This is a genomic window from Allohoeflea poritis (genome assembly GCF_027889715.1).
GTDB lineage: Bacteria > Pseudomonadota > Alphaproteobacteria > Rhizobiales > Rhizobiaceae > Hoeflea_A > Hoeflea_A poritis.
This window is the reverse complement of the sequence record NZ_JAPJZH010000014.1, coordinates 1-57,671: the sequence shown is the minus strand read 5'-3', so window position 1 is coordinate 57,671 and position 57,671 is coordinate 1. Positions and strand designations below refer to the sequence as shown.

46 protein-coding genes and 1 tRNA gene (1 of these 47 running past the window's edge) are annotated in these 57,671 nt (G+C 61.4%); 29 read left to right on the top strand and 18 right to left on the bottom strand.

Going from position 1 to position 57,671, the window contains the following annotated elements:
* Both glcE and OOZ53_RS19785 read right to left on the bottom strand, forming a co-directional pair.
* Positions 1–1,110: the 5' portion of a glycolate oxidase subunit GlcE gene (gene glcE, locus OOZ53_RS19790; protein WP_271091455.1), read on the bottom strand. 117 nt of this gene lie to the left of the window's left edge; only the first 1,110 of its 1,227 coding nucleotides appear in the window; the start codon lies at positions 1,108–1,110; its stop codon lies off the left edge, out of view.
* Between the two features lie 11 nt (positions 1,111–1,121).
* Entirely contained in the window at positions 1,122–2,618 is a 1,497-nt protein-coding gene (locus OOZ53_RS19785) for an FAD-linked oxidase C-terminal domain-containing protein (protein ID WP_271091454.1), read from the bottom strand.
* A gap of 135 nt (positions 2,619–2,753) precedes the next feature.
* On the opposite strand from OOZ53_RS19785, the gene OOZ53_RS19780 reads away from it, so the two are divergent.
* Positions 2,754–3,650, top strand: coding sequence for a LysR family transcriptional regulator (locus OOZ53_RS19780; protein ID WP_271091453.1), 897 nt, complete (start codon positions 2,754–2,756; stop codon positions 3,648–3,650).
* A 12-nt stretch (positions 3,651–3,662) separates the two neighbouring features.
* On the opposite strand, the gene OOZ53_RS19775 is transcribed toward OOZ53_RS19780, so the two are convergent.
* The 3 genes from OOZ53_RS19775 to OOZ53_RS19765 form a co-directional block, all read right to left on the bottom strand.
* The gene (locus tag OOZ53_RS19775) at positions 3,663–4,385 is read right to left on the bottom strand and encodes a GNAT family N-acetyltransferase (protein WP_271091452.1); all 723 of its coding nucleotides are present in this window, start codon (positions 4,383–4,385) and stop codon (positions 3,663–3,665) included.
* A gap of 158 nt (positions 4,386–4,543) precedes the next feature.
* Positions 4,544–5,182, bottom strand: coding sequence for a VOC family protein (locus OOZ53_RS19770; protein ID WP_271091451.1), 639 nt, complete (start codon positions 5,180–5,182; stop codon positions 4,544–4,546).
* A 65-nt stretch (positions 5,183–5,247) separates the two neighbouring features.
* The gene (locus tag OOZ53_RS19765) at positions 5,248–6,525 is read right to left on the bottom strand and encodes a DUF3422 family protein (RefSeq protein WP_271091450.1); all 1,278 of its coding nucleotides are present in this window, start codon (positions 6,523–6,525) and stop codon (positions 5,248–5,250) included.
* Positions 6,526–6,742: 217 nt separating this feature from the next.
* Between OOZ53_RS19765 and OOZ53_RS19760 the strand changes: the two genes are divergently transcribed.
* The gene (locus OOZ53_RS19760) at positions 6,743–7,918 is read left to right on the top strand and encodes an NAD(P)/FAD-dependent oxidoreductase (protein ID WP_271091449.1); all 1,176 of its coding nucleotides are present in this window, start codon (positions 6,743–6,745) and stop codon (positions 7,916–7,918) included.
* A 154-nt stretch (positions 7,919–8,072) separates the two neighbouring features.
* Positions 8,073–8,894, top strand: a complete 822-nt coding sequence (locus tag OOZ53_RS19755; RefSeq protein ID WP_271091448.1) for a FadR/GntR family transcriptional regulator — start codon at positions 8,073–8,075, stop codon at positions 8,892–8,894.
* Between the two features lie 45 nt (positions 8,895–8,939).
* Here the strand turns inward: OOZ53_RS19755 and OOZ53_RS19750 are convergent, their stop codons facing one another.
* Together OOZ53_RS19750 and OOZ53_RS19745 are read right to left on the bottom strand one after the other, a co-directional pair.
* Entirely contained in the window at positions 8,940–10,673 is a 1,734-nt protein-coding gene (locus OOZ53_RS19750) for a hypothetical protein (protein ID WP_271091447.1), read from the bottom strand.
* Positions 10,666–12,345: a reverse transcriptase domain-containing protein gene (locus tag OOZ53_RS19745; protein ID WP_271091446.1), complete on the bottom strand. Its 1,680-nt coding sequence runs from the start codon at positions 12,343–12,345 to the stop codon at positions 10,666–10,668. The genes OOZ53_RS19750 and OOZ53_RS19745 overlap by 8 nt, the downstream gene beginning before the upstream one ends.
* 211 nt (positions 12,346–12,556) lie before the next feature.
* Here OOZ53_RS19745 and OOZ53_RS19740 point away from each other — a divergent pair, with 211 nt between their 5' ends.
* The 5 genes from OOZ53_RS19740 to OOZ53_RS19720 all read left to right on the top strand — a co-directional run bounded on the left by OOZ53_RS19740 (position 12,557) and on the right by OOZ53_RS19720 (position 16,924).
* Complete coding sequence (locus OOZ53_RS19740) at positions 12,557–13,144, top strand: glutamine amidotransferase-related protein (protein ID WP_271091445.1); 588 nt, start codon at positions 12,557–12,559, stop codon at positions 13,142–13,144.
* A 225-nt stretch (positions 13,145–13,369) separates the two neighbouring features.
* The gene (locus OOZ53_RS19735; RefSeq protein WP_333780605.1) at positions 13,370–13,957 is read left to right on the top strand and encodes a LysE family translocator; all 588 of its coding nucleotides are present in this window, start codon (positions 13,370–13,372) and stop codon (positions 13,955–13,957) included.
* 8 nt (positions 13,958–13,965) lie between these two features.
* A complete protein-coding gene (locus tag OOZ53_RS19730; RefSeq protein WP_271091443.1) occupies positions 13,966–14,598 on the top strand; it encodes a hypothetical protein in 633 nt (210 codons plus the stop codon).
* Positions 14,599–14,629: 31 nt separating this feature from the next.
* Complete coding sequence (locus OOZ53_RS19725; RefSeq protein WP_271091442.1) at positions 14,630–15,364, top strand: 16S rRNA (uracil(1498)-N(3))-methyltransferase; 735 nt, start codon at positions 14,630–14,632, stop codon at positions 15,362–15,364.
* 186 nt (positions 15,365–15,550) lie between these two features.
* On the top strand, positions 15,551–16,924 hold the full coding sequence (locus OOZ53_RS19720; protein ID WP_271091441.1) for a glutamate--cysteine ligase: 1,374 nt from the start codon (positions 15,551–15,553) through the stop codon (positions 16,922–16,924).
* Here OOZ53_RS19720 and OOZ53_RS19715 read toward each other — a convergent pair.
* Positions 16,921–17,814 (bottom strand): LysR family transcriptional regulator, encoded by an 894-nt coding sequence (locus tag OOZ53_RS19715; RefSeq protein ID WP_271091440.1) that lies wholly within the window; start codon positions 17,812–17,814, stop codon positions 16,921–16,923. The two genes, OOZ53_RS19720 and OOZ53_RS19715, sit on opposite strands and share 4 nt — an antisense overlap.
* Before the next feature lie 149 nt (positions 17,815–17,963).
* Between OOZ53_RS19715 and OOZ53_RS19710 the strand changes: the two genes are divergently transcribed.
* The 6 genes from OOZ53_RS19710 (at position 17,964) to OOZ53_RS19685 (ending at position 24,216) form a co-directional block, all read left to right on the top strand.
* Positions 17,964–19,130, top strand: a complete 1,167-nt coding sequence (locus OOZ53_RS19710) for an ABC transporter ATP-binding protein (protein ID WP_271091439.1) — start codon at positions 17,964–17,966, stop codon at positions 19,128–19,130.
* Positions 19,130–20,050: a carbohydrate ABC transporter permease gene (locus OOZ53_RS19705; protein WP_271091438.1), complete on the top strand. Its 921-nt coding sequence runs from the start codon at positions 19,130–19,132 to the stop codon at positions 20,048–20,050. The genes OOZ53_RS19710 and OOZ53_RS19705 overlap by 1 nt, the downstream gene beginning before the upstream one ends.
* Positions 20,047–20,994, top strand: a complete 948-nt coding sequence (locus tag OOZ53_RS19700) for a carbohydrate ABC transporter permease (RefSeq protein ID WP_271091437.1) — start codon at positions 20,047–20,049, stop codon at positions 20,992–20,994. Before OOZ53_RS19705 ends, OOZ53_RS19700 begins: the two co-directional genes overlap by 4 nt.
* Positions 20,995–21,132: 138 nt before the next feature.
* Entirely contained in the window at positions 21,133–22,398 is a 1,266-nt protein-coding gene (locus tag OOZ53_RS19695; protein WP_271091436.1) for an extracellular solute-binding protein, read from the top strand.
* A 71-nt stretch (positions 22,399–22,469) separates the two neighbouring features.
* The gene (locus tag OOZ53_RS19690; RefSeq protein ID WP_271091435.1) at positions 22,470–23,294 is read left to right on the top strand and encodes a phosphodiesterase; all 825 of its coding nucleotides are present in this window, start codon (positions 22,470–22,472) and stop codon (positions 23,292–23,294) included.
* 127 nt (positions 23,295–23,421) lie between these two features.
* Positions 23,422–24,216, top strand: a complete 795-nt coding sequence (locus OOZ53_RS19685) for a DUF937 domain-containing protein (protein ID WP_271091434.1) — start codon at positions 23,422–23,424, stop codon at positions 24,214–24,216.
* A gap of 502 nt (positions 24,217–24,718) precedes the next feature.
* On the opposite strand, the gene OOZ53_RS19680 is transcribed toward OOZ53_RS19685, so the two are convergent.
* A complete protein-coding gene (locus OOZ53_RS19680; protein WP_271091433.1) occupies positions 24,719–24,994 on the bottom strand; it encodes a DUF1127 domain-containing protein in 276 nt (91 codons plus the stop codon).
* Positions 24,995–25,208: 214 nt separating this feature from the next.
* Between OOZ53_RS19680 and OOZ53_RS19675 the strand changes: the two genes are divergently transcribed.
* From OOZ53_RS19675 to OOZ53_RS19665, 3 genes are all read left to right on the top strand, one after another.
* Positions 25,209–26,153, top strand: a complete 945-nt coding sequence (locus tag OOZ53_RS19675; RefSeq protein ID WP_271091529.1) for a LysR substrate-binding domain-containing protein — start codon at positions 25,209–25,211, stop codon at positions 26,151–26,153.
* Positions 26,154–26,195: 42 nt separating this feature from the next.
* Positions 26,196–27,782, top strand: coding sequence for an exodeoxyribonuclease VII large subunit (gene xseA / locus OOZ53_RS19670; RefSeq protein WP_271091432.1), 1,587 nt, complete (start codon positions 26,196–26,198; stop codon positions 27,780–27,782).
* Positions 27,783–27,847: 65 nt separating this feature from the next.
* Positions 27,848–28,357: a cupin domain-containing protein gene (locus OOZ53_RS19665; protein ID WP_271091431.1), complete on the top strand. Its 510-nt coding sequence runs from the start codon at positions 27,848–27,850 to the stop codon at positions 28,355–28,357.
* A gap of 9 nt (positions 28,358–28,366) precedes the next feature.
* On the opposite strand, the gene OOZ53_RS19660 is transcribed toward OOZ53_RS19665, so the two are convergent.
* Complete coding sequence (locus tag OOZ53_RS19660) at positions 28,367–29,053, bottom strand: AcvB/VirJ family lysyl-phosphatidylglycerol hydrolase (RefSeq protein WP_271091430.1); 687 nt, start codon at positions 29,051–29,053, stop codon at positions 28,367–28,369.
* The gene (gene mprF / locus OOZ53_RS19655) at positions 29,050–31,617 is read right to left on the bottom strand and encodes a bifunctional lysylphosphatidylglycerol flippase/synthetase MprF (RefSeq protein WP_271091429.1); all 2,568 of its coding nucleotides are present in this window, start codon (positions 31,615–31,617) and stop codon (positions 29,050–29,052) included. Before mprF ends, OOZ53_RS19660 begins: the two co-directional genes overlap by 4 nt.
* A 181-nt stretch (positions 31,618–31,798) precedes the next feature.
* On the opposite strand from mprF, the gene OOZ53_RS19650 reads away from it, so the two are divergent.
* Positions 31,799–32,593, top strand: coding sequence for a hypothetical protein (locus OOZ53_RS19650; protein WP_271091428.1), 795 nt, complete (start codon positions 31,799–31,801; stop codon positions 32,591–32,593).
* A gap of 63 nt (positions 32,594–32,656) precedes the next feature.
* Here OOZ53_RS19650 and OOZ53_RS19645 read toward each other — a convergent pair.
* Both OOZ53_RS19645 and OOZ53_RS19640 read right to left on the bottom strand, forming a co-directional pair.
* Positions 32,657–32,733, bottom strand: a tRNA-His gene (locus tag OOZ53_RS19645).
* A 140-nt stretch (positions 32,734–32,873) separates the two neighbouring features.
* A complete protein-coding gene (locus OOZ53_RS19640; RefSeq protein WP_271091427.1) occupies positions 32,874–33,329 on the bottom strand; it encodes a phasin in 456 nt (151 codons plus the stop codon).
* A 334-nt stretch (positions 33,330–33,663) separates the two neighbouring features.
* Here OOZ53_RS19640 and OOZ53_RS19635 point away from each other — a divergent pair, with 334 nt between their 5' ends.
* Both OOZ53_RS19635 and OOZ53_RS19630 read left to right on the top strand, forming a co-directional pair.
* Positions 33,664–37,038, top strand: coding sequence for a PAS domain S-box protein (locus tag OOZ53_RS19635; RefSeq protein ID WP_271091426.1), 3,375 nt, complete (start codon positions 33,664–33,666; stop codon positions 37,036–37,038).
* A 168-nt stretch (positions 37,039–37,206) separates the two neighbouring features.
* Positions 37,207–38,898 (top strand): ABC transporter permease, encoded by a 1,692-nt coding sequence (locus tag OOZ53_RS19630; RefSeq protein WP_271091425.1) that lies wholly within the window; start codon positions 37,207–37,209, stop codon positions 38,896–38,898.
* Positions 38,899–39,186: 288 nt separating this feature from the next.
* On the opposite strand, the gene OOZ53_RS19625 is transcribed toward OOZ53_RS19630, so the two are convergent.
* Entirely contained in the window at positions 39,187–41,139 is a 1,953-nt protein-coding gene (locus tag OOZ53_RS19625; protein WP_271091424.1) for an acetoacetate--CoA ligase, read from the bottom strand.
* A 195-nt stretch (positions 41,140–41,334) separates the two neighbouring features.
* Here OOZ53_RS19625 and OOZ53_RS19620 point away from each other — a divergent pair, with 195 nt between their 5' ends.
* The 5 genes from OOZ53_RS19620 to OOZ53_RS19600 all read left to right on the top strand — a co-directional run bounded on the left by OOZ53_RS19620 (position 41,335) and on the right by OOZ53_RS19600 (position 47,198).
* A complete protein-coding gene (locus tag OOZ53_RS19620; RefSeq protein ID WP_271091423.1) occupies positions 41,335–43,206 on the top strand; it encodes an AsmA family protein in 1,872 nt (623 codons plus the stop codon).
* 125 nt (positions 43,207–43,331) lie between these two features.
* Positions 43,332–43,928, top strand: coding sequence for a 2-hydroxychromene-2-carboxylate isomerase (locus tag OOZ53_RS19615; protein WP_271091422.1), 597 nt, complete (start codon positions 43,332–43,334; stop codon positions 43,926–43,928).
* A gap of 95 nt (positions 43,929–44,023) precedes the next feature.
* On the top strand, positions 44,024–45,529 hold the full coding sequence (locus OOZ53_RS19610) for a bifunctional helix-turn-helix transcriptional regulator/alpha/beta hydrolase (protein WP_271091421.1): 1,506 nt from the start codon (positions 44,024–44,026) through the stop codon (positions 45,527–45,529).
* Between the two features lie 168 nt (positions 45,530–45,697).
* Positions 45,698–46,159 (top strand): hypothetical protein, encoded by a 462-nt coding sequence (locus OOZ53_RS19605; protein WP_271091420.1) that lies wholly within the window; start codon positions 45,698–45,700, stop codon positions 46,157–46,159.
* A 4-nt stretch (positions 46,160–46,163) separates the two neighbouring features.
* The gene (locus OOZ53_RS19600; protein WP_271091419.1) at positions 46,164–47,198 is read left to right on the top strand and encodes an SDR family oxidoreductase; all 1,035 of its coding nucleotides are present in this window, start codon (positions 46,164–46,166) and stop codon (positions 47,196–47,198) included.
* Between the two features lie 27 nt (positions 47,199–47,225).
* Here OOZ53_RS19600 and OOZ53_RS19595 read toward each other — a convergent pair whose 3' ends face one another.
* Entirely contained in the window at positions 47,226–48,647 is a 1,422-nt protein-coding gene (locus tag OOZ53_RS19595; protein ID WP_271091418.1) for a helix-turn-helix domain-containing protein, read from the bottom strand.
* Between the two features lie 228 nt (positions 48,648–48,875).
* Here OOZ53_RS19595 and aceA point away from each other — a divergent pair, with 228 nt between their 5' ends.
* Positions 48,876–50,165 (top strand): isocitrate lyase, encoded by a 1,290-nt coding sequence (gene aceA, locus OOZ53_RS19590; protein WP_271091417.1) that lies wholly within the window; start codon positions 48,876–48,878, stop codon positions 50,163–50,165.
* Between the two features lie 77 nt (positions 50,166–50,242).
* A complete protein-coding gene (locus OOZ53_RS19585; protein WP_271091416.1) occupies positions 50,243–50,479 on the top strand; it encodes an SMc00767 family acetate metabolism repressor in 237 nt (78 codons plus the stop codon).
* A gap of 157 nt (positions 50,480–50,636) precedes the next feature.
* On the opposite strand, the gene tmpT is transcribed toward OOZ53_RS19585, so the two are convergent.
* On the bottom strand, positions 50,637–51,284 hold the full coding sequence (gene tmpT / locus OOZ53_RS19580) for a thiopurine S-methyltransferase (RefSeq protein ID WP_271091415.1): 648 nt from the start codon (positions 51,282–51,284) through the stop codon (positions 50,637–50,639).
* A 300-nt stretch (positions 51,285–51,584) separates the two neighbouring features.
* On the opposite strand from tmpT, the gene OOZ53_RS19575 reads away from it, so the two are divergent.
* Positions 51,585–54,182, top strand: coding sequence for a putative bifunctional diguanylate cyclase/phosphodiesterase (locus tag OOZ53_RS19575; RefSeq protein ID WP_271091414.1), 2,598 nt, complete (start codon positions 51,585–51,587; stop codon positions 54,180–54,182).
* Between the two features lie 6 nt (positions 54,183–54,188).
* Here OOZ53_RS19575 and OOZ53_RS19570 read toward each other — a convergent pair whose 3' ends face one another.
* A complete protein-coding gene (locus OOZ53_RS19570; protein ID WP_271091413.1) occupies positions 54,189–55,367 on the bottom strand; it encodes a BaiN/RdsA family NAD(P)/FAD-dependent oxidoreductase in 1,179 nt (392 codons plus the stop codon).
* Positions 55,368–55,471: 104 nt separating this feature from the next.
* Between OOZ53_RS19570 and OOZ53_RS19565 the strand changes: the two genes are divergently transcribed.
* Positions 55,472–56,917, top strand: a complete 1,446-nt coding sequence (locus tag OOZ53_RS19565; protein ID WP_271091412.1) for a glutamine synthetase family protein — start codon at positions 55,472–55,474, stop codon at positions 56,915–56,917.
* Between the two features lie 111 nt (positions 56,918–57,028).
* Here OOZ53_RS19565 and OOZ53_RS19560 read toward each other — a convergent pair whose 3' ends face one another.
* Positions 57,029–57,556 (bottom strand): 2-keto-4-pentenoate hydratase, encoded by a 528-nt coding sequence (locus tag OOZ53_RS19560; RefSeq protein ID WP_271091411.1) that lies wholly within the window; start codon positions 57,554–57,556, stop codon positions 57,029–57,031.
* Between the last annotated feature and the right edge of the window lie 115 nt (positions 57,557–57,671).

The window sequence follows — 57,671 nt, the reverse complement described above, 5'->3', positions numbered from 1 at the left end:
GCGGCGCATGGCGTCGCTGGCGCGCACCAGGGTGGCGTGACCGCCGCCAAGCGCCCTGATGCCCTTGCGGACAAGATCGACCTCCGGATCGGCTTCCATGCGCAGCCACAACAATCCGCCCTGCCAGTCGTAATAGGCATCGACACCGGCACGCAGGCGCAAGCCCGCGACAAGCTGGTGTCCGGCGCCGGGCGCAACGGAGACGCGCCAGACGGCGCGCTCGGTTCCGTCACAGAACGGTTTCACGTCGCGGATCTCGCGCCACAGCGCCCGCGACATATCCGCATCGAGCGTGCTCACCGGGCTGTGCGCCTCGAACATGCGCGTGAGATTGCCGGCGCGATAGTCGACCGACTGTGCAACACCCTCCAGCCGCAAAACGGTTGCCGGCCCTGCCGGCAGCGAACCATCGATGAACCGCCCGCGCACGCTTTCCGGCAAATGGGCCGCCGAAGCGACTTCCGCGCTCGAACCCATGGCCATGGCCATGACGTGAGCGGCATCGGCGTCGTTGAGCCCGCTGACGACGAGCGTCGTTTCGGTTTCGGCCCGCGGCAGAACCTTGAAGGTCACCTCGGAGAAGATTGCGAGCGTGCCCCACGACCCGGACAGGCCGCGCGACAGATCATAGCCGGTGACGTTCTTGACCACACGGCCGCCCGATTTGATGATCTCACCCCTTCCGGTGACAGCCCGGATGCCGAGCACATGATCGCGCGCCGCGCCCGCTTTCAGGCGGCGCGGTCCGGACAGATTGGTGGCAAGCACCGCCCCGATTGTGCCGCGTCCGCAATCCGTACCGGAAAGCAGCGGCCGGTAGTCCATGGGCTCGAACTGCAGTTCCTGACCGTTTTCGGCAAGCAGCGCCTCGATCTCGTCCAGCGCGGTGCCGGCCCGCGCGGTCAGCACCAGTTCTTCCGGCTCGTAGAGTGTCACACCCGCAAGACCGGACAGATCGATCCGGTTGGCCGCCTCGAACGGGTTGCCGATTGCGCGCTTGGATCCGTGGCCGAGGACTTCGACGGACGTCTCCTCCGAGACCGCCCAGGCAACGGCGTCGCGCAACTGATCCTCATTGTCGGGCCGGAATGTCTGGCTTGTCTTTGTCATCGCCACTGCCATCAGAAACGGGGAATGTCCGGGAACGGCATCTGCCCGCGCGAGATGTGCATGCGGCCCATCTCGGCGCAGCGGTGCAGCTCGGGGAACATCTTGCCGGGATTGAGCAGGTGCTGGCTGTCAAACGCGCACTTGACCCGGATCTGCTGGTCGAGATCCTGCTTGTTGAACATGGCCGGCATCAGGTCGCGCTTTTCGACGCCGACGCCGTGCTCGCCGGTCAACACGCCGCCGACCTCGACACACAGGCGCAAAATGTCGTTGCCGAATTCCTCGGCACGTTCCAGTTCGCCCGGCTTGTTGGCATCGTAGAGGATGAGCGGATGCAGGTTGCCGTCGCCGGCATGAAAGACATTTGCGACCGTAAGCCCGTGTTTTTCGGACAGTTCCCGCATGCCGGACAGCACTTGCGGCAATTTCCTGCGCGGGATCGTGCCGTCCATGCAGTAATAATCCGGCGAGATGCGCCCGACGGCCGGAAACGCCGCCTTGCGCCCGGCCCAGAAGGTCTGGCGCTCCTCTTCGCTTTGCGAAACGCGCGACATGGTCGCACCGTTGTTGCCTGCGATGCGCTCGACCTCGCCGATCAGGTGATCGACCTCGGCCTCCGGGCCGTCCAGCTCGACGATCAGCAGCGCCTCGACATCGAGCGGATAGCCGGCATGGACGAAATCTTCCGCCGCCCTGATGGCAAGCCGGTCCATCATCTCGATACCGCCGGGGATGATGCCGGCGCCGATGATGTCGGCGACGCACTGGCCCGCCGCCTCGCTGGAGGGAAAGCCGACCAGCATGGCGCGCGCGGTCTCCGGTTTTTGCAGAATGCGCACGGTCACTTCGGTGACGACGCCGAGCAGGCCTTCCGATCCGGTCATCAGGCCAAGGATATCGTAGCCGGGGCTGTCGAGATGGCGTCCGCCGAGGCGGATCACCTCGCCATCGATCAGCACCATCTCGATGCCGAGCACATTGTTGGTGGTCAGCCCGTATTTCAGGCAATGCACGCCGCCGGCGTTCTCCGCGACATTGCCGCCAATCGAACAGGCGATCTGCGAGGACGGGTCGGGCGCATAGTAAAAGCCGCGTTCGGCGACGGCATTGGTGATGCCGAGATTGGTGACGCCCGGCTGGACGACGGCGACGCGGTTCCCGTAGTCGATATCGAGCACCCGGTTGAAGCGCGACATGACGAGAAGCACGGCGTCCTCCAGCGGCAGCGCACCGCCGGAGAGCGACGTTCCCGAGCCGCGCGGCACCACGCGGATCCCGTTGCCGTGGCAGTATTTGAGCACTTTCGAGACTTCCCTGACCGTCTGCGGCAGGACCACCACCAGCGGAAGCTGGCGATAGGCCGTCAGGCCATCGGTCTCGAAGGCACGCATTTCGTTGGTCGTATCGACCACGCCTTCACCCGGAACGATATCGCGGAGATCGGCGACTATCTCGGCACGACGCTTCAGGACGTCGCCAACGGGTTCCGGCATTTTCGGGGTTGTCATGGCATCCTCCCGGTATCCGCATTAGTAATGGTCAATTTTTTTTACCAGTCAAGCGCAAGAGACATTTTCGATTGCGGCAAATCGCCCAGTGGGTCCATAAATCGGCGCCCGAACGTCCACGCGAAAACCGACATCATGAACAAATTCGACGATCTGGAGATCTTTGCGCAAGTCGTTTCCGCCGGCAGTCTTTCGGCAGCCGGCCGCGAACTCGGACTTTCACCGGCCGTGGTCTCGAAACGGCTGCGGCGGCTGGAGGACCGGATCGGCACGAGGCTGATCCAGCGCACGACGCGGCAGATCTCGCTGACCGAAGCCGGGCAAGGCTACTACGAGCGCATCGTCGCGGTGCTTGCAGGCATTGAGGAAGCGGAAGCCTTCGTGTCCCGGCGATCGCAGCAGGCGCGCGGCGTGCTCAAGGTTTCGGCGCCGACCTCATTCGGCCGCATGCATATCGCGCCGCATCTGAAGGCCTTCATGCGCGCCAATCCGGACCTTTCGGTCAATCTGGCTCTGACGGACCGCTTCGTCGATATCGTCGCCGACGGGTTCGACGTGGCGATCCGCATCGCCGAGCTTTCGGATTCCAGCCTGGTGGCGCGGCGGCTCGCGCCGGTGCGGCGCATCCTGTGCGCGACACCGGGCTACATTGCCGCGCACGGCATGCCGGAAAGCATCGAGGATCTCGACCGGCACACATGCCTGGCGCCGCACAACAACGAACCGTGGAAGCTGGAGGGACCGGACGGCGCGCTGGTCTACAGGCCGACGGGGCCGCTGATGACAAATTCCAGCGAGGTGATCCGCGAATGCGTCATTGCCGGTCTCGGCATTGCCCTGCGTTCGACCTGGGACATCTCGCGGGAGCTGAAGGAGGGCCGCCTCGTGCGCGTGCTGCCCGCCTATGGCGGCTCACGCAATGTGGCGGTCTACGCCGTCTATGCCAGCCGGCGCTTTCTGCCCACCAAGGTGCGCGTCTTCGTCGACTACATGTCCGAGCTGTTCGGCCCCCGCCCCTATTGGGAGAAGTAGCGGACCGCGCCCCTACCGCTCGCGGAATTCGGCGATCAACGAACCCAACTCGCGGCGCTGTTTCCCCGTCTCGTCAAAATTGGCTGGATCAAGCCAGGCCGTGTAGGCGCGCTCCAATGCCGGCCAGTCCTTGTCGATGATCGAGAACCAGGCCGTGTCGCGATTGCGGCCCTTGTAGACGATTGCCTGTTCGAAGAGACCGTCATAGGTGAAACCAAGCCGCTCGGCCGCGCGTCTCGACGGTGCGTTGAGCGCATCGCATTTCCATTCGTAACGGCGATAGCCGAGCTCTCCCATGACGTGGCGCATCATCAGGAACATCGCCTCGGTCGCCGCCGGCTTTCGCTGCAGGAGTGGCGAGAAAACGATGCCTCCCACCTCGATGACACCATGTTCGGGCTGAAGCCGAAGATAACAGGCGATTCCCCTCGCCTCGCCGGTCGCCTGATCGACGATGGCGAAATAGGGCTGGCTTTCGTCACGGCTGGCGGCATCGATCCAGTTCCGAAAATCGCCGAGCGCGTCGAAGGGGCCCATGGGCACATAGGTCCAAAGCACGCCGTCGGGATCAAGTTGATACGCCCTGAACAGCGATTCGGCATGGGTCTCGGCGCTCAAAGCCTCCACGCGGCAGAAACGGCCCTGCATCGTCTCGCGGCCGGGGCGCGCCCGCGGCGTCCAGCCCGGTACGCTGCCGCCGATCGGTTGTCCGTGTTCGTTTGATCGCTGGTTCAAATCATGCCCCTTTGCACAAAACGCTCAAGGCATGTCCTTGCGACAAGTCGCGATGTTGTTGAACTGCCAAAAGCGGGAAATACGGGCAGGCCAATTTGGAAGGCGCGAGGCCGTAATTGCAGAAACGCCGCAATAAAGCTCACCTTCGATCCGATCGGTTAGGTGAGTTCCTTCAAACCGGCAGGCGTCTCGATCTTCGCCCGGTAGCGTATCTTTTCGCCGGACACGATCATGGGCGGGCGATCGACGGCCAGTTCCCGATACGCCGCCTGCAAAGCGGCAGGGTCGGGGTGTTCGAGCGTTATCGACAGGAGCCGTGCGCCCAGATCGGGTATTTCGGCCATCAAGGTCGGGTTGCCGCGGTGATCAATCAGCGATGGATAGGCGCCATCCATGGGCAGCGATCCGTACGGCGGGATGGAGAACCCGAATTCCGGATCGGAGAACGGCAGCGATACCTTGTCCCCGAAGGCGCCCCGGTGGTTGGCATTTGCTCCGTTGATGTCGACGGTGCTGGCGACCCAGCCCCGAAAGCGACGCCCTTCATCCCAGTCAGCCCTGACGGCTTCCTGATTGTCCAGCCCAAACCAGCGCGGCCGCGGGGGCGCAACACCGCCCGGATCAAGGGCTACGATCTCCAGATAGACGGAACTGCCCAGTTGAAGCCGGTGATTGTGGGTTCCCATGTAGTCGTGACGGGTTCCAAACGGCACATCAAGGCCGAGGCAATCGCGAATATGCGATACCCCTTCGGCAAGCGATGGCGCGATGACCGTGAGATGGTCGAGTTTGATCATTCAGCCCTCACCTCGGATTTGACCGATTTTCCGTTCCTAACGGGTCAATTTGCACGGCACCGGCCTTACCGCGCGTCCGCGTCCTTGTGGCGTTTGCGGATGCGGCGCACGAGCAGCCAGATGACGAGGACGACGATGGGCACGGAGACGCCGGTAGCAAGGCTCGGATTGACCGGCAGGCCGGAATCCCGCGCTGCCTTGGCGACATAGCCGACAAGCCCGACCACGTAATAGGAGACGGCCGCGACGGAAAGGCCCTCCACGGTCTGCTGCAACCGCAGCTGCAGCTTGGCGCGGCGGTTCATCGACTGGAGCAATTCGCTGTTCTGCTGTTCCAGTTGCAGGTCGACCCAGCTTCTGAGCAGCGCCGTGGCGCGGGCGAGCTTGCGCGACAGGTTCGCCTGGCGCTCCTCGATGGACCGGCAGGTGCGCATGGCCGGCGCCAGGCGGCGCTGCAGGAAGCCGCCCCAGGTGCCGTAACCGGCGACGGCCTTTTCGTTCAGCGAGGCAATGCGTTCCTGCACGATGCTGTCATAGGCGCGGCTGGCGCCGAAGCGATAGAGGCTCGCGGCAGCGCCGGCCTCGAGTTCGGCAGCAAGCGCCGTGATGTCGCCCAGCATCGTATCGCTCTCGGACTTGGCATCCTGGCGCATGCGCTGGGTCACCACGGTCAGCCCGTCCTCGATGCGCCGCATCTGCGGCGACAGGGAATTGGCCAGCGGCAAGCCGAGCATGGCGAGCGTCCGGTAGGTCTCGATCTCGATCAGGCGCTGGGCAATCATGCCGGTGCGGGCCGCAGACAGCCCCTTGTCCAAAAGAAGGATCCGGGTCAGGCCGTCCTTGTCCTGGCGAAAGTCGGTGACGGCGGCGGCCGCGCCATCCTCCAGCTCCGAGAAGCACAGGCTGGCCGGGTCAAAGGTAGCGACCATGTCTTCCGCATCATCCGCCCATTTTCGCACTTCGAGACGCACACCGGAGATGAGGCTGCCGGGCGGGCTGAAACCGTCGCCAAAGGGATGGTCGACGATCTCGCCGCCGAACCGTGCGGGAACCGGCCCCTCGTAGAGATAGGTGGAGAACTCGGTATGGCGCTCCCAGCGCAAAGAACCGGTACCCCAGTTCATCACATAGTGGCGTGCGTCGGCCTGCGGGGCGGCGACGCCACGCGCGCGGGCAAGCTCGGCGAGGACGGCATTATCGACCGAGGCGCCGCCATCGGTCATGAAGGCAAGCTGCAGAACCACGCGCGGCGAATCGATCAGCGGATAGGGCCGGGCATGCACCTCGCCCAGCGCCAGGGTCCGGTCCTTGGCGACCGGAAATCCAAAACTGCCGTTGACCATGTCTTTCCCCCGACAAATCCCGGCTATTTACGCCGCATCACCCCGAACAGCAACAGGTAGCGGCGCGACGAATCGACATTGCTCCCGGGACGAACGCGATGTCGAGGCAGAAGATGACGCAGGTCATGATGCCGTACCGAAATTGATGGTAGCCGGAACAGGTCCAATGCGATACGCAACTGGCAGTGGAACTGTCTGAACGAAAGCGGGCGAGCCAATGGCTCAAGAACTGACGCGTCGTGAACTGCTCGCGCTGCTCGGCGTGAGTGCATCAATGCTGACGGCCACTGTCACCCGGCTCTCGGCACAAGGCAACGCGGCGCCCGGCGTGCTGGACGTCGCGGTCATCGGCGCGGGGGCAGCGGGCTTGACGGCCGGGTTTCTGCTCGACCGTGCCGGGCTTGATTTCCAGGTTTTCGAGGCCGCTGCAATCCACGGCGGACGCGCGAAGAAGGACAACAGCCTGGCCGATTTTCCCCTCGATATGGGCGGGGAATGGATCCATACCACGAACCTGGTGCTGAATTCGCTCTCCCAGGACGGGCAAGCCTCCCGGCGGGCGACGGAATGGCGGCCGGTGACCTGCGACGTCTCCGACGGCAAGCGCCTTTACCGGGACAACAGCTATGCCCTGGAATGGCGCGGCGAACACCGTTTCATCACAACCACATGGTTCGACTTCTTCAATGACTACATGGCCAAGGGTATTCGCGACCGCATTCAACTCAATGCCCCGGTGTCCGGGATCGACTATTCAGCCGATCCCGTGCTGATCCATCTTGCCGGCGGTGAAACTGTTCAGGCCCGCCATGTCATCGTCACGATCCCGCTCAATGTGCTGAAAGACGGCGATATCCGGTTCACGCCGGATCTTCCACGATCAAAAAAGCGCGCCCTCAAAGGTGCCGTCATGCCCGACGGCCTCAAGTTGTTCATGCGTTTTGAGGACCGGTTCTATCCCGACATGGTGCTGTTCGAACACGAGTATGAAACGCCCGAGGCCGAGCTCATGTTTTACAATGCCGCACTCGACAAACCGACGCGCCAGAACATTCTCGGCCTGTTTGCCCATGGCGCGCTTGCGACACCTTTCGTGAAATTGAGCGAACGACAACTGGTCCGCAAGGCCCTCCGGCAACTGGACGAGCTATATGGCGGCGCGGCCTCGCCTTCCTATAGGGGCCACGTGCTGCAGAACTGGAGCAAAAGCCCGTTTCACCGGGGCACCTACTCGTATTTCAGCCGCTCGCAGCCCTCGACCCTGGGCGCCTCGATCGACGGGCGCGTCCACTTCGCGGGCGAGGCCTACAATCGGCACTGGGACGGGGAATGGGGCTACATGCATGTGGCTGCGCGCTCGGCTTACGATGCGGTTGACGAAATCAGCGGATGATGCGCTGGGCGACACATTTCCGACCGTCCCGCACGGCATATTGCTCAAGTGGACATATTTGTTGACCAGTTTCATGCCACCTTGCTAGCATCCGGCTGTTGCGCCGTTGCCGTTCTTCGGCAGCGAAACCTTGAAAGAACGATCTGAAAACGCGATGGCCGACGACATTTTCACACGTATCGAACATGTCAGAACGTCCGATGAAGTCGTGCAGCAGGTGGAATCCCTCATACTCGACGGGGTTCTTCGTGTCGGCGACCGTCTGCCCGGAGAACGCGACCTTTCGCGCCGGCTGGACGTGTCGCGGCCGATCCTGCGCGAGGCCATCAAGACGCTGGAGCAGCGCGGACTGCTCACCAGCCGCCACGGCGGCGGCACATTCATTGCCGACGTCATCGGCGAGATCTTCAGCAGGCCGGTACGCGAACTGATCGGCCGGCACCGGCGCGCCACCTATGACTACCTCGAGTACCGCCGCGAGGTCGAAGGTTTCACCGCCGCCTTTGCGGCGCAACGGGCAACGACCGCGGACACGGATCTTCTGACTGAAATCGTCGATGCGATGCGCGTAGCGCACAGGGATGCCGATTTCGAGCGGGAAGCCGCGCTCGACGTCGAGTTTCACAATGCTGTCGGCGAGGCCGCACACAACATCATCCTGTTGCACACGCTGCGGTCCTGCTACCGGCTTCTGAGCGACGGCGTGTTTTTCAACCGGGCACTGATTTTCCAGTTTTCCGGCTCCGGCGACCGCCTGCTCAACCAGCATATCGCCATATTCGAGGCGATCCTGGCCGGCGATTCCGACAAGGCAAAAAAGAGCGCCGAGCACCATATCGAGGCGGTCGCGCACACGCTGCGGGAAGCCGAACGCGCCAACGACTGGGCACGGGTTGCCGGCCTGCGGCTTCAGCAGCGTGGCAAGAACGGCGCGGCGGAGCCGGACAACCGGAAAACGCGGGCGGCAGCGAAATAGGCGGCAGCCGTCAGGCCCGGCACGGCAGGCGTGTGCGGGGACGAATCACACGATTTCCAGATCCGGGCTTCGCCGGGCCAATTCGGCGAGCAATGCGCGGTGGAGCAGATAGGTCCTGACGGCCAGGATGACGCTTGCCACAATACCGACGAAGAGCACAACGCCCAGGACGAACGGGAAATTCTCGCCGATGCCGAGAAAACCGAAGAATTGCGTGTACCATTGGGCATTGTCGGCGGTTGCCTCGGCTTCGAAATAGCGCCAGATGCAGATACAGATCGGTATGATCGCGATGCTCGTTATGAAGACGAAACGGGAAAGCCGGTCGTCATAAATGCCCAACCAGGGACTGAGCTTGATGCTCGCGCCGGAAGCCGCAACACGCGACACGAATGTCTTGAAATGCAGGAAGAAATACATCTGATGCAGGACGATATAGATCGCGCCCAGCAGGGCAATATCGTGGACGTGGAAGGACAGACCCTGAATTTCCACGGCATCCTGCGTTCTGCGCGGAAAGTCGACCTCGCCTGAATTGACCTTTTCCCGGAGCGTTATGAGACGTTCAAGCTCCGCCAGCCGTTCCTCATATTCTTCGTCCGAGATTTGTTCATCCTTGTGCTCCAGGGCCAGCTTTCTGCGCTCGGCAGGAAGCGATCTCAGCGTCTGGCGGATCAGATAATCCATTTCCGGAAAAACATTCTGGAACTGGCTCTTTTCCGCATCGCTGCCAATCAGATATTTGATGGCCGGCCTTCCGTCGTAGATGATGATTTCGGCGTCTTGCGGAAACAGAACGAGGGTGGCCGGCGAGACCTGCAAACCGAATGCGGTCGCTATATTCGTCTGCGCCGTGAAGTCCCCGAACAGGTACAGAAGGTCCTTGGTCCGGTCGAGTTTCGGCTCGATTGCCTTCAGGATGTGGTTTTGCGGCAATTTTCGCTCGCGGTCCAGGATACACGCCTTGAGCGGTATGTACTCGACGAGATCTTCCGCTTGGTCTTCCGCCTTTCCGGCAACCGCTGCGTTGGATATGAACTCGGTAAGAATTTTCGCATCGACGCTGCCGTCGTCCTGGGCCAGCCTGACCGAGTCGAGCCAGAAATAAGGGCTGTCGCCTACCAGGTTCCGCCTGTCCTCCCCGGGCTGCGATACGATCGCGAGCGAATAGGTCTTTCCGGCAAAATCGTGCCCCAGCGAGGCGATCTTGAGGCGCGAGAAATTGTCCCAGAACTCGCGCGGATAACTCAGGGACAACGTTTCGAAGATCTTGCTGCGAACGACATTGTCACATTCGTATCGGTTTACGGTCCACGTCTTCTTGGCAATGAAGCTCGAGGTTTCGAACAGTTCGTGATCCTGCGAAAGGCCGACGATCAACTGTTCCGTCAAAGCCAGCAAGACCTCATTGCGATCGATATTCCCGTCGCTGTCGGCGATGACCGTTCCATCGCCGTCGAGGGCATTCCTGGTCTCCCGGGGCACCTCGATCCATCCGGAGAACCTTTCCGATGACACCGGATTGGTGGCGAGCTTGCCTTCTTTCCATGCTTCCAGAGCGATTTGCGTTGCCCAATGCGCCTCGTCGGCAAAATGCTCGGCCTTCAGGGAATCGAACAGCTCAAACTGGGCTTTCGCCCGTTCCATGCGCTGGTCCTGCGACGTGATATACACGGATGTGAAGATGATCAGAGCCGCCAGCATCAGCATCAGGTGAATTCTCTTCAGCTGATTGACAAAACCCGAAAGGTCGGCCTGCGGCTGGCTTTGATCATTCATCACGCGTTCCGCCCCTGCTGGAGACTATGTTCCGATACCGTTCGATCCGGTCGCGCGGAAAATCGCTGAAAGCGCTGAAATAGGCGATGTATCCGAGCAACCGGGCGCGGTTCCGATCCAGGAAAAGCCGGTCCCGCGAAGCCTTGTGGAACATGACCCTGACCTTCTCGCGCAGCGATCTTGGCGGCAGCACCAACTCGTTGACGACGGCGCCCGTGACGCGTTGCTGCGCATTCCAGCTCAGGATCCGGGTCTTCTTCGGTGCAATCTCGAGCTGCCATTCTGCGAGACGCCTGATTGCGATCGAAACCGCCAGGAGCGCCTTGCGCCGGCTGGCGCCGCTGAACGTGATATCGTCTGCATATCTGGAGTATTTCAGGTCCAACTCACCGGCCAATTGCGCCATGTCTTCATCGAAGGGCCTGAGATACAGATTGGTTAGCGCGGGACTGGTCGGGGCGCCTTGGGGAATGCCGCGCTCGGTATTCCTCCGGTAGGGCAGACAGCATATATTCTGGAGGATTTTGACCGAGTCCTCCGTCAGCCCGATCTTTTTGACGCCGGTGAATACCGACCATATCCCATCGCGCGGAATGGAGCCGAAAAAATCCCGGATGTCGATGCTCGCGACATATTTCTGCCCCTTGTGGACAGCGGCGTTGCTGATGGAGCTTCGTGGTAACGCCTTGGAATGCAGCGGTGCGGCAACAAAGGAATGCACGGCTTCGTGGACGGCTTCCCGGTCCAGAATATGGTCGAGGACGAAACGCTGAATCGATTTGAGCTGGATGCGGGGCGCGTGAATGGTCCTCGTGCCGGACGTGCGCTTCCTGATCTCGAAGATCCTGTAGTGCAGATGGACATGCTGGTCGATCAGATCCAGGAAACCACCAGAGATTCCGATACAAAGCGCCAGGCCATTCGGTGTCAGCCGTGGACCGTCCGCCCCGTCCGCAAGGCCTCCGGCCAGTCCGATCTGCTCCACCGTGTCAAAAGACAGGAAGTCGAGGCGGGTGTCGCGCGAAGCCCACGGGGAGCCGGAAAATTGTTCCGCATAAGAAGAAACAGGTTTCCTGTTTTTTCTGTATTTCTCCAAATAGCGCCTTGCCGAAGGCAAGGCGATGTTTGGCTTTCCTAAAGCTGACCTTAGGATCTCAGACGGCGATGCGCCGCCCATTCTCCCAATTGCGGCTACGCGCGACTGTGGCAATGTAGACCTGTAGACGATCCTAAGCAAATTCAGACGGCGGCGATCCCTTATCTCGAGAAATTCGGCCGGCAGGAACCGGTTCCCTGCCAGGGTGAGCGAATAGTGACGCACGCCCGGCATCTGTATTTCCAGAAGCTTTCCACGACCCGCCAGATCTCTCAATGATGATGAAATATTCCCGGCCTGAATATTTGCGATCAGCGCCGCGGCCACGGGATCGGTGGTCTCGAGTTCCGCGACCATCCCCTGCAGAAAAATCCGAATGTCGGCGGCCGAGGCCGGCTGGATAATGCCCAGAACGGTGACGATCGCGACCTCCGCAACGGTCGGTCTCTGGTGTGCGGCGGCGGGCAGCGGTCGCAGTGAGAAAGCCAGAAGGGCGGAAGAAAAGGTTGTTATAAACGCCCGCCTGCCAATACCGTTGCCGGAACCTCCTTCATCTGAGGCTTTTTTGCTTTCCATCAGACGGACTCATATTTAACGAACGACATTTTATACTATAAGTTGATTTTTCGAATTCTTCGAGCCGGCTATCGATTTTGTTCAACCTCGGCCGACTGCGCCATCCGCACTTGTGGAAAACCATTCCGTACCCTTACACAAATTGATTGGCGAAAATCGCCGCCATATGGATAGAGATGTCCGGATTGAGGGTTCGGCAAGCGGGATGGAAATGGCAACAAACAGCGATCTTCACAACGGCAGCCTCAGACAGATCATCGTCATCGAACACGACACCCAGGCCGAGGCTGACAATGGTCTGCGGCATCTGGCGCGGCGCGGCCAGGCGGTGCGTCTGGTGCGCCCCTATCTCGGCGAGCCACTGCCGATGCTCGACGACAGGATTGCAGGCGTGATCATCAAGGGCGGTCCGCAATATGTCACCGATCTCGACCGGTTCCCCTATCTGCGTGATGAGATGTCTTTCGCCGACGGCGTCATGAAGCGCGGCGTGCCGCTGCTGGGAATTTGCCTCGGCGCGCAGATGATCGCACGTCATCTAGGGGCTCTGGTCGGGTTTCATCCGCAGGGCCATGTCGCTTTCGGCTACTATCCCATGGCCGCCACGCAGGCGGGTGCTGACTTCATCCCCGACGGCATGATGACGCTCAGCGGCAATGCCCAGGGCTTCGAATGCCCTGCGGATGCCGAGCTTCTGGCGACAGGCCCCTTGTTTGCGAACCAGGCATTCCGCTACGGGACGTCAACCGTGGCGGTGCAGTTTCACCCGGAGGTGACGCGCGTCATCCTCGATCAGTGACAACGCGATCTCGGCGGCAATGTCGGCAAGCCGGGCACCCATTCCTTCGAGGCGCAGGATGAGGGATTCCGGGAACACAACGATGCGCTTGCCCGGTGGTACGGCGATTTTCTGGATCGCTTTTTCTCCGTCGGTGTGTCTTAAGTGCCCTCGATACGCCATTATATCGAGGTCTGAGCCGTGCCCGTTTCACCCGAAACCCTTCTGACATTCGCCATCGCCAGCATGGTGCTTCTGGTCATTCCCGGACCGACGATCATCATGGTCGTCTCCCAGGCGCTCGCGCATGGACGCCGGGTCGCTTTTGCCAGCATCATCGGCGTCGGGCTCGGCGATCTCGTTGCCGCATCCCTTTCGATCATCGGCGTCGGGACGATCCTTGCAGCCTCGGCCACGGTGTTTGCGGTCATCAAATGGGCCGGTGCGGCCTATCTGGTCTATATCGGCATCAAGATGTGGACGACGCCGGTCTCCGTGCCCGATATCGACGCGGTGCCGGTGGCCGGCGGCCGCCGTTCCGCGTTCCGCGACTCGTTTCTCGTCACGCTCCTGAACCCGAAGGGCATCGTCTTCTTCATGGCCTTCGTGCCGCAATTCATCACGCCGGGCGCGGACTTCGCGCCGCAGGCGGCGGTCTTCGTCGTGATTTTCGTGCTGCTCGGCATATTCAACGCCTGGGCCTATGCCATGCTGGCGAGCGGTGCGCGAAATGTCATCCGGCGCCCATCGGTTCTGCGCGCCGCGACGCGCACCGGCGCCTGTTTCCTGATCGGCGCCGGCGTCTTCTCGGCCTTTGCGCGCCGGGGCGCCTGAGCGCCGCCATGCCGCTTCAGAACCGGGTGACCCCGTTCGGCGAACTGGTCCGGACCCCGGCCCGGGGAACCATGATGGGCAATCGTGGGGGCCGCATTCACGACAACCAAAGCCGAACATTGCTGCGGCGCCGCTGGGCAAGCCGGCGGTGGATCGTCTGCGTGACCGAATTTCGCGGCCGAAAACGCACCCTGATGCAGCCGAACAGCTATACCGAACTGTTCTTTCTTGACGAGGCAACGGCCCTCGCCGCAGGCCACAGGCCCTGCTTCGAATGCCGCCACAGGGATGCAAAGGCCTTTGCCGCGGCCTTCTTCGGCGGATCGCAATTCGACAAAAGCGGCGCCGATGCCATGGACGCGATCCTGCACAAGGAGCGTTGCCTGAGCGGCGCCGGTGCGGTGGTCCTGACCCGGGAAGAGGCGCTGTCCCTGCCGCGCGGCGCCATATTCGCGGCGGGAGACGACTGTATCGCCGTCGGCGAGGATACTTTGCTGCTTTGGGACCTTGTCGGCTACCGCAGGCTTGGCTCCAGCCGGCTGGATACCGGGAATGCGCTCAGGCTGCTGACGCCGCCATCCACCGTCGCGGCTTTGCGCGCCGGCTACCGGGCGCAATTACATCCGTCCGCCGACGCTTGAGTTTCCGATCGCACTCGGGCACACAGCAATCATGCGCGCGAACTACAAGATGCAGCGGCTTTTCGTCGAAACGGATCTCCACGCCGGCGCCGGCTTTGCCGCGGACAAGGAGCAGTTCAACTATCTCGCCCATGTGCTGCGCATGGACGAAGGCGACGAATTGCTGGTTTTCAACGGGCGCGACGGCGAATGGTCGGCGCAGATCGGTTTCGAGAGCAAGAAGAAGCTCGTTTTGCGGATTACCGAACGCGTGCGTCCGCAGCCCGAGCCATCCGACCTCGTCTATCTGTTCGCGCCGCTGAAACAGGCGCGGCTCGATTACACCGTGCAGAAGGCCGTCGAAATGGGCGCCGGCGTCCTGCAGCCGGTGCTGACGCACCACACGCAAGCAAGCCGGATCAGCGGCCACCGGCTGTTGAAAAACGCCATCGAGGCGGCTGAACAATGCGGTATTCTGTCGATCCCGCAATGCCTCGAGCCGGTAAAGCTGCAGCGACTGCTGGAAGGCTGGGACCCGGGCCGGCGTATCATCTATTGCGATGAATCGGCCGATACGCACAATCCAATGCCAATCCTGCAATCAATCGACGAGCGGCGGTTTGCCGTCCTCATCGGGCCGGAAGGCGGCTTTTCGGACGACGAGCGCAAACTGCTGCAAAGCCGGGATTTCGTCACGGCCATCCCGCTCGGACCGCGCATTCTGCGGGCGGATACGGCCGCTGTCGCCGCCATGGCCGTGATCCAGGCGGCAATCGGCGACTGGTGAGCCCTTTTCGGCCAGATCAACAAATTCTGAACGCTGCGATCAATGATTTTTGCTTGCACCGCGGCGCAAAGCAGTCCAAGCAGCGCTGACGTCGGCGAATTCGGCCGACGGCCAAGCGGGAGGTATCCATTGCACGCGTTGACCTTTTTGGCCTCATTGCAGACGGCCACATTCGAGACTTAAGACATGGCACGCGATACGACGGACCAGACGCCCGTTTCTTCCAAAGACGAGCTGGTCGCTTACCTTGCCGAGGGCTGCAAGCCGGCGGAAGAATTCCGCATCGGAACCGAACACGAGAAGTTCGCGTTCTTTGTCAAAGACAATACGCCCGTGCCTTATGCGGGCGAGCGGTCCATCTCCGCGCTCCTGACCGGGATGCGCGACGTTCTGGGCTGGGAGCCGATCCTCGACGAGGGCAAGATCATTGGTCTTGTCGAGCCGACCGGCATGGGCGCGATTTCGCTGGAGCCGGGCGGCCAGTTCGAGCTCTCGGGCGCACCGCTGGAGAACATCCACCAGACCTGCCGCGAATCCAACGCCCATCTGGCACAGCTTCGCGAGATCGCCGAGCCGCTCGGGATCGGTTTCCTGGGGCTCGGCGGCAGTCCGCTGTGGACGCGCGACGAGACCCCGCGCATGCCCAAATCGCGCTACGACATCATGACGGCCTATATGCCGAAAGTCGGCAGCCAGGGCCTCGACATGATGTACCGGACCTGCACGATCCAGGTGAACCTGGATTTTTCCTCCGAAGCCGACATGCGCCGCAAGATGCAGGTTTCCATGCGCCTGCAGCCGCTGGCGACGGCGCTCTTTGCCCTGTCGCCCTTTACCGATGGAAAACCGAACGGACTGTTGTCGTGGCGCTCCGACATCTGGCGCGACACGGACAATGACCGCTCGGGCATCCTCCCCTTCGTGTTCTCGGACGATTTCGGCTTCGCCGACTACACGGAATGGGCGCTCGACGTTCCCATGTATTTCGTCGTGCGCGACGGGCATTATCACGACTGCACGCATGTAACGTTCCGCCAGTTCATGGACGGCGCGCTTTCGAACGCCGTTCCGGACGGGCAGCCCAATATGGGCGACTGGGCCAATCACCTGTCGACGCTGTTTCCTGAAGTGCGGCTGAAGCGATTCCTGGAAATGCGCGGCGCCGATGGCGGCCCGTGGCGCAAGATCTGCGCCCTGCCCGCCTTCTGGGTCGGTTTGCTTTACGATGAAGGCGCGCTCGACGCCGCCATGCAGCTCACTCGCGGTTGGAGCTTCGAGGACGTCAGGGCACTTCGCGACAGCGTGCCGCGTCTCGGCCTCGATGCCGAAATCGCCGGAAAGAGCCTGCACGCCGTGTCGCGCGAGGTGCTGACGATTGCACGCGCGGGACTGCAGGCGCGCGGCCAGTTGAACGAGGAAGGCAATGACGAGGCGCATTTCCTTGCGCCGCTGGAAGAGACGGTGGCGCGGGGCAAAACAGGTGCCGGCGAGCTGCTCGATCTCTATCACGGCGCCTGGGGCGGCTCCGTCGAACCCGTGTTCACCGAATTTGCCTATTAGGGCAAACCGCGCGTCAGGTCCGTGCGCATATTGAGCGCGATCTCGACGAAACGGCTGACAAGCTTGAGGTTCTGTTTCTCGGCCGGCAGAACCAGGCAGTCCTCATAGGTCTCGGTCATTTCATCAATGGGGATGCCGACAAGCCGGGATGCCGGATAAAGGCTGTTTTCAAGTAGCACGCCTATCCCGACGCCGTGCAGCACGGCTTCTTTCGCCACCGCGAAAGTGGTCATGCGGACGGTTTTCGAAAAGCTGCGCCCGATCCCGGCGAGCTTGCCATCGACGACGCGCTTGGTCAGGGAACCGTCCTCCGGTATGATCACCGTCTCTTCACACAATTCGTGCAGCGAGACAGATTCCCGCGACGCCAGTTTGTGATCGCGGTGCATATAGGCAAGGTAACGGGTCTTCTGCAGCGGCTCGACAAGCAGGTTCTCGTCGTGCTCCGGGTCGGTAAAAATGGCGATGTCGACGTCGCGGCTGCGCACCGCATGTGTGTTGACGGTCCAGTTGGTCAGGGTGAAGTTGACAATGACCTGTGGATAAAGTTCGGCGAATGCGGCGATGATCGGCATTGCGGGTCGCGGCGCCGTCGCGGTGATCTTCAGATGTCCTGCGGTGAGCTTCTGGTAGCTCTCGACCTTCTCCTGGATCACCTGCTCGAGCGTCGTCCAGCGGTCGGCGACGTCGAACAGTTCACGCCCGATCGGGGTCAGTTCCAACCGGTCGCGGCGGCGCACAAAGAGTTGCGACTCCATCAGTTTTTCGAGCTTGGCGACATGCTGCGTGACCGAGGACTGGGTAACGCCCAATTGCCGCGCGGCTTCTGAAAAGCTGCGGACGCGCGCCACATGCGCGAATGCTGCGATCTGGTAGGGGCTGGGTTTCACCGGCGTCTGAGGCCCGTCAAATCTAACTGCGGTCTTTGTGACACTATGGTGCGCGCTACGCGTAACATTAGTGTGACTAATATGATGTCATATGTACTTTAATCGCGCTGTCTATGTGTTGGCCCAACTCCAACGGGGCGCGGGCGACAGTGGCAACAATCACCCTCACCAGAATAAGCAAATCCTTCGGTGCAACCCGCGTTCTCAACGATATCGACCTTGATATCCAGGCCGGGGAGTTTCTGACGCTGGTCGGACCCTCGGGCTGCGGAAAGTCCACCCTCCTGCGCATACTGGCGGGCCTGGAAGAGCCGAACACCGGCGAAGTCCGCATCGACGGGCGCACCGTCAATGCGGTGCGCGCCGCCGACCGCAATCTTGCGATGGTCTTCCAGTCCTATGCGCTCTATCCGCACCTGACCGTAGCCGAGAACATGATGACGCCGCTCAGGCTGCGCGACCTGTCCTGGCGCGAGCGGCTTCCGGTCGCCGGCCCCCTGCTGGCGCGGGCCAAGCACAAATCGCTGCGCGCCCAGGTGGAGGAAACGGCGAGGATTCTCGAGATCGAACCTCTGCTGCAGCGCAAACCCGGCCAGTTGTCCGGCGGGCAGCGTCAGCGGGTCGCGCTCGGCCGCGCCATGGTGCGCAAACCGGTCGCCTTCCTGATGGACGAGCCGCTTTCCAATCTCGACGCGGCCCTGCGCGTGCACATGCGCTCCGAACTTGCCGAGCTGCACAGCGATCTGGGAACCACCTTCGTCTATGTAACGCACGATCAGGCGGAAGCGCTGACCATGTCCACCCGCATGGCGGTTATGATGGACGGCGACATCCTGCAGCTCGACAGTCCGCAGGCCATCTACGAAAACCCGTCCGACATCCGTGTCGCACAATTCATCGGATCGCCGAAAATCAACATCCTGCCCGGCGATGTGGACTCCGACGGACGCATCAGCGTGGCCGGCATGACGCTGGCCAGGCGGGTATCGGCCGCCAATCGCGGCGCCATCTCGGTTGGGCTGAGACCGGAGAATCTGAAGCTTGCCAAGGGTTCCAGCGCCGAGACGATCGAGGGAACGCTCGTCTACCGTGAGAACCTCGGATCGGATCTGTATCTGCATCTGGCCATTGGCGAAAACATCGGGCGGCTGATCGTCCGCGCGGCACCACATGAGGCGAGCGGGCTGAATGTCGGCGACCAGGTCTTCGTCGAAAGGCTGCGAGGCGAGGCCATCTTCTTCGGCGCGGACGGCAAGCGCGTCGGCGCAGCCGGGCTGAAGTCGAACGGCGCAGACGCCGCAAGGGCAGTGGCGTGATGGCGCGCTCGCGGGCCCATGTCTGGTTTGTCGCGCCGGCTGTGACGCTGATGTTCGTCATCCTGATCCTGCCGATCCTGATTGCCGCCGTGCTGAGCTTCACGGACTACAGTCTCGGAAACGATGGCGCACAATATGTCGGCCTGAAGAACTACGAGCGCATCTTCACCCGCTCGACCTATGAAAAGATGTTCATCGCCACTTTCACCTATGTCGGCGTCGTGGTGCCCTTGTCCGTCGGGTTGGGTCTGGGCGCTGCGCTCCTGATCAATTCGCTCAAGCGGTTCGGCGATCTCTACAAGACCATCTACTTCCTGCCCGTCATGGCGGCCTTGCTGGCAATGGCGATCGTCTGGGAATTCGCTCTGCATCCGACCATCGGTATCGTCAACAAGACGCTGGCGACGGGCTGCGGCACGGTGCTCGAACACTGGGCCTGGTACGCGCAGGGCTGCGCCAAGACCTTCCCGTTGTGGCTGACAGACCGCAACTACGCCATCTGGACGGTCGCCTTTATCGGCGTGTGGCAGGGCTTCGGCTTCAACATGGTGCTTTATCTCGCCGGTCTGACCTCGGTACCGCGCGAGCTTTACCAGGCCGCCGAGATGGACGGCGCGCGCACCGGCTGGGACCGGTTCCGCCTCGTCACCTGGCCGATGCTGGGGCCGACGACCGTCTTCGTCGTCACCATTACCTGCATACGTTCGTTCCAGGTGTTCGACACGGTCGAGGCATTTTATCCGCAGGGCGGCGGACCGTCGAAATCGGTCTATGTCATGATGTTCGCCATCTATGAAAAGGCCATCCAGCAGAACCTCATGGGCATCGGCGCGGCGATCACGGTCGTCTTCCTCGGCTTCGTCATGTTCCTGACGCTGATGCAGCGCTGGCTCGTCGAAAGAAGGGTGCACTATTCATGAGCGATGCGACGGCAACGGCCGCTGTCCGGGAAAGATCTTCCGACGATCAGTTCGTACTGCGCTGGTCGTCGCGCGAGGCGCTCAAGCACGCCGTGCTCATCGTCGGAGCGCTCATCGTGCTGCTGCCGTTCTATGTGATGCTGAGCTATTCCTTCAAATCGCCCTCGGAAATCATGACCAACACGGGCGGGCTGATCGGCCTGCAGGAGCCGTTCCGCGACGATTACTGCGTCAAGCTCGGCAATGCGGCCGAGGACTGCATGGTGACGCCCGTCATCTATAATTACACGACGGCCTTCGGCAAGGCGCCGCTGCTGCGTTACCTCTTCAACGGCGCGGTGGTAACGGCATCGATCTTTTTCATCCAGGTGCTGATCGCCCTACCCTGCGCCTACGCGCTGGCCAAGCTGAAATGGTGGGGCCGCGAATTCGTCTTCAGCATGGTGCTTTTCTGCCTGCTGATCCCGGTGCACGCCATAGCGCTGCCGCTCTACATCATGTTGTCCAAACTCGGCCTGACCAACTCCTACGCGGCGCTGGTCATCCCATGGACGATATCCGTCTTCGGTATCTTTTTGATGCGGCAATTCTTCATGACCGTGCCGGACGACCTGATCGATGCGGCCCGCATGGACGGCATGAACGAATTCGCGATCATCTGGAAAGTCATGCTGCCGACAGCGGTGCCGGCTTTATTGGCCTTCGCGATCTTTTCCGTCGTCGCTCACTGGAACGACTATTTCTGGCCGCGCATCGTCATTACGGGCAATCGCGAGCTCTTTACGCCTCCGCTGGGACTGCGTGAATTCAAGGGCGATGCGGATGGCGACAATTTCGGGCCGATGATGGCCACAGCGACGATCATCGTGACGCCGCTCATCGTCGCCTTTCTCATCGCCCAACGCCGTTTCATCGAAGGAATCACGCTCTCGGGCATGAAGTAGATGCGGCAAAAACCGATGGGGCCGCTCTTTGCGACAGAACGGCCCCGTCACCGATATCCCGCTCGGGATGAACCCGTGCAACGGCCGGTTCCGAAACACAGCCCGTTGCGCAAGCAAGGTAACGACAGGAAGATATCCATGAAAACGACCCTGACTGCAATGGCTGCCGTGCTGGCTTTGTCCACAGCGGCCTTCGCCGAGGACAAGGTGACCATCGAGTTCGCCTATCCCTACAGCCACCTTTTCGACGTCACCTACGAGAAAATCCTGCCGAAATTCTACGCGCAGCATCCGAACATCGAAGTCAAGATGCGCGCGACCTACGAATCCTACGAGGACGGCACCAACACGATCCTGCGCGAAGCGGTGGCCGGCAACCTGCCGGACGTGACCATGCAGGGCCTGAACCGCCAGGCGATCCTGGTCGAGAAAGGCATCGCCAAATCGCTCGAACCGTTCATCGCCAAAGAAGCGGATTTCGCCAAGGACGGCTATCACAAGGCGATGCTCGATCTCGGCACGTTCGGCGGCCAGGTTCACGGCCTGCCCTTCTCGGTGTCGCTGCCCGTCGGCTACTACAATATGGAAGTGATGGAGAAAGCCGGCATCACCGATGTCAGCCAGTTGCCGAAGACCTGGGACGAGGTCGTCGAGGTGTGCGGCAAGCTGCGGGAAGCCGGCGTCAAGAACCCGATGTTCTGGGGCTGGAACATCACCGGCAACTGGTTCCTCCAGGCGCTGATGTGGTCGCAGGACAAACCGACAGTCGAAGGCGCCGATTTCACGCTCGACGAGCCTGAAGGCCTGACGGCACTCAATACGATGAACGATCTCTTCGACGGCTGCGAGATGCAGAACCTTGAGTGGAAGGCAGCACTTGCCTCCTTCGCTTCGGGCGAGATCGGCATGATGTACTGGTCGACCTCCGCCGTCGGCGCGGTGGAGCGGTCCATGGGCGATTTCACGCTGATGACGAATGAATATCCCGGCCTCGTCGAGGGCGGTCCGAAGGGTCTGCCGGCTGGCGGCAACTCGGCCATGCTCGTATCGGCATCCGACGACCCGGCCGTACTCGATGCGGCATGGAAGTGGCTGAAATTCATCACGTCGGGTGAAGGCGCCGCTGACGTCGCGCGCACCACGGGCTACATGCCGCCAAACCAGGCCGCCAACGAAATCATCCTGAAGGATTTCTACGACCAGAACCCGGCCAAGGCGACGGCGGTGCGCCAGTTGCCGCTGCTGCGCGAATGGCAGGCCTATCCCGGCGACAACGGCCTGGCCGCCACGCAGGTCATCTATGACGCTCTGGAAGGCATCGTCACCGGTGAATATGACGACATGGAAGAGCTGCAGGAAGAGCTTACCGAAGAGGTGCAGGACCTGCTTCCCTCCAGCTCCTGACATCATTGTTTTGGGCGCGGCGGCAACGCTGCGCCCATATCATAGCCGGCGCCGGCCGGCGGAGACGCTTCATGAAACTTATACAACTGACCGACATCCATCTGACGACGCCGGGCGAAACGATCGCCGGGCGCGATCCGAACGCCAATTTCGAGAAGGCGCTGCAGGATGTCATGAACTTTCACAGCGATGCGGAAGCGATGATCATCACTGGTGATCTTTCCGACTGGGGCGACGAGGATGATTATCGGCGCCTCAAAACCCGCATCGAGGCGCTGCCCTTTCCCGTGCATCTTTGCATCGGCAATCACGACAGCAGGGATCATTTCCTGTCCGTGTTTCCCGATCGCGCCAATGATGACGGGTTCGTGCAAAGCGTATTTCCCCTTGGCGGGCATATCGGTCTCTGCCTCGACACCAAGGTCCCGGATACCCATGCCGGCGAGCTTTGCGATGCGCGCCTTGCCTGGCTCTCGGCGCAGCTTGAACTCGCCGACCGGCCGGTCTTTCTGTTCATGCATCACAATCCGGTGGCCACCGGCCAGGCGCCGATCGACTCGATCATGCTGCGCAATCCGGACCTGTTCGGAAAAATGGTGGGACGCTACCGCGAGAAGATCCGTCACATCTTCTTCGGCCATTGCCACCTGCCGCTCAGCGGGTCCCTGGAGGGCGTGCCGTTCAGCGCGCCGCGGGGCACCAACCATGCCGGCGCATTCAACTTCGCCGAGCCCGACCTTCTATCCGGGTCCGATCTGCCGGCGGCCTATGCGGTGGTTTTCGTGCGTCCCGAATCGGTGATGGTGGACATGATCGAATATGGCTATGACGGCCCGCTCCATATCGAGAACTCGCCCGAATACAGCGCCTGGGACCGCAAGACCATGATCCGGTGACATAATTCGCATTCACCATGGGCGGCGCCAATTTCCGGCACGCATTGCCTGACCACTGCAAATCTGATTCTATGCGGGTAACGAGCCCGGTCCGGTCGACCCGCTCGCGGCCAAGGAGGATCAGACGATGCTGCCGCTCTACGAAATGATGATGCGGGCCCAGAACGGCGAGGCCATGCGCGCCATGGCGAGCCAGTTCGGTCTGAACGAGGATCAAGTGACGCAGGCGATGGAGGCGCTGATGCCGGCCTTTGCGACCGGGTTCAAGCGCAGCGCCGCCAATCCTCAGGATTTCGGCAGCCTGATGCAGGCCATGGCCGGCGCGAACTATGCCGAATATTTCAACAATCTCGCATCAGCCTTCACGCCGCAAGGCATCGCCGACGGCAATACGATGCTCAAACAGATTTTCGGCTCGAAGCAGATCAGTGAGGCGATCGCCCAGCAGGCGGCGCTGGCGACCGGCATCGCACAGGACATCTTCAACCGCATGCTTCCGGTCGTCGCGTCGATCCTTGCCGGTGGTTTCTTCTCGCAAGGCGGTGCCGCGACAGCCGGCGCCAATCCGTTCGCCGACATGATGGGGCAGATGATGTCGCAGGCCGCGGCCTCGCAGAAACAGGCGGCGGATTTCACCGAACAGCTCGGCAAGATGATGGAGAACACCTTCGGCAGCGGCGGCAAATCCAGCCAGAGCGCCAATCCGTTCGCCGATATGATGGATACGATGATGAAGGCCGGTTTTCCGGGCATGACGGGGTCGGACAAGACCGAGCCGGAAAAGGCAGAGGAACCGGACAATCCCTATTCGAAGTTCATCGGCGACATGTTCGATGCCGGCATAAAGGTCCAGAAGGATTACCAGAAGAACCTGGACAGCGTCTTCGACAGCTACATGAACGGAATGAAGAAAAAAGACTAGAGCAATTCTGAGTTAGCTTGGATCATTTGACCGTGGCGATTTTGGTCGCTGGCTAGGCGGATTGCGCGCCGTGGTGCCACCCCACCACAAGCGGGAGCCAACGACGCCAGGGGCCAAAATCGCCCGGCCCATTCATCTTTGATTTTCAACCTGATAATCCTTTCGAGGGTGGGGAAAATCGGCCCATCGGCGTTGTTGCGCCGCTTGCCCGATACGCTGCATCGCGCTGCGCGACGCGCCTAGCCGAGTGAACCGATTTTCCGCCATCAAATGTTCCAAGCTAACTCAGAATTGCTCTAGGTCGTGTCTGGCTGAAAAAAGCCCGACGACTGTCACAACAGCCGTCGGGAAGGAGCGGGCACAGGGCATGCGGCCCGCTGGGGAAGCAGCGTCGGCTATGCGTCGGGGAATACGCATCCGCCACGGTGTGCCGCCCGCCGGGAGGGAACGCGGGCCGGCATTACTCGGGTCCGAAACGGAAATCGACGCCGCCGGGAAGCGGTCAGAGCGCAGTCATCCGGGAACGACGGCGCAGCGACGCGCGCATCAGATCCATGGAGTGATCGTTAAACGCCCCGCCACGCAGGGCAAAGCGCACATCGTCCCGGGTCAATCCGATATCGGCAAGCTGGTGGTCGTTGAACTCGTTCAGCGAAAGCACCTGCCGACGATTGCGATAGCGCACGAAAAGAGAGACGATCGCGTTCTTCGCTACGCTCCAGATCGTACCGCGCTTGCCGGTGAGCTGTGCATCGAGGGTTCTATGAATGGTGGTCATTTCATCTCTCCTTTCCGAGCCCGTGCCTCTCATTGGGCAGTCGGGACTCCAGTGATCGCGGCATGAATCGTCGTCAGCAAAAGTTCATGAAATTTTGGAAACAGGCCGCTGCCTTGCCCGGAGGGCTCGGCAGGAGGGAATATCTCAGAGCTTGACTAATTAATCCAGTGAATGTTTTTAATGATAAAGATCAACAAATTTGATGGACAGAATGATGGTTGCCCCGCTCGATCTCGACCAGCTCAGAACCTTCATCGCCATTGTCGACATGGGCAGCTTCACGCGCGCCGCCGATGAGGTCAACAAGACCCAGTCGGCCGTCTCGATGCAGATGCGCCGGCTGGAAGAGCGCGTCGGCAAGGCCCTTTTCGAAAAGGACGGCCGCATCAACCGGCTGACCGGCGACGGCGAGCGGCTTCTGGCCTATGCGCGCCGGCTGGTGCGACTCAACAACGAAACGTTGGCAGCCTTCGACGAGGAAGCCCTGGCCGGCACGATCCGGCTCGGCACGCCGGACGACTATGCCGACCGGTACATGCCCGACATCATCGCCCGGTTCGCGAAAACCAATCCGCATGTCGAACTGACGATCACCTGCGAGCCTTCCAAGGATCTGATCGAGAAGCTCAACCGCAACGAGCTGGACATCGCGCTCGTCACCCACAATCCGAAGGTGCGCAATTCCATCATGGTGCGCTCCGAACCGCTTTTGTGGGTAACGTCCATGGCCCATTCGGCGCACACCGAAACGCCGGTGCCGCTGGCGGTCGGCCGACGTGACTGCGACTGGCGGCAACTGGGCTGCGCGGCGCTGGATTCCGTCGGGCGGGAATACAGCATCCTGTTCACAAGCTGGTCGTCCACGGTTGTCGCTTCCGCCGTGCTTGCCGGTCTTGCCGTTTCCCTGTTGCCGGAATCGGCACTGCGGCCGGGCATGCGCATCCTGACCCCGGCAGACGGGTTTCCCGCTCTTCCGCCGGCGGAGATCGGGATGATCCGGCGACCCGGCGTTCCAACCGTGCTGATGGACGCGATTACCGATCACATCGCGGCAAGCCTCGACAATATGACGCCGCCGGAGGAAGGCGGCGATCCGCGTTCGCCGGGCCGCAAGGGGCGCAACCGGCAAAAGGGCCATCTGATGATGTCGAGTTGGTAGCGCGGTCTTGACCGGACCGCGCGATCAATGCGCTATGGGCTCATGTCAGGTTCTTTCTTCGACGATTCGCCGAGCAATCTGACCGAATACACGGTCAGCGAGATTTCCGGCTCCATCAAACGCACGGTGGAGGACGCGTTCGGCCATGTGCGTATCCGCGGCGAAATTTCCGGCTATCGCGGCCCGCACTCGTCGGGACACGCCTATTTTGCGCTCAAGGACGACCGGGCGCGCATCGAGGCGGTGGTGTGGCGCGGGGTTTTCGGGCGGCTGAAGTTCAAGCCCGAGGAAGGCATGGAGATGATCGCCACCGGCAAGGTGACGACCTATCCGGGTTCTTCCAAATATCAGATCGTCATCGATTCCCTTGAACCGGCCGGCGCCGGCGCGCTGATGGCGCTGCTGGAGGAGCGGCGCAAGAAACTCGCCGCCGAGGGCCTGTTCGACGAGGCGCGCAAGCAGCTGCTGCCGCACATGCCGAAGGTGATCGGCGTGGTCACTTCGCCCACCGGCGCCGTCATCCGCGACATCCTGCACCGCATCACCGACCGCTTTCCCGTCCATGTCATCGTCTGGCCGGTGCGCGTCCAGGGAGAGACCAGCGGCGACGAGGTCGCGGCGGCAGTCCACGGCTTCAATGCGCTGCAGCCGGGCGACGCCATCGCGCGGCCCGATGTGCTGATCGTGGCGCGCGGCGGCGGCAGCCTCGAAGACCTTTGGGGCTTCAATGACGAGGCGGTGGTGCGCGCCGCCGCTGAGTCGGATATCCCGCTGATATCGGCGGTCGGCCACGAGACCGACTGGACGCTGATCGACCACGCCGCCGACGTGCGGGCGCCGACGCCCACCGGGGCGGCGGAAATGGCCGTGCCGGTCAAGGCCGAACTGGAGGCCGGCATCGCGGCGCTTTCGGCCCGGCTTTCGGGCGGCATGTCGCGCGGGCTCGACGGCAACCGGCAGAAATTGCGCTCGCTGGCACGCGCCCTGCCCTCGATCGACACGCTTCTGGCTTTGCCGCGCCGCCGTTTCGACGAATCGGCCGCCGGCCTCGGTCGCGCCCTGCGCCTGAACACGGCAAACAAGAGACAGGCTTTCGAGCGCCGGGCCGCCAAGCTGACACCGGCGACGCTGCAGCGCAGGGTGCTGGAAACACGGCAGCGGATCGGAGAGCTCGGAGCCCGTTCCGAGCGCCATGTGGAGCGCCGGATCGACCGGGCAAAGGCGCGGCTTTCCAACGCGGCGGCCCGGCTCACCCTGCGCCCGGCAACCGACCGGATTGCCCGCGACCGCGACCGCCTGCAGGCTCTGGCGGGCCGGTCCGGCGAGTTGGTGGCTCTGCTGGCCGAAAGACGGCTGCGCCGGTTGCAGGAAGCCGCGCGGCTTCTGAATTCAATGTCCTATCGCAATGTCCTCAAACGTGGCTATGCCGTTGTGCGCGATGCCGGAGAGCGGGCGGTGGACAGCGCGCAGGCGCTGAGTGCCGGGGATGCCGTATCGCTCGAATTCGCCGATGGCCGCGTGCATGCCGTAACGACGGACGAAACCAAGCCGGCGTCTGCGAAGCCGGCGGCGAAAAAGCCCGACAAAAAGGCAACCCGCGCCAGCAAGGACCAGGGAAGCCTGTTCTAAGCCGCCGTCACAAGCGACACTCGAGATACCGCAACAATGTACATGCACAGTGAGGCACTACGACCATGTCAAAAACCGAGCAATATGTTGTGCGCACGTCGGCGATTCCACCGGAGCAGACATTTCATTTCGGCCATCCGCTCAACACGGCTTCCGAAATGCGGATCATGCCATTGTCGGACCGCGTCGGACTGACGCGGATCGGTGTCAGCATCGGCCGCATCCCGCCGGGCAAGGAAGGGTTTCTGCCGCATGCGCATACGGCGCAGGAGGAGTTCGTCTATGTGCTTGAGGGCGAAGGAACCTTGACGATCGACGGCGACAGCACGACCATCGGACCCGGCGACTATGTGGGCTTTCCGACAGATGGCTGCGTCCATCACATCGAAAACAACGGCAAACAGGATCTCGTTTATCTTATGGGCGGCGAGCGCACGCCCGCGGATGTCGCCTATTTCCCGACCATCGGCAAGACCGGCTTCTGGGCGAATGGCGCGATGCATTTCGTCGATGATGCCGACGTTTCATCCTTCAGGCCCGAGGACTTTGCCGCTTCCGGCAAAAACGGCGCGTAGCCGGTCGCCTCAATCCGGCTGGCGACGGACAAACGCACCATCGACGATATCCGCGACCAAAAGCCAGTTGCGGTCGTAATTGTGACCGCCGGGGACGCTCGACACCTCATAGCCGGCCGTCAGGCTGCAGGCCATGCCGGTTTCCTTGTCGCCGGTGAGGCAAAGCACCCGATCCGCAGGCAGCGCCGCAATCGCCGGCGCGACCTCGTGGTCGCCATGGATGATGCCCAGCATGCCGCGGATGGAGACCTCGAAGGCGGTTCTCTCAAACGGGCTCATAAGGGCGATCAGAGCGGTTCTTTCCCGCGTTTGCGCATCCAGCGCCGGCCAGGCAAAAGGAAGCGTGTCGGCACCGAAGGAATAGCCGGCCAGGACCACCTTGTCCGTCTGCCACTGCCGGGTGAAATGATCGACCAGCCGGCCGGTGTCGGCAGCCATGGTTTCCGGCGCCTTTTCGGACCAGAAATAACGCAGCGCGCTGATGCCGACGACACCGTAGCCGCGTTCAGCCAACGCATCGGCCATGCCTTGCATCGTGCCGGTCCAGCCGCCATCGCCGGACCACAGGATGACGACCGCGCGATGGATACCGTCCCGCGGTTCCGTGATGTGAACCGGCAGGTCGGCAAAGGGATGGTCGGCGTGCGCGGGGACCGTTTCGAACGCCAACAGCAGTGCCAGCAGCAGCGCCCTCACCGGCGTACCACCTTCATCGTTCCGCCGGACAGCAATGTGGTGACGTCGATAAGCACCTTGGGAACCGCCAACCCGCCCGGACACGCCAGATAGTTGGGGCTCCAGACCGGGCCGAATTTTTCCTTGAAGGCCCGCAGCCCCTCGAAGTGATAGAACTCCTCGCCATGCTGGTAGATCATGGTGCCAATGCGGTTCCAGGAGGTCGCAAGCGGGTGATCGGCAAGACCGGCCAGCGGCGCGGCGCCCAGATCGAACCATTTGTAGCCCTCCGCCTGCGCATCGAGCAGGATCTCGGCAAACAGGAAATCCATCATCACAGGCGAGACCTTCGGCCGGTAGCGCATCAGGTCGATCGACATCTCGTTCTTTTGCGCACCGCGCAGGATATTGGCGAAAGCGACAACCTCGCCATCCTTGCGCACCACGGCGCAATCGAAGCAACTGATGTAGTCATCCTTGAAGTAACCGAGCGCGAATCTTTTCTCGCCGCCGGTCTTGATGGCCAGCCATTCGTCCGAAACCTGCCTCAGCTCCGGCAGCAGCGGCGGCACCTCCTGTTTCGGCACGATGGCGAAGCTCAAACCGTCCTTTTCGGCGCGTCGTCGTGCATAGCGCATATCCTTGTGTTGCGGCACGTCGAGCGTGAAGTCGGACAGGTCGACGCGCGCCACCTCGCCGATCTTGAGGATCGACAGGCCCATGTCGAGATAGAGCGGCAGAAAGTCGGACTTCGCTGAATAAAAGACCGTTCGGTATCCGCCTTCGTCGGCCATCTCCCGGAACCGCCACGCCAGCGCCTCCCCCTCCTGCCGGTTTCCGACCGGATCGCCCTTTGCAATGAAACTGCCGCCGGACACGCCATACATCAAAAAGGCGCTCTCATCCTCGGAGACCAGGAAATGCTTGTCGCCAAGCAAGGCGATTGTCGAGTCGGGATCGGGCGATTGCGCGACGAGCTTGCGCACGTTGTCGGGCACCGGCTCCAGAGCCGGCACCTGGATGGCACGCCGGTTGAGAAGCATGTACAGGCCGAGCGCGAAAAGTGCTGCGACCACGGCCACGCTCGTTCGCAGGAAGCGCGGCGCGTCGCCATTCCATGAAAATTCCCACCACAGCTGGTTGGAATATTCGACGTGGCGGTAGGCGAAAAAACCGAGCCACACCGCGGCCGCGACCGTGATCACCATGACCGACAGCCAGGCGGGTGTCACCGTGAGGACCGAGGCACCGGACTTGCGGTAGAAGGCGGATCGGAACGGCAGCAGGAACAGGACGATGGCCAGCAGAAGCACCGCTTCGACATAGTCCAGGCCCTTGGTCAAGGCGAAGCCGGCGCCTGCACCCAGCAGAAGGACCGCCAGGTAAAAGGCGCTCTCGCGCCTTCGCAGAAGTGCCTGGGCGACAACCAGCAGGGCGAGGCCGACAAGGCTTGCCAGAAGATGCGAGGATTCGACGAAGGGCAGCGGCAGGACCGAGCGTATCCATTCGTGACGGTCGGCGCTTTCCGGCAGCGAGCCCGACAGAAGCAGCACCAGCCCGCCGATGAAGGTAACGCCAGCGGCGATCGGCGGCACCAGCGGCTCCGACGCCCTGCCGATCTCGCGGATCGACTGGCGGATGGCGCGCTGCCCGCGCGTGACCTCGAGGAAGAGCAGCGTCAGCGATACCGGCACCAGCGGCAGGAAGTAATAGATGAAGCGGTAAAGCAGCAGCGCACCGAGCACGTCGGAGCGCCCGGCAACGCCGAGCCCCGCCATTATCGTCGCCTCGAAGACGCCGAGGCCACCGGGCGAATGGCTGATCGCGCCCAGGATCACGGCGGAAATGTAGACGATGAAGAAACCGCTCAACGAATTGACCGTGTCGGCCGGCAGCAGGATGTAGAGCGTCGCCGCCGAAGCACCGATATCGACCACACCGGCGAGCAGCATCAGCGCGCTGGTGCCACCCCCCGGCAGGCCGACCCGCAAACCGCGCAGCGTAATCGCGCGCTGCCCCGTGGCGACCCAAATCAGAAAGATCGCGAACAGCCCGAGGACGACAAAGCCGAGCGTGCGTATCGCACCAGCCGGCAGGTTCTTCAGGATCAGCGCGCCGTCGGGGAAGAGCGCCAGCGCCGTTCCGATGGTGAAGGCCATGCCAAGCCATAGCGAGAGCCAGGCGAGCGCCACGATGTGGCCGATCAGCGGCACCTCCAGGCCCTTCTGGCTGTAGACCCGGTAACGCAATGCGCCGCCGGTCAGGACATGAAAGCCGGCAACATCGGAGACGGCAAATCCGGCGACGCCCGCCCAGGACGCCGTCAGGTAAGAGACGCGGCCTGGTGCGGCGGTGCGCACGGCCAGGATTTCGTAGAATGCGATCGCGGTGAAGCTGACCGCCGTGGCGAGAACCGCGAGCAGAACATGGCTTGTCGGCGTCTGGCGAATATCCCTGACAACCTCGGCAAGCGACACGTCCTCGGCGAAATGATGCAGCAGATAGAAGGAAAAGACGGTGACGGCGACAGCGAAAACGCCCGTCAGAATGGTTCTGACATTGATCCGGTGCTGCTGTTGCGCCATGGGCGTCCGCATTCCTTTGTCCACGCTGTCCGCAAACTACTAGCAGAGTCGTCGTGGAAAAGTCAGACGTGCCGATAACGAAAGCGGACAATTGCGATATTTGTGGTTGCAATCGGCTCCCTACCCCGCAATTCAAGGGACCGGCAATGTGAGGGTACGGTCACTGCGAACGGAATTTAACGTGGTTGCAAATGATCGAAATCAGCAGATCAACAATCTGCTTCGCGGACTTTCATCGCATCACGTCGAGACGGTCCGGGACGCCTGGAGGGACCTGCTCAAAGGCGGCAGCGCATCGGTGGTCGCGGTGCAGCGTAAACTGACATCTTCGTTTTGGAAGGAACAGCCACAGGGGCCTGCGGCACAATATTTGGGCGTTCTGCTGGTACTGCTTGATGAGCTCGACCGGGATGCATTTGCAGAAGAAATCAATCGCCTGCTTGCCGGCGAAATCCATCCACTTCACCGACGGACAGTCGATCTGTTGGCCCGAAGGCGCGGCGACAAACCAGCTTTCAGCATCGGAAACAACCTGCCCGTATACATCGCGCCGGATCTAGAGAGCCAAGCGGGAGTGTTATTGGGCAATATCGACAAATGGAGCCGTACTCCTCACCTGGTTCTCGATGGGATTGTGCGCATCGACATAATCGCCGATCACCCGGAGATCGACTACCGTGGGCTATACGATCTCTATTATTCCGGCATCACGCTTACCTGGCCGACCGACAATCTGCGGGGCTTAAGCCTCTGGCTTCGGCGCATACGCGCTGAATTTACGTTCTACCATGAAGTCGGACACCACGTATGCGGCCACACCGAAGGCGGATCTGTGCCGGATCAGGAAGAGGAGGCTGACAAATATGCGCGAATGATGATCAGACAAGCGCATCCGGTACTCAGCGGCGCAGTGCGGACCCTGACCTTACCGATCACGATTACACGTGCGATGTTTCGTCGACGGAAGATCGCATAGCCGCCAACCCGATAATTACTGAAATTGATCGACGGCAAATTGGTGCTGAAGCGTCCTGTGAATTGGTACGGTTGGGTGGGTTCGAACCACCGACCTCTGGATCCACAATCCAGCGCTCTAACCAGCTGAGCTACAACCGCACGGCACCGCTCGCGATGCTAGAGGCGTGACATACGTTCCGCAAGCGATTTTGGCAAGGGGTTGGCAAAGGCCGGACAACAAAAAACCGGACCCGAAGGCCCGGTTCAGGATTGGCGCTTTGGCAATCCGGTCAGCCTGTTCAGCCGACCTTGAAGTTCTTGGCAGCCTTTTCGTAGGCGTCCTTGCCCGGCTTGGAGACCTGGTCGGCAACCTTGCGGGCTGCTTCCTGGATATCCTTGGCCTGATCGACGGCAGCTTCCGCCTGCTTGCGGATGAAGGCCGACTGCAGTTCGAAAAGCTCGGCGACCGACTTGACGCCCAGAAGGGCTTCGAGGTGGGTCAGCGAATTGTCGGCATTGGCGCGAACGGCCTCGATGGCCTTGATGCTCAGCTCGACGGTGCCGGCCTGGGCGCTCTCGAGGGTCTGCTCAACGGTCTTCGTGGCATCCTCGGCGGCGGTCTTCAGCTTGTCGTAGGCGTCCTTGGACTGGACAAGGCCCTTTTCGGCGAATTCACGGTAGGTTTCCGTGAGTTTGGTCGGATCCATTGCTGCGAATGCGAATGCGTCTTCGGTTGCTGTCTTTTTGGTAGCCATGATCTGCGCTCCTTTTCATGCGGGCCCTTTCATAAGGCACCCGCCACAATAATCTTGGTCGTAGCGTATATAGCAACGACTATTGTGCATTGCAACATAAATTTTGCATTGCACAATTTTCCGTTAACCCTGTTGGCAGGAAAGGGGCCCGTGTGGCCTGGTCGTTCTGGACCCCGCCACTATTGCGACTTATTAACTAAACCTTAACTAATTGCGCACGAAGCGGCTGAAAATCGGCATTCTCCGATCTCGGCCAAGGCAGAAAATCCGGGGACATCAGGCCGTCGAACCACGGGAACCGGCGCCAGCCTGAAAGAGCGAAGCAGGAGCAACCATGCCGACGGGGCGTTACCCTTTCATCGACATCGCGGTGCATGACAAGGTTCGCGCCCGGTTCGCATCCGGTGAGGCGGTGGCGGTTCTGTCGAACACGCTCGACGCGATTTTCTGGGTCAACGGCGCCGGAGCACGCCTGTTCGGACACGATTCCCTCTACGAATGCATGGATGAGGGGCTGAAGCCGACGACAGTCGCCTTCCGCCAGATCGAGGCGGCTGCACGGGCCGTTCGCAGCCGGCCTTCAGATGCGCCCCACGCCTTTGTCATGCGAGCGGGCGCGGGCTTTCGCCGGCCTCTGCTTTCGGCCAGCATGGAGCAGATTGCCCTGCCCGACGGCCAGGCGGCGCTGCTGCTGACGGTGGCCGAAGGGGAAACGGCGACGGTGCCGGGCGAAATGGCCGCGAACATTCTCGACGGTTTCGAGGAAATGGATACCCATGCCGCCGTTCTTGACGACTCGGGCGCGGTTCTTGAGGCGACGCATTCGTTCGGGCGGCTGCAACTGGGCAGCGAGGTCCGCCGCGAAATCGTTTCCGACGTGACCAGGGACAACGAGCGCCTCGTGAAACACCCGATCCCAACGGCGCTGGGACAGCTTCCGGCCGCGGTTGCCCGCATCTGCGACGATCCGGCGCTGTTTCTTCTGTTCGCCGTCGAACTGCCGGCGGGCGAGACCATGCCTGCCGCTGCAACGCCATCGGCCGAAGATCGGCAGACGGGCGGCGATGCGCGCCGCGCCAGACCGGCACCGAAACCGGACGCTGTGCCATCCGTGCTCAACCTGGCGCCGGAAAGGACAGCCGAAAAACAGCAGCAGGATGCCGATCGGAATGCGCCGGCCCCCGTGGAAGGCACCACAGGCAGCGGCGAGGACAAGCCGGCGAAACCGAAAGTTAGGGAAAGCGCTTCCGACAAGCCGGCCGAACCCGGACTTGAGGACCATGTGGCGTTTGTGTTCGATCCCGACAAACGCCCAACGCGCTTCGTGTGGAAAATCGATGCGCAGGGGTGCTTCAACGAGATTTCGAGAGAATTTGCCGATACGGTCGGCCCCAATGCCGCTGACGTGGAAGGCCGCAAATTTGCCGACGTGGCCCAGGTGTTCAACATCGATCCGGACCACACGATCGCCGATCTGTTGCGCAAACGCGATACATGGTCCGGGAAAACGGTCATGTGGCCGGTGCAGGGTACGGATCTGCGCGTGCCGGTCGATCTGGCGGCCCTTCCGACTTATTCCCGCGAACGGGAGTTCGACGGTTTCCGCGGCTTTGGCATTGTGCGCCCGGCCGATTCGGTCAGCGATCCCGAACGTATCGGCATGGCGCTCGCAGGTGAAAGCCGGCTGAAGCTGGACGCGCCTGAAAATCAGGACGATACCGAAGACACAATCGCGACCGACATTCTCGCCGGTCCCGGCGAGGACGAGGCACGGGCCGACCCGCCCCTGTCCGATCCGGACGACGCCGAAACCGGGGCCGCACCGGATGAGGAAGACGCTTCAACCGAAACACCGGCCCTGGAAATCAGCGATACGCCCGGCCGGCGTCACACCGACAAGATTATCCGGCTGGAAGAGCGCCGGCAGCGTTCCCGCGACGGCCTGAGCAACACCGAAAAACAGGCCTTGCGCGAAATTGCCGAACAGCTCGGCGGCGAAGGTGCGGACGACGAGGCGCAACCGGCGCAGCCCTTCGGCAAGCGCCAGACACGCCCCGACGAGCCGCAATCCAACGACAATGATCTGACCGGCGCGCAAGAGGCGGACACCGAAGAGCAATTGCCGGATGTCTTCGAGCCGGAGGCACGGCAACAGCCGGCCGAGACGCCTGCGTCGGACCAGCGCGACAAAACGGTTTCCCCGGTGGTCCTGGAACAGCTTCCCGTGCCGGTTATCGTTCATGACGGAACACGGATCTTCTATATCAATGAAGAGTTCCGGCAGTTGACCGGATACCTGACGAAGACCGAGCTGAACGAAGCCGGCGGCATGACCGCGTTGTTCGACGACGGGAGCGGCGGGGCCGGAGACGAAACCGTCTCGACGGGCGGCAATCTTGTTCTGCGCACCTATGACGGCGAACGCATCAGCGTTCGGGCCAAGCTGCGGTCGATCGGCTGGGACGACGGCCGCGCACTGATGCTGGCATTGCAGCCGATGTCCGGGATGCACCCCACCGCTGATGCTGCCGACGCGGCGGATGAAGCGGATGCGGCCGATTTCGAACAGGCGGACGATCAGCTATCGGCGCTTCAGGTGGAAGTGGATGAGCTGCGCTCCATCCTCGAGACGGCCACGGACGGTGTCGTGCTGATCGGCGAGGACGGCATCATCCGGTCGATGAACAAATCCGCCTGTGCCCTGTTCGACTATGACGAGACGGAAAGCAGCGGCCGCCCCTTCGCAATGCTGTTTGCCCACGAGAGCCAGCGGGCCGTTCAGGACTATCTTTCCGGCCTTACCGGCAACGGTGTCGCCAGCGTGCTCAATGACGGACGCGAGGTGATCGGACGCGAGGCGTCCGGCGGATTCCTGCCGCTGTTCATGACCATCGGCCATCTTTCCGGCTCCAACGGATACTGCGCCGTGATGCGCGATATCACCCAGTGGAAGCGGGCCGAGGAAGAATTGCGTTCGGCCAAACGGGAGGCCGAGACCGCAAGTTCGCACAAGAGCGAATTCCTCGCCCGGGTCAGTCACGAGATCCGCACACCGCTCAATGCGATCATCGGCTTTGCCGACCTGATGGCGGAGGAGCGCTTCGGCCCGATCGGCAGCCCGCGCTATGTCGAATATGCCAACGACATCCGCCGCTCGGGCAAGCATGTGCTCGACATCGTCAACGATCTGCTCGACATCTCCAAGATCGAGGCCGGAGAGCAGGAACTGGATTTCGGCGCCGTTTCGCTGAACGATGCGCTACTGGAGACCATTTCAATCCTGCAGCCGCAGGCCAACGGCCAGCGCGTGATTGTTCGCACAAGCCTCTCTTCGAGCGTGCCGGAAGTTGTCGCCGACAGGCGCTCCATCAAGCAGATCGCCATCAATATCCTGTCCAATGCGATCCGCTTCACGCCGGCCGGCGGCCAGATCGTCGTTTCGACCACCTACGAGCCGAGCGGCAATGTGAGCCTGCGCATCCGCGACACCGGTGTCGGCATGACGCGCTTCCAGCTTGAGCAGGCGATGAAGCCGTTCAAGCAGGTCGCGGGCTTCAACCGGCAACGCGGCGAAGGCACCGGTCTCGGCCTGCCACTTGCCAAGGCCATGGCCGAGGCCAACCGGGCGCAATTCGCCATGAATTCGCAGCCCGGACAGGGCACATTGGTCGAAATCATCTTTCCGTCACAGCGCGTTCTGGCTGAATGAACGGCCGTCAAAGATCAGTTTAGAATTGTTCTAAACTATTGATTTTATAGATTTTCTTGACGTTGATGCCCATTTCTGCTTTCGAAGTTGCAGGGATTGCGCACACCGGAGAAAATCCGAGCGTAGCGCGACGGGAAGTCACCCGATCGGGATCTGTCGAAATTGTCCATGCCGCTCCTGCAAATCAGCGCGCGCTCGATCCGCAGCGAAAATCCGGTGCTTCTGGCGCTGGCCGGTTTTATCGCGGTCTTCGTGCTGGTGCCGGTCGCCGCGCTGGTTTATCTCGCCGTGACCGGGCAGAGCGGCGAGTGGCCTCACCTGATCCGCTACGTGATACCGCGCTCGATATGGGTTACCGCCGCGCTCCTTGCAGGCGTCGCCGTCCTGGCCGGTTCGATGGGAATCTTGAGCGCGTGGCTGGTGGTTTCCTTCGATTTTCCGGGGCGCCGCATCCTTGTCTGGGCATTGGTGCTTCCCTTTGCCGTGCCGACCTATCTGGCAGCCTATGCCTATGGCGAATTCCTCGATTTCACCGGCCCGGTCCAGACCTTCATCCGCTCGGTGTCCGGGTTCGCCTCCCGCGCCGACTACTGGTTCCCGGAAATCCGGTCTCTTCCAGGTGCGGTTCTGGTGCTTTCCTGCGTGCTTTATCCTTATGTCTATCTGACGACGCGTGCGCTGTTTCTGATGCAGGGCCGCGCGGCAAGCGACGTGGCCCGAACGCTTGGCGCAGGCCGCATGTCGGTGTTCTGGCGCATCCAGTTGCCGATGGCGCGGCCGGCGCTTGCGATCGGCGTCACCCTGGCGCTCATGGAGACCATCAACGATATCGGCGCCGTGGAATATCTCGGCGTCAACACGCTGACTTTCGCCATCTATGACACCTGGCTCAATCGCGGCGATCTTGCCGGCGCCGTTCAGATCGCCTGCGCCATGCTCTTCCTTGCGCTTGCCGCCGTCTTCGTCGAACGCTGGGGCCGCCGCAGGCAGCGCTACAATGTCAACCGGACCACCGCCGCCGTGCATGATGTGGCACCGGTGCCCCTGACGGGTATCCGAAAATGGCTGGCCACCGGCCTTTGCGCCACGCCCATCGCGCTCGGCTTCGGCATTCCCGGATATGTGCTGGGCAGCTACGCCATCAAAAGGCTGGACCAGCTTCTGGACGGCAGAATCTACTATGCGCTGATCGACAGCCTGCTGGTCTCCAGCGCGACCGCTGTTTGCACCGTGCTCCTGGCCTTTGTTCTTGCCTATGCGGCGCGCGTATCGCGGCAGCGTTTTGTGTCCATGACCGGCAAGATCGCGTCCTTCGGCTACGCGATTCCGGGAACGGTCCTCGCCCTTGGCGTCCTGATACCGCTATCGGCGCTCGACGGCGCGATCAACGATTTCACACGCGGCTATTTCGGTTTCAGCGTCGGCCTTTTGCTGACCGGCTCGGGCCTTGCCATCGTCTATGCCTGCAGCATCCGCTTCCTGACAATGGCGGAAGGATCGATCGAATCGGGCTTCCACAAACTCTCGCCGCATCTGGACATGGCCTCGCGAACGCTCGGCCGCAGCGCCGGTCAGACTTTAACGACCGTCCTGCTGCCGATGATGAAACCTGCAGTTGTAGCTGCTGCCCTTCTTGTTTTTGTCGATACGCTCAAGGAGCTGTCAGCGACGTTGCTGCTGCGTCCGTTCAATTTCAACACCCTGGCCACCCTCGTCTATGAAGACGCCTCGCGGGCCAGGGTCGAGGAGGCGTCGGTCGCCGCCCTGATTATCATCATTGCCGGAATCGTTCCGGTGATATTCGTATCGCGCAGCATGATCGACAATGGCAACCGTTTCCGGCCATTCATTCGGCGTTGACCGGTTTTTTCTTTTGTTTTCAACGGATAAAAAAAAGGTGCGCTTGGCGCACCTTTAAAATCCGTATGCTGTCTGCGGGGCACGGTATTCATTGTCCGGACAAAGTCGCCGGCACGTCGGTGAATACGTTAATCGTTGGTATCGTAAAGCGCTGATTGCTAACGCATCCTTAACAAAGCTTCACGAATTGTAACCAAAGGCCTGTTGCGGCAAAGACGGTAAATTTTGCGGTTACCGTCCGTTAACCATGAATGGCCTGCCCGCGGCTTACCGCAGGTTGATCCCCGGCTATTTCAGTTCTTCAAGACCGGCATAAAGGTCCAACGCTTCCGGATTGGCCAGCGCCTCCTTGTTCTTCACCGCACGCCCGTGAACGACATCGCGCACGGCCAGTTCCGTGATCTTGCCCGACTTGGTGCGCGGAATGTCCGAAACGGCGACAACCTTTGCCGGCACGTGGCGGGGCGATGCACCGCCGCGGATGCGGGTCTTGATGCGGGCGACCAGATCGTCGTCAAGGACGACACCTTCGGCCAGCCGTACGAACAGCACCACGCGCACGTCGTCCTGCCAGTCCTGGCCGATGCAGATGGCCTCCAGGACCTCGTCCATCTGTTCGACCTGGTTGTAGATCTCGGCCGTGCCGATGCGCACGCCGCCGGGATTGAGCGTCGCGTCGGATCGCCCGTGAATGATCATGCCGCCGTGCCGCGTCCACTCGGCGAAGTCGCCGTGGCACCAGATATTGTCGAACCGCTCGAAATATGCGGAACGGTACTTGGCGCCGTCAGGATCGTTCCAGAACATGATCGGCATGCACGGGAAGGCTCTTGTGCATACGAGCTCGCCCTTCTCGCCCGTGACGGACCTGCCCTCTTCGTCCCAGACATCGACCGCCATGCCGAGACCGGCGCCCTGGATTTCGCCGCGCCAGACGGGCTTCAGCGGAATGCCGAGGACGAAGCAGGAGACAATGTCCGTTCCGCCCGAAATTGAGGCGAGGTGCACATCCGACTTGATGCCCTCGTAAACGAAGGAGAACCCCTCCGGGGACAGTGGCGAGCCGGTCGAGGCGATCAGGCGCAGCGATGACAGATCATGGGACGATATCGGCGTCAGTCCGGACTTGCGCAGCGCGTCAATGAATTTCGCGGAGGTGCCGAAGACGGCAAATTTTTCTTCGGCAGCATAGTCGAAAAGCACATTTCCGTCCGGGTAGAATGGCGAACCATCAAAAAGGCAGAGCGTTGCGCCGGTGGCGAGGCCTGATGCCAGCCAGTTCCACATCATCCAGCCGCAGGTGGTGAAATAGAACAGGCGGTCTCCCGATGAGAGGTTGGAATGGAGTTGCTGTTCCTTCAGGTGCTGAAGCAGGGTTCCGCCAGCGGAATGAACGATGCATTTCGGAATTCCGGTCGTGCCGGAAGAAAACAGAATATAGAGCGGGTGTTCGAAAGGAAGCTGCTCGAAGGCAACCGCGCGCGCTTCGAAACCTTTGATGAAACCGGAAAGCGTTACGCCGTTCTCAAGCGATGCCGCAAGCGTTTCGGCGTCGCCGGCATAGGGAACGACCACCGTCCGCAACGGTTTCAGTTCCGCCTCGACCGTGCGCAGCTTCTCCGAAACGTCCTGCCGTTTGCCGTTGTACCAATAACCGTCGCAGGCAATAAACAGCTTCGGCTCGATCTGGCCGAAGCGGTCGAGAACGCCTTTGTCGCCGAAATCGGGCGAACAGGACGACCATATGGCGCCGATCGAAGCGGTGGCCAGCATCGCCGCGACGGTTTCCGGCAAATTGGGCATCATCGCCGCGACCCGGTCGCCCTTTCCGACGCCGAGCGCGCGCATGGCCTGTTGCAGGCGCGAGACGAGCGCATGGAGTTCATTCCAGCTCATACTGGAGCGAACCTTGTCCTCGCCGCGAAACAACATGGCGGCGTCATCGCCCGTGCGGCTCAGGAGGTTTTCGGCAAAATTCAATGTCGCTTCCGGGAAGAAACGCGCGCCCGGCATCGCGTCGCCGTTTTCCAGCAACACATCGCCCTTGCGCCCCTTGACGCCGCAAAAGTCCCATAGGGCGGACCAGAAGTCGGCGCGGTTTTCGACTGACCAGCGGTGAAGCGCTTCGTAGCCGGAAAGATCGCTTCCGGACCGCTCGGAACAGAACCGGGCAAAAGACGTCATATTGGCCGCCTCCACCATTTCGTCAGATGGCGTCCACAATGGCTTTTCGTCGATCATCCTGCCCTCCCAGCGCGCTTTGTTGCGATCGGCGGCCTCTTTAGCATGCTGCATCGCAACAAATAAAGCGCCGGCAGCCCGAATGTCCGCGTTAAGCCAATTTGGAACCTTCAATTGCAATCAATGACGCAACCAATTACCCCTATGGCCGGTGGCGGATGCACGTGCATATCCGATTGGAAGGTCAGACGGGACTTGGAACGCAAAAAGCTACACCAAAGGCGCTGGTTTCGCTGGATCCTGGCGACGACGATCGTCCTGGTTGTCGTTATCGTTGTCACCGGCATCGCCCTGCCCTTTGCGATCTCAACGGATCTCGTCCGTGACCGGCTCGAGCGGGATATATCGGAATGGACCGGCCATGAGGTGGAACTCCTGGACAATCCGGACGTCGGCTTCTGGCCGGTTCCGCGGATCGAGCTGAACCGCATCAGCGTCTCGTCGCGGACATTTCCCGATGCCCAGCCAATCATGTTTGCCGACGAGATGAAGGCCGATTTCAGCATCCTTTCGGCGCTGCGCGGCAAGCCGAGCTTCTCGAATTTTATCCTTGTCCGGCCCATTTTCACCGTCGAGGGATTTCCCGAAGGCATAACCAGCTGGAACAGCCGGTCGGGCCGCATCGCCGAAGGCATGGACATTTCGATCCGGAATGCGGAGACGGGCGGCTCGGATGATGAAGACCTGCAGCCGATACCCGCATACCGGCTGGGCGCCGTAACGGTCGAAAACGGCACATTTACCTGGATCGATCACAACAGCGGCGATTTGGAGAAAGTCACCGCCATCAACGGGACCATCAGCTGGCCAAGGCTCGATGGCGGCGTGCGGGCCGACATAAGCGGTATCTACCGTGGCGAGGCCGCCACGCTGGACCTGACGTCCAGCCAGCCGCTGCTTCTGCTTTCGCAACGGTCCGCGGAAGTCACGGTCGATTTGCAGGCGACACCGATGAGCGTGCGTTTCGAAGGCACGGCGGGCCTGTCCGATCCACCGCTGGCCAACGGCACCATCGCCATGCAGATCCCGTCCATGCGCCAGGCGCTGGAATGGATCGGAACGCAGATCAAGCCGGGCGAGGCGATCGGCGCGCTGTCGCTCGACGCGGAACTGCAACTGCAGCACGGCCGGGCGATGCTCGACAAGCTGATCGTCGAACTCGAGGGCAACCGCGGCATTGGCGTGCTCGATTTCAAACAACATGAAGACAAGCCCGGCATTTCCGGCACGCTGGCGTTCAACTCGCTCGATATCGCCTCGTTCCTGCGCGCTTTCACGCCGCTTCCAACGACGGGAGAGGACATCGCCCAGACCATCGACACATCATTCCTCAGCCAACTGATGCTGGACATGCGGCTATCCTCGCAATCGGCCAGTTTCGGCCCCGTCAGCATGACCAATGTCGCCGCCACGGCAAAGATCGACGAGGGGCGCGCCACATTCGATATCGGTGACGCAACGGCCTATGGCGGGTCCGTGCTCGGCCGGATAACACTGGCCGAAAGCGGTGTCGAAGGCGGTGGCGAAATCCGCTTCTCGGCCAGGAACATCAATCTCGAACAGGCACTCAACGACCTGGAAATCAGCGGTCCGTTCCCACAGGGCACGGCGACCATCAATGTTGCCCTTTCGACACCGTTCCCGACCTGGGCGACGGGCCTCAGCGATCTTTCCGGAAAATTCGAATTGTCCATCATCGATGGCTTCGTTCCGTCTTTCGACGTCACCCTCTTCCGGGAACTTGCCGCGACGGAGCGGTTTTTCGGTCTCGGCGGCATATCCGCCGGCTCTTTCCAGTTCTCGTCGGCCGAATTCGAGGCGCGCTTCGCCAATGGCATCGCGGAAATCGTCAGGGGCGAGATTAACGCGGACGATGAGCATTTGAGCCTTACCGGAATCATTCCCTATCAGCGCGGCGGCCTGGCGCTGATCGGCGTACTGGACGAGGCAAGCGAAGCGGAAGCCGGCGATGAGACAGAACAGGCCCCGGTTGTCGACAGCAGCGTCCAGTTCTTTGTCGGCGGCTCCTGGCCGACGCCCGTCATCTCTCCGATCATCGGCAACTGAAACAGCCATTGCCGCACCGGTGAAGTCGCGATCCGTTCCGGCCGGGGCTTGCGGGATCGGCTGCAAATTGATCAAATCCCGGGACGTGTCAGGCTCATATGGCCGGACAGCGCCGGGAGGAGCAAATGGGCATTCAGTTCTGGTTTTCCATTGGCAGCACCTACACCTATCTGACCGTGACGCGGTTGCCGGCAATCGAGCAGGCGACCGGCATCGAATTCGAATGGAACCCGTTCAGCATCCGCGCGATCATGATGGAGCAGAACAATATCCCGTTTCGCGACAAGCCGGTGAAGACCGCCCATATGTGGCGCGATATAGAACGGCGGGCGCAGAAATACGGGTTCAAGGCACGCGTTCCCGCGCCCTATCCGCTGGAACAATTCGACCTCGCCAATCGCGTTGCCGTCTACGCGAAGAGCCAGGGCTGGATGAAGGACTACGTGACCGTTACCTACCGCAAATGGTTTCAGGACGGCATGCCCGCTGGCAGCGAGCCCAATCTTTCCGAAACACTGAAGGAAATCGGCCAGAACTCCCAAAAGGTTATCGAGGCAGCCAATTCCGCGGACGTGGAAGCCGACTATCTTGAACTGACCGACCGGGCACGTTCACTGGGCGTTTTCGGCGTTCCGGCCTTTATCGCCAATGATGAGCTGTTCTGGGGCGACGACCGGGTTGAAGACGCCATATCGTGGCACCGAAACGGCCGCGTGGTCTGAACCGCGGCATTGAGGGCCGCGGACCGAAATCCACCGCGAACATGGGTAAAATGCAATCAAACGGGAAAAATAGCGGCAAAGGGCTGAAGTGGCAGATGGCAACGTCGCTGGCCGCCGGCTTCGGCGACCGGACGGGCCCCGACTCCCCCCATCTGGTGGAAGCCAACCTCAATGCCCGGGAATACCGGCAGATTCTCGAACGGGTGGATCTTCCGGGCGGCGTCTACGATCGGGCGGGCAGCTTGATCTATGTCGATCCGGATGCGTCGGAAGAACTCCCCGCGCGGCTTGAGCGCGATCAACCGGCCGGTTTCCACACCACCGCCTCGGGTGCGACCGCGTTGATGATCCACGATCTTGGAGACAGGATGCGGCCGGGCGGACCCGGGCATCCGGCTGCCCGGTATGTTGCCTTGTGCATCGACAAGCCTACCTTCGAGCGCCTTGTCGCGCGGGTATGGCCAAGCCTTTCCCTGACGGCCGCGGAATTCCGCCTCGTCGCATCGCTGCTGGCCGGCCGCTCGCTCCGCGAAACCGCCGAATCCGACGGATTGTCCTACAACACAAAGCGCAAGCAGCTCTTGTCGATCACCTCGAAGGCCGGTCTTTCGGGGCAGACGGACATTACCCGTATTGCCGGGTTCGCGCTGACGGACTACCTGCTCGACCGTCTGGCAATGCCGGCTCCGGAAAAAAGCGACGTCACCTTTTTCAAGGACAGCTATGGGGCGGCGCTGCGCGTACACGATGTGACGGTTGGATCGCAGGACAGGCTGCGTGTCTTCGAACTGGGCCCACCGGATGGACGGCCGTGCCTGCTGTATCATCCGATGCTGTTTCCTGTCTTGCCGCTGAAGGGCCAGCTTCAGGCACTCGACACCCATGGTGTCAGGCTGCTGATTCCGGTTCGCCCATGGTATTGCGGGTCGGAACGCAAGGGCTCGCAAGTGCCACCCGCCGCGCAGCTCGTCGCGCAGATGGCCGATGACACGGCAACCATGCTGCAGCTGTTCGGCCTCGGGCCCGTTCCGGTCATATCCACGGTGTTTGGCGCCATCTGGGCCAGCGCATTGGCCCAACGCACACCGGAGATGGTGTCGCGACTGATATTTGCTTCGGCGCCGACGCCTCATGACGAAAACACCGCAACACGCAGCTTTGTCCACGCCATGTTGCCAATCGTCCGGGAGAGCCCGCTGATCGCCGAGGCATTCGTGCGGCTGCATGCCCGGATCCTGACCTCTTCACGCCTGGCTGAACTCGGTTTTCTCAGAACATACCGGTCCAGCACCGCAGACACGGCAACGCTCGGGCGCCTCCTGCCGGAGGGATGGATACAGCGATGTGTCCGTGAAGTCCTGACCTATTCCGGATCGGGGGTGGCGAATGAGTTGCGGGCAAACGCCCTGGACTGGACCTCCGCCCTGGCGAGCGTCGATGCTGAAATGGTGTTCGTTCATGGCGATGAAGACCTGATGAGCCCGGTTGCGGCGATCGAACACCTTGTGCGGCGTCTGCCCCAAGCCCGCCTCGACCTGGTCGAGAATGCGGGCCAACTGTTCTATCTCGATCGCTTCGAGCGCATTCTGCAGGCCGTTTAGAGCGACAATTCTTCAACATGCTCCAATTGGACCATGAAATCGCTGGACTGGCGGTTTCAATGATCGTGGCGCCCGCTGCGCGGCGGTGAAGTTCACGCCGGGTCTTCGCTCAGAGCGCGATCCCGTCTCCGTACGGGTGCCTGTTCGGCAAATTGAGGACGGCCACAAATGGGCAATGCCGGCATTGGAGCCATAAGCCGGTCACATATTCCAGAAGGCGACGGTGAACGCTCGCCGAGGCCCGCGGACCTCGCGCGGTACGCGCTGCCAACCGGCGCATACCTCATCGCATGTGCTGTAGTGATATGTTCCGTTCAGGCCGACCCGTTATGTCCTTCTGTTTCGTTTTTCGCGGGCGGCCTGACGGCCGTTGCAATCGGCCTTTGGAAAACACGCAGCGGCGGTACCGCGACGTCAAGTTTGCTAACCGGTATTTGGCTGCTCGTTGGTATGCATACCATTTTGAAGGTCACAGTAGCGGTGTCCGGCTGGAGCTATGCAGTGCCGCTCGGTTGCATCGCGGCGGTGATCCGTCTGCCGGCCTTTGGCGTGGCAAGTGAAGCGACTCCTGTATTTGGAATGGTCGTCGCAGTATTGTGTATTTGTTTCGCACATAACGGGAGGGATTGACGGCATGACCGCTGAAAAGACGATATTCGTTACAGGCGCATCAGGCTTCATAGCCGAGCACATCATCCTCAAGGCTCTCGAGGCGGGCCATTACGTGCGCGGGTCGGTGCGCGACCGGAAGAAAATCGAGACCGTGCGGAATGCGCTTTCAACGCATCTTTCCGATCCGAAGTCTGCGCTGGAACGGCTGGATTTCGTTGAGCTGGACCTGTCCAATGACAATGGATGGGATGAGGCGATGAATGGTGTGGACGCGTTGATCCATCCTGCGTCACCGTTTCCCTTCGTCCAGCCGAAAGATCCGAATGAGGTGATCGGTCCCGCGGTCGAGGGCGCGTTGCGCGCCTTGCGCGCCGCGAAAGCCGGCGGTGTCAGGCGCGTTGTTCTGACCTCCTCCGGTTATGCGATGATCGAAAAGGATCTCGAACCGGGCAAGACGGAATATGACGAGGATGACTGGTCCGACCCGAACAATCCCGTATCGACACCCTATTCACGCTCCAAGACGCTCGCCGAGAAGGCGGCATGGGATTACGTGGCGGAGACGGCGCCGGCGATCGACCTTACCGTGATCAATCCCGGCCTGGTGCTCGGTCCACCGCTCGACAAGGAGCTGAGCACGTCGATCAAGGTCATCAAGCGACTGCTGGACGGCCGCGATCCGGCCCTGCCGCATTTCGGGTTCCCGGTCGTCGATGTCCGCGATGTCGCGGAGGCCCATTTGCGGGCGCTCGACACGCCGGAGACCATCGGCAAACGGATCATCGTAGCAGAGGATTTCATGTGGTTCGTCGACATGGCGACCGCCATCAAGGCAGCCTTTCCGGACCGCAAGATCGTGACACGCGTGGCGCCAAACTGGCTGATAAGAATTCTGGCGCTGTTTGACGCCGAGATAAGGCCGATCGCGCCGGTCCTGGGTGTCAGGCGCATGGCCTCGAACAGACGCGCAAAGAAACTGCTGGGTCTCGATTTTATCGAAGCCCGGGAAAGCGCCGTCGAAAGCGCCCGGTTTCTCATCACGAACGGGATCGCCTGATCCGATGATGGCCAAGCAGCCGGCCGACTACTGAAAATCGAAAGCGCTGAGACCGGTCACCATCTCGTCTAGGCCGGAAGGCCGCGCCAGCGGCGGTTCGGCGCGCGACAGGCATCCCTGGCGTTCGCACAGGCGGCAGGAGGGTCCGACCGGAGTCGGCTTCATTGCCGTGCCGATCACGGCATCGCCATAGACCATCTCATCGCGAAAGCCGATGTCACAGCCGACAAGGATCGCAGTGCGGCGCACCCGCTCGTTGAAGGCGCCCTGCGGGCCCTCCAGCGTCCTGGAAACAACGAGAAACTCGGCGCCATCGGGCATTTCCACCGCATCGACGAAGATCTGCCCCGGCTGCGTGAAGGCGGCGTGGATGTTGAGCTTCGGGCAGGCGCCGCCGAAACGCGACTGCGGAAAGCCGCGCGCGCCGGCGCGCCGGAAGCGGTTTCCGGCATTGTCGATCTCCAGCATGAAGAACGGCACGCCGGAAGCGCCCGGCCGCTGCAGCATGGTAACGCGGTTGGCGACCTGCTCGAAGGAAACGTGGAAACGCGAACGCAACACGTCGAGATCGTATTTCGCGCGCATCGCCGCAGCCTGGAATGCGCCATAGGGCATCATCAGCGCATGGGCGGCATAACGGGCCAACTCGAACCGGCCGAGACGCCTTGCCTCGTCGGATGAAAAATCGAGCGCCTTGAGTTCCGCAACAATCTGCTCGCCCAAGGCAAGCTGTGTGACCTCCACGGCGATCTCGCGCAACTGATCGAACGGCGACAGCCTTTCGGACAGGAACAGGCGCATGGAGTGGCGATCGAAGCGGCGGCGCCAGTTGGGCATGGTGTGGACCGGCAGGAGCCGCACGACGATCCCGTGCTCGCGCGCCAGCCAGGAGCGCAGCGCGCCGGCCAGATCCTCGCCCGGCTTGAGCTTCTCGTGGAACGTCTCTGCCGCCTCCTCGATGGCGGCGATATAGTTGTGGCGGCGCTCGAAGACCTCGCGCACCTCATCCACCGGCAGCCGCGCGCCGGCGACCGAAGTGGTGTGTCCTTCCCGCGCCAACAGCTCCGACAGGCCCGAGAGGCGCGACTGTGCCTCCTTGTAGGCCCGGTACAACTTCACAACGCCGGCAGCGGCATTGGGAGCGGCATCGGCCACCTCGATCAGTTCCTGATCGCCAGGCAGCGCATCGGCCAGCAAGGGATCGGAAAACACTTCCTTGAGCGCGCTGGTCGTTCCGGTCGTCTCGCCTTGAAGCTCCTCCAGGTCGATCTTGTAGACGGAGGAGAGCTTCAGCAGGAGCTGCACGGTCAAGGGCCGCTGGTTGCGCTCGATCAGGTTCAAATAGGAGGGGGAAATACCCAGTTCCTCGGCCATTGCCGTTTGCGTCAGCTCAAGCTGGTTGCGGATGCGGCGCAAGCGCGGACCTGCAAATATCTTTTGTTCGGCCATTTTTTACAGAATTTGACAAAATTTCATGCGATCAGACTATTACAGAATTTACAAATTTACAACGACGCCTTGTCACAATTTACACAGCGTGACCCTTTTATCGCCCTGATTTTGAGGATTTTTCTGTGCCATTTGTGCGGTGCAGTGTAAAAACAGTCACATCGAAATCAAAATACACGCAGCTTCATCATCCAAGAAGCTCAAGAATTCAAGTGATCGGAGATCGGCATGACTGATTTTTACAACCTGGTTCCCAGCGCACCCGAGGGCCGCTTCGACGGCATCGACCGCCCCTATTCGGCAGAGGACGTCCAGAAGCTGCGGGGATCGGTGCAGATCAAGTACTCGCTCGCCGAAAACGGCGCCAATCGCCTTTGGCAGTTGATCCACAGCGAGGATTTCGTCAACGCGCTCGGCGCACTGTCGGGCAACCAGGCCATGCAGATGGTCCGTGCCGGCCTCCAGGCCATCTATCTTTCGGGCTGGCAGGTCGCGGCGGACGCCAACACCGCCTCGGCCATGTATCCCGATCAGTCGCTCTATCCGGCCAATGCCGGTCCGGAGCTTGCCAAGCGCATCAACAAGACACTGCAGCGCGCCGACCAGATCGAGACAGCGGAGGGCAACGGCCTTTCGGTCGACACCTGGTTCGCTCCGATCGTTGCCGACGCCGAGGCCGGTTTCGGCGGACCGCTGAATTCCTTCGAGCTGATGAAGGCCTATATCGAGGCGGGCGCAGCAGGCGTCCACTATGAAGACCAACTTGCGTCGGAAAAGAAATGCGGCCATCTCGGCGGCAAGGTTCTGATACCGACTGCCGCGCATATCCGCAACCTCGACGCCGCGCGCCTTGCCGCCGATGTCATGGGCACGCCGACGCTGGTTATCGCCCGCACCGACGCCGAGGCCGCCAAGTTGCTGACATCCGACATCGACGAGCGCGATCAGCCCTTTGTCGACTACGATGCCGGCCGCACGGCCGAGGGCTTCTACCGGGTCCGCAACGGTCTCGAATCCTGCATTGCCCGCGCCATCGCCTATGCGCCGCATGCGGATCTGATCTGGTGCGAGACTTCCAAGCCGGATCTGGAGCAGGCCAAGCGCTTCGCCGAGGGCGTGCGCCGCGTGCATCCGGACAAGCTGCTCGCATATAACTGCTCCCCGTCGTTCAACTGGAAGCAGAACCTGGACGATGCAACCATCGCCAAGTTCCAGCGCGAGCTGGGTGCCATGGGCTACAAGTTCCAGTTCATCACGCTTGCCGGTTTCCACCAGCTCAATTACGGCATGTTCGAACTGGCGCGCGGCTACAAGGACCGTCAGATGGCCGCCTATTCGGAACTGCAGGAAGCGGAATTTGCCGGCGAAGCCAATGGCTACACCGCGACCAAGCACCAGCGTGAGGTCGGCACCGGCTATTTCGACGCGGTCTCCATGGCCATCACCGGCGGTCAGTCCTCGACCACGGCGATGGGCGAATCGACCGAAACCGCACAATTCAAGCCGGCCGCCGAATAATCAGCGGCCGGGGACGGGTGGACCTGTGACCGCCCGTCCCTCCCAAATCTGCAAACGCCAGTAAAGGAGAGTTCAAAATGGCACCGCAGACACGCGTCAAAGAACGGGCTGAGGAACAGTCCTCCTCCATGACCGCAGACCAGCAGGCTGCGATCCGCATGGTTGCCAACGACCTGCACAGGCTCAACCAGTCCGTGATGAAAGCCGTTGACGCGGGCGTGTCGGTCGAACTCGTGCGCTCCGCGCGCCATCATGGCGGCGACGGGAACTGGGGCGATCTCCTGATCCCCGTCATCGTCACCCAGGGATCCTGATCCCGGATTACCGAAAATCGGCCGGACCGGTTATTTTGAGCCTCCTAGCCGGTCCCGTCCGCATCCGCCGCAAAGTCGCTCTGCATTCTCATGCAAAGCCGAATGCGGCGGATTGCATTTGACGTCCTTCACATCAGCACACTGACGGCGCCGTTGCTCAGCTTGCCGGCTTCGGAATAAGCAGCCATGCCTCCTCGGTTCCGCTGCAGCGCCGTGCAAGGGGACCTGAAATAGGCCGTCGGGAAATTAGCTCAGCACCATATCCGCTTTCATACAAACGGCGTATCTCCTCCTCCGGCACCGAGAATGGCGGGCCGTTCATCTGAGCCTGATCATAGTCGAGACCGATCAGCAGCTGTTTTGCCTGTCCCGTTATCCCGGAAAGGTGCGATGCATATCCGGGCCGTGTCTCGGGAGGAAGCGCCACCAGCGCCGCCCGGTCATAGACCGCATCGACGGCCCCAAGCATGGCTGCAGTCAGCGCGAAGACGTCGCCGACAAATATATCGAGCGCATCGGCACTGAACCGGATCAGGCTGCCCGCGTCGCGAATCTCGGGGACCAGCGATTGCCGTGCGAAAACCTCCTCCACGGCCTGCCGGTTGAATTCCGCGCCGACCACGCGGAGATTCCTGCTCAACAGCCAATCGAGATCCAGGGACTTGCCGCATAGCGGCACGAAGACCGTGTCGCCCTCGGATAGCCCGAGGCTTTCAACATGGTCGACAAGCTGCTCGTGCGGCCTGCCTTCGTGAAAACCGATCCTGTTTTCGCGCCAGCGTATCTGCCAGAATTCTTCGTCCATTCGACCTCCGGTTCCCTGGGTGATGTTCCGATAAGGCGTTTATACGGGCTCAAGTCTGCTTGAGGTCAAGAGCGGTTTTCCAATCCGCAGCCTTTGCGGTCAGAAATGTCCGGCATTGATTGATAACCGTCCGTTAAACATATGTTTCATCACGCAATTTTCCGCATTTTTCGAGTGTTTCATTAAGGTAGAAATAACGTGCGCCGACTATGGTCGCGGCCAATAAGCATTTGTCCGAACCGGGCCGGCTTCCGGCTGAAACCACCTTGTTTAAAATCTCTTTGCGCTCAGGAAATTGTTATGCGTACGCCCCATTCAAGCGCTCCGATGACACTGACTGCGAGCGAAGAGCATCCGATGGTCGCACGGGCAACGGATAGGGAGCCTTTCGACAAGCCGCCCATCGAACAATTTGAGCCTGGTCCGGATATCCTGACGGAATTCGGCGATGTGCAGAGCCTGCTGCGCAAATGGCGCGCGGCGAAAAGCCCCGACGCGCAGCTGCCTCTTTATGAGGACCTTGTCCTGGGCGGCCTTGGAAAGCTGGCCGACGAATCGGCCATTGTCCGCTGTATCGATGGGCAAGACCCCGTTCTGGTTCGCGCCGGAGACGCCCTGGAAAACATCGTGCAGACAAAATGCGAATCGACGCCGCTGGCAAAGCTGCCGGTCGATTACCGCCTTTCGGTCGATGTCGTCCTTAAATGTGCCCGGCAAGCGCAACAGCCGTGCCTGAGGCTTTGCCTTTCAACCGTTGACGGCATGATCTCAACGGTGGAGCTCATCGCGCTGCCGCTCGCCTCGCGTTGGCAGGGCGAATTCTTCCTGCTTTTCGCGCGGCCACGTGCACGCCAGATCGAGTTGGCGAGCCTGCTCATCAACTCGACGCGGGACGGCATCATGGCACTTTCGGTGCTGGAGCAACGCAATGGCGAGCCGCTCGATTTTGTCATCCTGAGCATCAATGACGGCGCCGCGCATTTGCTCGGCTCTACCGCCGAAAAGCTGCGATCGGCGCGTCTGTCCGAAACGCTGACGCGTGCCGGCTTCCAAAAGGGCATGAAGGCGCTGCGGGCGGCGCTGAGAAAGGGCGATCATTGCAGCTTCACGTTCGAGTATGAAATCGACGGCCATCTTGCCTCGCTGAAGGCCGGAATCTCGAAGGCCGGGGACCTGCTGACCGTGACCTTGACCGATGTCGGCGAGTTGAAGGCGCGCGAGACGCTGTTTCGCTCCCTGTTCGACGACAACCCCGTTCCCATGGTGGTGCGGTCCTGCGAGGACCAGCGGGTATTGCGGGTCAACGACGCGGCGCTGCGCCTTTACGGATACCAGCGCGAAGAGTTCCTCAAACTCAAACTGTGCGATCTGCGAATCTGCGAAACCGAGCCGCAAAAGGCCGATCAAATTGGCGCGACCTATGCCGGCGGCCGCTGCTGGCGGCACCAGGCCGCCTGCGGAACCTCGCTGAATGTCGTCGAATATGAGCGCGAAATAACCGACGAGGGCGTGCCGGCGATTCTGGCCACCATCGTCGACATGACCGAACGGGTGCGTGCTGACGCACAGATTTCATTCATGGCGCATCATGATCCATTGACGGGCCTTTCCAACCGCACCGTGTTCACACGCTCCCTGGAAGAAGCGACGCAGGCCGCGCGGAACGGCGACGCGGGCTTCGCGGTCGTCACTGTCGATCTGGACGGCTTCAAACTGATCAACGATACACTCGGCCATGACGCCGGTGACGACGTTCTGATCGGTGTCGCGGAAAGGCTCCGGGACCTGACCGGCGAAACGGAAACCGTGGCGCGCCTCGGCGGCGATGAATTTGCGCTTATCCTGCCCGAGGCCGTATCGCGGGGCGGTCTCGCCAACCGCGCGCAGGCGATTATCTCCGCACTCAACCGGCCTCACCGGATCGACGGACGCGAGGTCAAGATCGCCGCCAGCCTCGGCATATCCATGGTGCCGGACGATTCGCTTGTTCCAGAGCAAGTGCTCAAATTCGCCGACCTCGCACTTTATCGCGCCAAGAAGGACTCGGGGAGCGCCTACCGGTTCTTCGAACCCGAGATGGACCGCATCGAGAGCGAACGGCGGCAAATGGCCATCGAGTTGCGGCGGGCCGTCATCGAAAACGAGTTCGAGCTGCACTTCCAGCCCATCATGTCGGTCAAGACCGGACAGTTGCGCGGGTTTGAAGCATTGATCCGCTGGTCCCATCCGACGCGGGGCATGGTCTCGCCCGCTGAATTCGTGCCGGTCGCCGAAGAAATCGGTCTGATCGAACAGCTTGGCGCATGGGTGATGGACGAAGCATGCCGGGAGGCTGCCGGATGGCCGCACTCCCTGATCGTCGCGGTCAACGTTTCGGCACAGCAATTCGGCGGCGGCAAGCTGGTCAGCGGCGTTGAACGCGCACTTGCCGAAAGCGGCCTGCACGCAAATCGTCTTGAGATCGAGATCACGGAGAGCGTGCTGCTCAACGAGACGGATGACAATATCGAAATCCTGCGGCAACTGCGTGGCCTGGGCGTGCGCATCGCGCTGGATGATTTCGGCACGGGCTATTCAAGTATGGGCTACCTTACGAAATTCCCGTTCAGCCGAATCAAGATCGACCGCAGTTTCGTGCGCAACATCCGAGAGAATGTCGGCTCACGCGCTATCGTGCGTGCCATTATCGGATTGGGCTCAAGCCTCGGCATGGATATCACCGCCGAGGGTGTTGAGACATCCGAACAGCTGGATGTGCTGCGTGACGAGAACTGCGGCGAGTTGCAGGGCTATCTTTTCAGCCCGCCGATCCCGCGGCAAAATCTCGGCCCGGTCATCGAAGCCTATTGCGGCGATCAGGGCGAGACGGGCTGCGTTGTACAGGCAGATGTCGCCTGAGCCGCCTTACACGGCCTGCCCGGCAGCCCATCCGGAAGACCAGGCCCACTGGAAATTATAGCCGCCAAGCCAACCGGTCACGTCCACGACCTCGCCGATGAAATAGAGTCCCGGCACGGCCTTCGCCTCCATGGTGCGCGAATGAAGCGCCGTGGTATCGACGCCGCCGAGCGTCACTTCCGCGGTGCGATAGCCCTCGGACCCTGTCGGCTTGATACGCCAGTCCTGGACAGCCTGTGCCAACCGCTTGAGATCGCGATCCGTCCGGTCGGCGATTTTTCCTTCAACGCCGGCATTGTCGCACAATATATGCGCCAGCCGCTTCGGCAGATGCGCCGAAAGCGCGTTGTGCACGGACTGGCGTCCGTTTGCCGTGCGCGCTTGCCGCAACTGCTCAAAGAGGTCCGTGCGGGGCAGCAATGAGAGCGTGATTTCGTCGCCCTCGCGCCAGTAGGACGAGACCTGCAGGATAGACGGGCCGCTGATGCCGCGATGCGTAAAGAGCAGCGCCTCCGCAAAGGATATGCCGTTGCAGCCGACCACCGCATCGGCGGAAACACCGGCCAGGGGTTTCAGCCGGGTACGCAGGGCCTCATCGAAAGTCAGCGGCACGAGCGCCGGGCGTGTGTCGGAGACAGGCACACCGAACTGGTCCGCTATCCGATAGCCGAGGCCGGTCGCACCCATCTTGGGGATCGATTTTCCGCCGGTCGCGACGACCAGCGATGAAGCGGTATAGGTCCCGCTGGACAGGCGGATCGTAAAGCCGTCCCGTGCCGGTTCGACGCTTTCAAATTCCGTTGCGAGCGCAAGGTCGACGCCGGCCGCCCGCATCTCGCCGGTCAGCATGTCGATGACTTGGCGCGAGGCGCCATCGCAAAAAAGCTGGCCGAGTGTTTTTTCGTGATAGGCGATGCCGTGACTTTCGATCAGGGCGATGAAATCATGTTGCGTGAAACGGCCGAGCGCCGATTTGCAGAAATGCGGATTGCCCGAAATGAAATTGTCCGGCGCGGTGTGCAGATTCGTGAAGTTGCAGCGGCCGCCGCCGGAAATCCGGATCTTCTCGCCCGGCGCCCTGGCATGATCGGCGATCAGCACCTTGCGGCCGCGCCGGCCCGCCTCGATGGCGCACATCATGCCTGCCGCGCCGGCGCCGAGGACCAGAACATCAAGCCGCCGCATGATGGTTTTCCCCACTGCGGCGACGCGGCAAATCCGGCCGCAGTTCCAAATCGCCCCGGCTTGCTCTATGAGAACCGCTAGATGAGACCGCCGATGAGTTGTTCATGGCCCAGAAATCCAAGAAAACGTCTTCCGAAAAGTCCGCTGACGGCGGAAAGACGCCGCGAAGAGCCGCCTATGTAGACAATAAGCGCGGCGTTGAAAACTGGAAGCAGGTGGGCGAGTGGCTGCGCTGGCGCGGCATCGAGGATATCGAGTGCATCACGCCGGACCTTGCCGGCGTTCCGCGCGGCAAGATGATGCCGACTTCGAAATTCACGTCCAATACGTCGCTGTCCCTGCCCTCGGCGCTCTACCGGCAGACGATCTCCGGCGAATACCCGGAAGAAACCGGCAATTTCCGCTACGACCCGCAGGACGGCGATCTGAAGCTGATGCCGGACCTTTCGACGCTCGCCGCCGTACCCTGGGAGAGCGATCCGACGGCGCAGGTCATCTGCGACATCGTCGATCCGGGGGGAAAGGACGTTGCCTATGCGCCGCGCAACGTGCTCAAGCGGGTGCTGTCCGCCTATGAGCAGAAGGGATGGCGCGCGGCGGTCGCGCCCGAGATCGAATTCTATCTCGTCGCGGTCAATGACGATCCGGATTACCCGTTGCAGCCGCCGCTGGGACGGTCGGGACGCCCCATGGCGCGCGGCCAGTCCTATTCCATCGCCGGCGTCAACGAGTTCGACGAGCTGATCGACGATATCTACCACTTCTCGGAGGAGCAGGGCCTGGAGATCGACACGCTGATCCACGAGGAAGGACCGGCGCAGCTCGAGATCAACCTTCGCCATGGCGACCCGCTGCTGCTGGCCGACCAGGTGTTCATGTTCAAGCGCACCATCCGCGAAGCGGCCCTCAAACACGGCATCTACGCGACCTTCATGGCAAAACCGATGCAGGCGCAGGCCGGTTCGGCCATGCATATCCACCAGTCGGTCACCGACATCAAGACCGGGCGCAACATCTTCTGCAACGCCGACGGCACGCCGTCGATGCAGTTCTTCTCCTTCATCGGCGGCATGCAGCACTTCGTGCCCAAGGCGCTGGTGATGATGGCGCCTTACGTCAATTCCTACCGGCGGCTGACGCCGCAGATGGCCTGCCCGGTCAACAATGCCTGGGGCTACGACAACCGCACGGCCGCCTTCCGGGTGCCGAACTCCGATCCGAGCGCCCGGCGCGTGGAAAACCGGCTGCCCTCATCCGACGCCAATCCCTATCTGGCGCTTGCCGCCTCGCTTGCCTGCGGCTGGCTCGGCATGGTGCGGGGCATCGTTCCGGACAGCCCGACAAAGACCACCGCGAATGAGGGGACCACGGTGGATCTGCCGCGCGGCCTGCTGGAGGCCGTCTCGCTGCTCGAGGGCGAGGCTGCTTTTGCCGAGGTGCTGGGCGCGGAATTCGTCGGCATCTATGGCGGTGTCAAACGCGGCGAGTTCGAGACCTTCATGGAGGTCATCAGCCCGTGGGAGCGGGAATATCTGCTGCTGAATGTGTGATGTCTTGTGGTGATTGATTGCATCAAAAACAGGCTGGCTCCGGCAGTTTGATCTGTTGTGGGACGGTGATCCTCATCGGCATGTTTTTACTCGTGTCTGAATAGGGCGGACTCACCTGACATTCAGCCGGACGGCTGACATCCCGTCGAAGCATGCTTCGAAGATGTCGCCATGTGCAAGCGGCGCAACTGGCCCCAAAGCTCCCGTCAAGACAAGATCGCCTCGGCGAAGCGGATAACCGTGTCGAACCAAAATGTTTGCGAGCCAGCGCAGTGCTCTAAGCGGATGTCCGAGCGTTGCCGCCCCTGTTCCGGTCGAAACGACAGAACCGTTCCTAGCGAGTTGCATGTTGCAGGCAGCCAAATCGACCTCGCTGATGGGAACGCGTTTTTTGCCCAAGACAAATTTCGACGACGCGCCATTGTCGGCGATTGTGTCGACAATTCCTATGCGCCAGTTCTTCAGTCGGCTATCCACGATTTCGAGCGATGACGTCGCATACGCCACATGCTCCCGAATTTGTTCAATCGACAGATTTTCCTCGTCAATATCTCGATCGAGAACAAGCGCGATTTCGGCTTCGACTTTCGGATCAATCATGGAATCAAGATCGACTGCTCCGTCGTTTTCGATCTCCATGTCGCAGAACAGTGCTCCATAGTCGGGCTCGTCGACGCCTAGGCTCAGGACCTATTAATCTGCGCTTGATTATGATTCAAAGTCCTTTTTGGAGGCTTTGATGGACGATCTGTTT

Excerpts from the sequence above, each read along its gene's own strand:
- OOZ53_RS19785 (WP_271091454.1), bottom strand. The coding sequence starts at position 2,618 with ATGACAACCCCGAAAATGCCGGAACCCGTTGGCGACGTCCTGAAGCGT.
- OOZ53_RS19780 (WP_271091453.1), top strand. The coding sequence starts at position 2,754 with ATGAACAAATTCGACGATCTGGAGATCTTTGCGCAAGTCGTTTCCGCC.
- OOZ53_RS19770 (WP_271091451.1), bottom strand. The coding sequence starts at position 5,182 with ATGATCAAACTCGACCATCTCACGGTCATCGCGCCATCGCTTGCCGAA.
- OOZ53_RS19765 (WP_271091450.1), bottom strand. The coding sequence starts at position 6,525 with ATGGTCAACGGCAGTTTTGGATTTCCGGTCGCCAAGGACCGGACCCTG.
- OOZ53_RS19760 (WP_271091449.1), top strand. The coding sequence starts at position 6,743 with ATGGCTCAAGAACTGACGCGTCGTGAACTGCTCGCGCTGCTCGGCGTG.
- OOZ53_RS19755 (WP_271091448.1), top strand. The coding sequence starts at position 8,073 with ATGGCCGACGACATTTTCACACGTATCGAACATGTCAGAACGTCCGAT.
- OOZ53_RS19750 (WP_271091447.1), bottom strand. The coding sequence starts at position 10,673 with ATGAATGATCAAAGCCAGCCGCAGGCCGACCTTTCGGGTTTTGTCAAT.
- OOZ53_RS19745 (WP_271091446.1), bottom strand. The coding sequence starts at position 12,345 with ATGGAAAGCAAAAAAGCCTCAGATGAAGGAGGTTCCGGCAACGGTATT.
- OOZ53_RS19740 (WP_271091445.1), top strand. The coding sequence starts at position 12,557 with ATGGCAACAAACAGCGATCTTCACAACGGCAGCCTCAGACAGATCATC.
- OOZ53_RS19735 (WP_333780605.1), top strand. The coding sequence starts at position 13,370 with ATGGTGCTTCTGGTCATTCCCGGACCGACGATCATCATGGTCGTCTCC.
- OOZ53_RS19730 (WP_271091443.1), top strand. The coding sequence starts at position 13,966 with ATGCCGCTTCAGAACCGGGTGACCCCGTTCGGCGAACTGGTCCGGACC.
- OOZ53_RS19725 (WP_271091442.1), top strand. The coding sequence starts at position 14,630 with ATGCGCGCGAACTACAAGATGCAGCGGCTTTTCGTCGAAACGGATCTC.
- OOZ53_RS19720 (WP_271091441.1), top strand. The coding sequence starts at position 15,551 with ATGGCACGCGATACGACGGACCAGACGCCCGTTTCTTCCAAAGACGAG.
- OOZ53_RS19705 (WP_271091438.1), top strand. The coding sequence starts at position 19,130 with ATGGCGCGCTCGCGGGCCCATGTCTGGTTTGTCGCGCCGGCTGTGACG.
- OOZ53_RS19700 (WP_271091437.1), top strand. The coding sequence starts at position 20,047 with ATGAGCGATGCGACGGCAACGGCCGCTGTCCGGGAAAGATCTTCCGAC.
- OOZ53_RS19695 (WP_271091436.1), top strand. The coding sequence starts at position 21,133 with ATGAAAACGACCCTGACTGCAATGGCTGCCGTGCTGGCTTTGTCCACA.
- OOZ53_RS19690 (WP_271091435.1), top strand. The coding sequence starts at position 22,470 with ATGAAACTTATACAACTGACCGACATCCATCTGACGACGCCGGGCGAA.
- OOZ53_RS19685 (WP_271091434.1), top strand. The coding sequence starts at position 23,422 with ATGCTGCCGCTCTACGAAATGATGATGCGGGCCCAGAACGGCGAGGCC.
- OOZ53_RS19680 (WP_271091433.1), bottom strand. The coding sequence starts at position 24,994 with ATGACCACCATTCATAGAACCCTCGATGCACAGCTCACCGGCAAGCGC.
- OOZ53_RS19675 (WP_271091529.1), top strand. The coding sequence starts at position 25,209 with ATGGTTGCCCCGCTCGATCTCGACCAGCTCAGAACCTTCATCGCCATT.
- xseA (WP_271091432.1), top strand. The coding sequence starts at position 26,196 with ATGTCAGGTTCTTTCTTCGACGATTCGCCGAGCAATCTGACCGAATAC.
- OOZ53_RS19665 (WP_271091431.1), top strand. The coding sequence starts at position 27,848 with ATGTCAAAAACCGAGCAATATGTTGTGCGCACGTCGGCGATTCCACCG.
- mprF (WP_271091429.1), bottom strand. The coding sequence starts at position 31,617 with ATGGCGCAACAGCAGCACCGGATCAATGTCAGAACCATTCTGACGGGC.
- OOZ53_RS19640 (WP_271091427.1), bottom strand. The coding sequence starts at position 33,329 with ATGGCTACCAAAAAGACAGCAACCGAAGACGCATTCGCATTCGCAGCA.
- OOZ53_RS19635 (WP_271091426.1), top strand. The coding sequence starts at position 33,664 with ATGCCGACGGGGCGTTACCCTTTCATCGACATCGCGGTGCATGACAAG.
- OOZ53_RS19630 (WP_271091425.1), top strand. The coding sequence starts at position 37,207 with ATGCCGCTCCTGCAAATCAGCGCGCGCTCGATCCGCAGCGAAAATCCG.
- OOZ53_RS19625 (WP_271091424.1), bottom strand. The coding sequence starts at position 41,139 with ATGATCGACGAAAAGCCATTGTGGACGCCATCTGACGAAATGGTGGAG.
- OOZ53_RS19615 (WP_271091422.1), top strand. The coding sequence starts at position 43,332 with ATGGGCATTCAGTTCTGGTTTTCCATTGGCAGCACCTACACCTATCTG.
- OOZ53_RS19610 (WP_271091421.1), top strand. The coding sequence starts at position 44,024 with ATGGCAACGTCGCTGGCCGCCGGCTTCGGCGACCGGACGGGCCCCGAC.
- OOZ53_RS19605 (WP_271091420.1), top strand. The coding sequence starts at position 45,698 with ATGGGCAATGCCGGCATTGGAGCCATAAGCCGGTCACATATTCCAGAA.
- OOZ53_RS19600 (WP_271091419.1), top strand. The coding sequence starts at position 46,164 with ATGACCGCTGAAAAGACGATATTCGTTACAGGCGCATCAGGCTTCATA.
- OOZ53_RS19595 (WP_271091418.1), bottom strand. The coding sequence starts at position 48,647 with ATGGCCGAACAAAAGATATTTGCAGGTCCGCGCTTGCGCCGCATCCGC.
- aceA (WP_271091417.1), top strand. The coding sequence starts at position 48,876 with ATGACTGATTTTTACAACCTGGTTCCCAGCGCACCCGAGGGCCGCTTC.
- OOZ53_RS19585 (WP_271091416.1), top strand. The coding sequence starts at position 50,243 with ATGGCACCGCAGACACGCGTCAAAGAACGGGCTGAGGAACAGTCCTCC.
- tmpT (WP_271091415.1), bottom strand. The coding sequence starts at position 51,284 with ATGGACGAAGAATTCTGGCAGATACGCTGGCGCGAAAACAGGATCGGT.
- OOZ53_RS19575 (WP_271091414.1), top strand. The coding sequence starts at position 51,585 with ATGCGTACGCCCCATTCAAGCGCTCCGATGACACTGACTGCGAGCGAA.
- OOZ53_RS19570 (WP_271091413.1), bottom strand. The coding sequence starts at position 55,367 with ATGCGGCGGCTTGATGTTCTGGTCCTCGGCGCCGGCGCGGCAGGCATG.
- OOZ53_RS19565 (WP_271091412.1), top strand. The coding sequence starts at position 55,472 with ATGGCCCAGAAATCCAAGAAAACGTCTTCCGAAAAGTCCGCTGACGGC.
- OOZ53_RS19560 (WP_271091411.1), bottom strand. The coding sequence starts at position 57,556 with ATGGAGATCGAAAACGACGGAGCAGTCGATCTTGATTCCATGATTGAT.